This is a genomic window from Streptomyces huiliensis, from assembly GCF_020037025.1.
Taxonomy (GTDB): Bacteria; Actinomycetota; Actinomycetes; order Streptomycetales; family Streptomycetaceae; genus Streptomyces; species Streptomyces huiliensis.
In genome coordinates, this window is record NZ_JAIQLH010000104.1 from 1 (window position 1) to 44,660 (window position 44,660).

The window sequence follows — 44,660 nt, forward strand, 5'->3', positions numbered from 1 at the left end:
GGGCAGCCGGCCCGCCCGGCGGCCCCGGCCACGGCGAACCGGCCTGCGACACCCGCCGCACCTGCCGCACCCGCGCCCGCCCCCGCGGCTCCAGCACGGCCCGCACCGGCCTCGCCACCCTCGCCGTCCACACCGTCAACACCCGCCACGCCACCCCCGGCAAGGAGCAACCCTCCGGCGCCGACCCCGCCAGCCCCGCCGACCCCGCCGGCCCGGAATCCCCTCCGGCCGCACCGCCTCTACCGGAACGCGGCGACGACGCGGGGCAAGCCCCCCGTACCCCACACCTCCGTGGTCACGCTCACGCTGCTGCTCACCACGCCCGCCGTACTGACCGCGGCCCTGCTCCGCCCCCGCTCCGGCAGCCGCCGCAACCGCTGACGCGAGCACCGACACGGCGCGCCCGCCGGAGCACCCGCGCCCACCCCCGAACGCACACCCGAACCCACACCCGCGAGAAGAAAGCGGAAAGGCGCATTCAGGGCGGCGCCCAAAACAACAAATGCCCCGGCGTATTGACAGCCGGGGCATTTCCTCGCGTATATTGATCGATTCTATGCCTCACCGAAAGCGAGGCGTAGAGAAGCTTTGTAAGGCCATGATATCGGGGCGGGAGTCACAGTGTCAAATGCGTCGGCCCAGGAATTGCGGAACGAGCAGGAATTCATCGACAACCTTCACACACGCCTCGCGGAACTCCGCGACGAGGCGGAAGCCGGCATGAACGCCGCCCTCGCCTCGGGCGCCTCCGGCGGCGGCACCTTCCAGGCCCGGCTGGAGCGCGACGTGCTGGTGGCCGAGCGGTCGGGGCTGCTGGCCGCGTTCAACGCCGGGGAGAACGGGCTCTGCTTCGGCCGGCTGGCGTTCCGCGACGGCCGCGACCACCACATCGGCCGGATCGGCATCCGCCGCGACGACGCCGACCGGACGCCCCTCGTCATCGACTGGCGGGCCGAGGTCGCCCGGCCGTTCTACCTCGCGACCGGCCACACCCCCATGGGCCTGCGTCGCAGGCGCCACATCAGCACCGAGGGCCGCCGCGTCACCGCTCTCCACGACGAGATCCTCGACCTCGCCGACCCCGAGCGCACCGGCCTGGAGGGCAGCGACGCCGACGCCGTCCTCCTCGCCGCGCTGGACGCCGCCCGCACCGGGCGGATGCACGACATCGTCCAGACCATCCAGGCGGAGCAGGACCGCATCATCCGCGCCCCGCACCGCGGCGTCATGGTCGTCGAGGGCGGCCCCGGCACCGGGAAGACGGTCGTCGCGCTGCACCGCGCCGCGTACCTGCTCTACGCCCACCGCGAGCAACTCGCCCGCCGCGCCGTGCTGATCGTCGGCCCGAACCCGGCGTTCCTCGGGTACATCGGCGAGGTGCTGCCGTCCCTCGGCGAGACCGGAGTCCTGCTCGCCACGCCCGGCGAGCTGTTCCCCGGCGTGACCGCCACCGGCACCGACACCCCGCGGGCCGCCGCGGTCAAGGGCGCCGCGGCGATGGCGGACGCGCTGGCCGCGTACGTGCGGGACCGCCAGACGCTGCCCGACCCGGAGCTGGTGATCCCGCACGACGACGGCGACCTCGTCCTGGACGAGGCCATCGCGCGGGCCGCCCGCGACCGGGCGCGCGCCACGAAGCTGCCGCACAACCTCGCGCGCCCCACCTTCGCGTTCGCCGTGATCGACGCCCTCACCACCCAGCTCGTCGAGCGCATCGGGGCCGACCCCTACGGGGGCCCGAACCTCCTCGGCCCGGACGACGCCGCCCAGCTCGGCAAGGCCGTGGCCGCCAGCCGCGAGGTGCACGCCGCCATCGACGCGCTGTGGCCGGCGCTCACCCCGCACCGGTTGGTCGCGGACTTCCTCGCCGACCCCTGCCACGTGCCCCCGGCGGACGCCGACGCGATCCGGCGGGAGGCCGGGCCGTGGACGCCGGCCGACGTACCGCTGTTGGACGAGGCCGCCGAACTGCTCGGCGAGGACGACTCGGCCGCCCGCGCCGCGGCCGAGGCCGCCCGGCAGGAACGAATCGCCTACGCGCAGGGCGTGCTCGACATGTCCTACGGCTCCCGCACCCAGGAGTTCGAGGACCTGGAGGACGAGGACTCCGAGGTGCTGGCCGCCCACGACGTTGTGGACGCCGAACGGCTCGCGGAGCGCCAGGAGGAGGCCGACCACCGCAGCGCCGCCGAACGCGCCGCGGCCGACCGCACCTGGGCGTTCGGCCACATCATCGTGGACGAGGCGCAGGAGCTGTCCCCGATGGCCTGGCGGCTGCTGATGCGCCGCTGCCCGACCCGGTCGATGACCCTGGTCGGCGACCCGGCCCAGACCGCCGAGCCGGGCGGCTGCGGATCGTGGCGGGCGGCCCTCGCGCCGTACGTCGGCGACCGCTGGGAGCACGTCCGGCTGGGCGTCAACTACCGTACGCCCGCCGAGATCATGGAGGTGGCGGCGGAGGTCGTCCGGGCGTCCGGCGCTCCGGAGTTCCGGCCGCCGCGCTCCGTCCGCTCCACGGGCGTCCGGCCCTGGGCGCGGCGGACGGACGACGTGCCGGGTGCGATCGCCGCCGCCGTCGCCGAGGCCGTCTCGGCGGCCGTCGCGGAGCAGGAGGACGGCCGGACCGCCGTCATCGCGCCGCGCTCCCTGCACCCCGCGCTGCTGGCCGCGCTCCCCGACGCCTCCGCCGGGTCCACCCCCGACCTGACCCGGCCGGTCGTGCTGCTCGACCCTCGGCAGGCCAAGGGCCTGGAGTTCGACACGGTGGTCCTCGCCGAGCCGGGCGGACTCGGGACCAGCGACCTGTACGTGGCCCTGACACGGGCCACCCAGCGTCTCGGGGTCGTCCACTCAGGGGCGCTCCCGGCCGGTTTGGCGCCCCTGACAGGGGCGTCCGAGCCCGCACGGTAATCCCGTGCGAGCCCCTCACGCCCGCTCCGGGGCACCCCCTACGGGCCTGCCCCGCCGGCGTGCCGTCCTCTCCCCTCCACGAGGACGGCACGCCCCTCCAAGAGGGCGGAACACCGGCGAAGGGGCGCTCACTTCCCGGCAGACTCGGAAAGGAACGCCAGAATCCGCTTGTTGACCTCCTCCGGCGCCTCCACCATCGGGAAGTGGCCGACCCCCTGGAGCAGAGCCCCGTCGGAACCCTCGGGGAGGGCGGCGACGATGTCGGCCAGGATCTCCTCGTCGACGACCGGGTCCTCGCTGCCGTGCAGGTAGAGAGTCGGCTGCGACGGCAGCTCCGCGAGCACGCGGCCCATCTCCCAGTTCTCCGTCCCGAAGGCGTCCGACGGGAAGTTCTGCCGGTAAAGCCCCAGCCCCATACGGAGGTTGGCGGGGTCGCGCAGCGCGTCCTTGCCGGCCAGCCGGTCCTCGGCGGAGTCGAAGCCCGGGACGTCGCCGCTCCAGTGCTGCCACAGCCAGTCGAGGTAGGCGAAGTCGTTCACGGGCACGAGCTGGTCGGCCACGCCCATCTGGAAGAAGTAGAAGTGGCTGTTCTTGTGGATCTGTTCGGGGACGGCGGCCCTCCGCTCGTAGAACCGCACCGGCGGCACGTCCGCGACGACCACCCGCGACCAGCGCTCCGGCGCGTGCGCGGCGGCGCCCCAGGTGGTGAACCCGCCCCAGTCGTGCCCGATGATCACGGCGTCGCCGTCGCCGCCGAGCGCCTCGTGCAGCGCGTTGGCGTCCGCGATCAGGTCCTTCATCAGCATGCTGCCGTCCGCCGGCACCTGGCTGGGCGCGAAGCCTCGCATGTACGGCGCGACGGCCCGGTACCCGGCCGCCGCGAGCACCGGCATCAGGTGCCGGAACATCCCGGGCGTCTCCGGGAACCCGTGCAGGAGCAGGGCCAGCGGCCCCTCGCCCTGCTCGACGTAGGCGAGCTCGACGCCGTTCACGGTGATGCGCTTGGTTTCCACGTTCTTCCCCCACGGAGTTCACGACCAACGAACGCACGCCTGTAACGAACGTTCTATTCAGACGCGAGTCACAGTAGCACCCTCTGGAACGATCGCTCTACTCAACTCTTTCCCCCGCCCGGACATCCCCCGGGCATCCCCCGGACATCCGCCGGACACTCGCCCGAACGGCCCCGAGGGTGTGGATCCCGCCACCTCCTGGGTAGCGAGTGAGGCAGCCGACGCGAAGGAGCCACCGTGCGGATCAACGAGGCCGTCGCCCTGGTGACGGGCGCCAACCGCGGCATCGGGCGCGCCCTGGTGACCGAGTTCCTGTCCCGCGGCGCCGCCCGCGTGCACGCCGCCGCGCGGGACCCGCGGACGCTGGAACCGCTGGTCGCCGAGGCCCCGGACCGGATCGTCCCGCTCGCCCTCGACATCACCGACCCGGCCGCCGTCACCGCCGCCGCCGAGGCCGCGCCCGACGTGACGCTCCTGGTCAACAACGCGGGCCGGCACGCCATGGGCCACCTGCTCGACATGGACCTGGCCGACGTCGAGGAGGTCATGCGGACGAACTGGCTGGGCACCCTCCGCGTCCTGCGCGCCTTCGCCCCCGTCGTGGAGCGCAACGGCGGCGGGGCCGTCGCCAACCTCATCAGCATCGGCGCCTTCGGCGGCACCGCCGCGATGGGCCCCTACCCCGCGTCCAAGGCCGCGCTCGCCCTGCTGACGCAGGCCGTCCGGGTGGACCTCGCCCCGCGCGGGATCACCGTGCACGGCGTCTTCCCCGGCCCCGTCGAGACCGACATGCTGCGCTACGCCGCCGGCCACCTGCACGACATCGACGCCATCCCGGTGGCGTCGGCCGCCGACGCGGCCCGGGCCATCGCCGACGGCATCGAGGCCGGCGACGAGGAGATCTTCCCCGATCCGTACGCCCGGGAGATCCAGGAGGGGCTGCGGACGGACCCCAAGGGGGTGGAGCGGTTGCTCCTCTCCATGGAGTGACCCGTGGCCGTGGCATGCCCCGCCCCCACGGCTCGGCCCACCTCCACGGCCCGGCCCGCCCCCACGGCCCGACCCACCTCCATGACGTGACCCGCGTCCACGCAGTCACCCCCAGACCCCATGCCCCACATGCGAAGCACCCGCCCCCGCGAGACCATCGGTCCCATGGAGCACGAGCACACCCTCCGGCTCGCCCAGCAGGAGGACGCCGACGCGCTGCTCTCCCGCAGCCCGCTCGCCGCCCTGGTCGGGATGCTGCTCGACCAGCAGATCCCGATGGAGTGGGCCTTCACCGGCCCGTACACCCTCGCCCGCCGGCTCGGCCGCGACGACCTCGACGCGCATGAGATCGCCGCGTACGACCCGGAGGCGTTCGCCGAACTGTGCGCCGCCAAACCCGCCGTCCACCGCTACCCGTCCGCCATGGCCGGGCGGATCCAGCGGCTCTGCGCCCACCTCGCCGAGCGGTACGACGGCGACGCCGCCGCCGTCTGGCGGGACGTCGCCACCGGCCCGGAGCTGCTGCGCCGCCTCACGGACCTGCCGGGCTTCGGCCGCCAGAAGGCGCAGATCTTTCTCGCCCTCCTGGGCAAGCGGCTCGGGGTGCGCCCCGACGGCTGGCGGGAGGCGGCGGGCGCGTACGGCGAGGAGGGGAGCCACCGGTCGGTGGCGGACATCACCGGCCCCGACTCCCTCCGCGAGGTCCGCGCCTTCAAGCAGGCGGCCAAACAGAAGGCGAAACAGGAGAGGGAGCGGGAGAAGGAACGGGCGAAGACGGCGGCATCGAAGCGCTGAACGGACCGCGGCTCCCGGTATGCGGCTGATTGTCGCCTTCCCACTCCCGTGCCATGGCTGCGCTCGGCACCACCGGCCCGGTAGGCTTTCCGTGTGATCTTCAAGCGCATCGGAAACGGTCGGCCGTACCCCGACCACGGCCGGGAAAGCACCCGCCAGTGGGCGGACGTCGCCCCGCGCCCGGTACGCCTTGACCAGCTGGTGACCACCAAGCAGCAGCTCGACCTGGAAACGCTGCTGGCGGAGGACTCGACCTTCTACGGCGACCTCTTCGCCCACGTCGTGAAGTGGCAGGGCGACCTCTACCTCGAGGACGGCCTGCACCGCGCCGTGCGCGCCGCGCTCCAGCAGCGCCAAGTGCTGCACGCCCGCGTGCTCGAACTGGACTGAGCCCCCGGCGCCGGCCGGACGGCGTCCCGGCAGGGGTCTGCCGCCCCTCCGGTCTCTTCGTTCACGGCCGTTTCCGGCCGTTATTGGCCCTTTTGGGTTGGGGTCGGCGCAACCGTTGATCATCTAGTAGGCACCGGCTCCCGCCCGCACTACGCTGCGCCCATGAGCATGCTCACCCCTCCTGGCATGGGCGGCAAGTACCGCGTCACGGGCCGTCGGTTCCCGCATATGCGCCGGCCGAGGAATCCGCGGAGGGTCGTGCTCGCCGCGGTCGCCGCGGTGGCCGTCCTGGGGCTGGGCGGCTGGGGGACGGTCCAGCTCGTGGACGTCTTCTCGGGCGGCGGGGGCGGCTCCCCGCAGGCGGCGCGGAAGAGCGCCGACTGCGCCCGGGACGGGCAGGGCGACAAGACGGACGCCCGGGCCGCCGGGCACCCGGTGCCCCGCGAGGCACTGCCCCGGCCCGCCGACATCACCGTCAACGTCTACAACGCGACGCCGCGCAGCGGCCTGGCCAAGACGACCGCGGACGAGCTGAAGGCGCGCGGCTTCCGCATCGGCAAGGTGGGCAACGCCCCCGCGCCCTACGACAAGAACGTCGAGGGCACGGCGCTGCTGCTGGGCTCGCCCGAGGAGACCGAGGGCGCGCTGCGCGTCCTGGAGGAGCAGGTCGGCGAGGCGGCGGTGAAGAGCGACGTCCGCAAGGACAAGGACATCGACCTGATCATCGGCACCGGCTTCAAGGAGCTCAGGCCCGCGCCGGACGCGAGCCGGGCCCCGGCCGCGCCCCGGCCGACCCCGCCGTCCCCCGCGCCCTCGAAGAGCGCGGGGAAGTGCTGAGAGCGGGGACGGGGCCCGGTCGGGGCGCTTGGGCCGGGTGGAACGCCTGCGCCCGAACCGGACGCCCGGGCCCGAACGGAACCCCGAGCCCCGGCCGGGACGCCTGACGAGCCGACGGCTCAGCCGGCCGTCCCGTACATGCGGTCGCCCGCGTCGCCGAGGCCCGGCACGATGTAGCCGTTCTCGTTGAGCCGCTCGTCCACCGAGGCGGTGACGACGGTCACCGGCGTGCCGGCGAGCTCGCGCTCCATGACCTCGACGCCCTCGGGCGCGGCGAGCAGGCAGATGGCGGTGACGTCGTCGGCGCCACGCTCTATCAGCTCGCGGATCGCCGCGACCAGCGTGCCGCCGGTGGCCAGCATCGGGTCGAGCACGTACACCTGGCGGCCCGAGAGGTCGTCCGGCATCCGCGTCGCGTACGTCTCCGCCTTGAGGGTCTCCTCGTTGCGGATCATGCCCAGGAAGCCGACCTCGGCCGTGGGCAGCAGCCGGACCATGCCGTCGAGCATGCCCAGGCCGGCCCGGAGGATCGGCACCACCAGCGGGCGCGGGTGGGACAGCTTGACGCCGGTGGTCGCGGTGACCGGCGACTCGATGTCGACCTGTTCGGTCCGCACGTCCCGCGTCGCCTCGTAGGCGAGCAGGGTGACCAGCTCGTCGGCGAGCCGCCGGAACGTGGGGGAGTCGGTGCGCTTGTCGCGCAGCGTGGTGAGTTTGTGCGCCACCAGCGGGTGGTCGACGACGTGGATCCGCATGACATCGACATTAACCGAGCTTTCGGACACCGGCTCCCGGCCCCGGAATGCCGCACGGTGGCATCACCCCGCCACCTAGGGGGAAAGTGGGCACGTACGCCCGGCCCGCACCGCCGGGCGAGACCCTCGGCACGAGGTGGTGCTGCGCATGGCCGACCGTGACGAACGCGATGCCGGAGCTCGTACGGGCCCCAAAGGCCCGGCGGAACGGGCTGCTCCGGGGAGACGGGCCAGGGAGCGGCCCCGGGAGCGCCCGGCGGAACGGAACGGCGAGCGGACCGGTGAACGGACCGGCGAACGAGGCGCGGACCCGGCCGCGGAACGGGCCCGCGAACGCCCGGTGGGCCCGGGCACCCCTTTGGACGACGACGCGGAGCGGCGGCGCCGGCGCGCCCAGTTCCTCCGTGAGCTGAACGAGGCCCGGGAGCTCCGCGACCGGGTGCAGCCGCGCCGGGCGCGGGCGGCGCGCATGCGCCAGCAGATGCGCATGCGCACCTTCCGATGGTGACGACCGTCACTTCGACACCCCACTCCCCGCCCCGCTCCGCACCCCGCTCCCGAATCCGGGATTTCCCCGGGTCCAAGCGAGGGGAGCCCTTCCGGGAAATCCCGGAAGGCGCTCCGGGACGGCCTCGAACGCACCCCGGATGGCGGTCCGGGCCACCCCGACGGCGCCGTATCCCCCGGAACGTCCCCCGGAATCTCTCGGACTACTGCACGACGCAGCGCGGAAGACCTCTCGCAACGGCCGGGTTTCTGCCACGATTCCGAGTGGGCGGGGTGCTGTCCCCGTCCGGCCCGGCACCGCCTATGACCAGTGGGAGAGTCACGGTGTACTTCGCCGCATTGCTCGCGCGCTCCGACGACGGGTGGGAAGCGAGCGACACAGACCTCGACAACGTGGAAACCCTGTCCGACCTCGTCGACCTGGCCCGTGACGCCGCGCTCGACGACGACACGGTCCTGGTGTTCATCGAGCAGGAAGGCGCCTGGTTCGGCATCGTCCGGGTGGACGGCGAGGACGACCCGCGGATCTTCCTCTCGGACGGCCCGCTCGCCAAGCGGAGTTCCTACGGCTCGATGCTCATCGACGAGCTCCTCGGCCGGGACGAGGACGGGGCCGACGACCTCGACACCCTCGACCTGGACGGCACCGAGGACGGCGAGCCGGAGCCCGCCGAGGACGAGGCCGACACCGCGGCGGCGGTGCCGAGCGGCCCGCTGGGCGACCCCCGGCTGCTGGAGGACGTCGGCATCGACGGGCGCCGGCTCCTCACCCTGGACGGGGACGCCCTCAGCGAGATCGCCGACGCCCTCGGCTGCACCGACGTCCTGGAGGCCGTCCGCTGACGGCCGCGGGGGCCACGGGGGCCAACGGGGCCACGGGAGCCGCGGGGCGTGCGGCCCGGCGGGGCTCGCCCACACTGGTCCCATGAACCACGCCGCCCCCGGCCGCCCGCCCGGTCCCGACCCCGTCCCCGACCCCGTCCGCGATCCCTGGCTCCCCGCGATGCGGGCCGCCCTGGAGGAGGCCGCGCGGGCCCCGGGCACGGGTGACGTCCCGGTCGGGGCCGTCGTCCTGGCCCCGGACGGCACGGTGATCGGCCGCGGCCGGAACGAGCGCGAGGCCACCGGCGACCCCACCGGCCACGCGGAGGTGCTCGCCGTCCGCGAGGCCGCGCGCGCCGTCGGCGAGTGGCGGCTGTCCGGCTGCACCCTGGTCGTCACCCTGGAGCCGTGCACCATGTGCGCCGGCGCCATCGTCCTCTCCCGGCTCGACCGCGTCGTCTACGGCGCCGCCGACGAGAAGGCGGGCGCCGTCGGCTCCCTCTGGGACGTGGTCCGCGACCGCCGCCTCAACCACCGCCCGGAGGTCATCGCCGGCGTCCTCGCCGACGAGTGCGCCACCCTCCTCACCGCCTTCTTCCGCACCCGCTGAGCCCCCTCCGCCCCCGCTTCCGGAGAACCGATTTCGGACCACGGCCACTCGTCCGCTAAGCTCTCTCTCGGTAGCGTGTCCGAGCGGCCTAAGGAGCACGCCTCGAAAGCGTGTGAGGGGGCAACTCCTCCGTGGGTTCAAATCCCACCGCTACCGCTCTTCAGACGAGGGGCCCGACCTGATCCAGGTCGGGCCCCTCGTCGTGCTCCGTCTCAGATTCCGTCTCGTTTGGCTTCTCCGGGGTCCATGGGCGGCTTCTCCGGCGCCTCGTCCGCCGCCGGCTTCCAGATGAGTCCACCAACCCGCCGGGCGACGTCCTGCCGGATGGGGTCGATCACGTGCTGGTAGCGGGCGGCCATGGCGGTGGACGACCAGCCCATGACCGACATCACAGTGCGCTCGGCGACTCCGAGGATGAGGAGCACCGTGGACGCCGTGTGCCGGGCGTCGTGGAGGCGGCCGTCGCGTACGCCCGCCGCTTTCAGGAGCCGCTTCCAGTCGTCGTAGTCGGTGCGCGGGTTGATCGGTTCGCCGGTCTCACTGGCGAAGACCCAGTCGCCCTCCTGCCAGGAGCTCCCGGCGACCTCCCGTTCGGCGGCTTGTTGACCTTGGTGTGCCTTCAGGAGTTCGACCAGCGGTTCGGGCAGGCCAATCACCCGCTTCCCGGCTTTGGACTTGGTGTCGTCGGTGTCCTTGTTCGTGCGGACGCGGTCCGGGCAGTGCCCCGCGTACTTCCGCCCGCAGTTCCCGTAGCAGCCGTGGACGTACTTCGGTCGGAGCCTGTTCCGGCGGACGCGGATCGCCCGTCCGGCGAAGTCGACATCCGACCAGCGGATGCCGAGCGCCTCACCCTGCCGGAGCCCGAGTGCGAGGGCGAGGGCCCAGCGGGCGCCGTTCCGCCCCCGGCCGGCCTCCGCCAGGAGGCGCTGCACCTCCTCGACCGTGTACGGCTCCACCTCCTTGTCCGTGAGACGGGGTGCCTTCGCCAGCGAAGCCACGTTCCGCACGACGTGGTTCCGGCGCATGGCCTCGTTGAGGGCCACCCGGATCGTCCTGTGGGCCTGGTGGGCGGTGGCCGGCGCGCTGCCGTTGAGCTGCATCCGGCGGTACAGCCCCTCCAGGTGCTCCGGCTCCAGCCGGTCCAGCCGGTGGGCCCCGACTCCCGGGATGAGGTGCACGTTCACCGCGACGCGGTAGCCGGAGTACGTGGACTCCTTTACGACGGGCGGGGCCGTGATGTTCTGGAGCCAGTGTGTGAGCCACGCCTTCACGGTCCACGCCTTGCCCGCCTTGCGGACGGCCCCCGCGTCGCGCTGCTTCTCCAGTTCCCGGACGGCCTTGATGACCTCGGCCTGGGTCTTGCGTTCGATGTGGCGCCGGTCCGGGCTCCCGTCGTCCTTCACCCCGACTGTGACCCGGCCGTGCCACTTGCCGTCCTTGCCCTTGTAGATGCTCGAAGCCCCGTTGGGCCGACGAGTTCCCATGAGAAGCCTCCTCAGGCCATGTCGGACGTCGAGAGTGCGGTGAGGTACTCGCGGAGCGCCTCCACGGGGACGCGGCGCAGCCGGCCGATCACGACGGACTTCACGGCACCCTGCGAGAGGAGCCGGAACATCAGCGTCCGACCGATGCTGAGCCGCCGGGCGGCTTCCTCCACGGTGAGAGCCGCCAGCGTCTCGTCGGTGCCCTCGGACTGGTTGACGATCACAACGGCCTCCTCGGCGGGTGCGTGACTTCCGTGACGATGTGACAGCTGTGACACGCGGCTCATGTCTCGTCTCCACCCGCGCCAGGGACGGCGTAGCCGCCGGCGTCTCGCATCAGTTGGACGTCGTTGGCCATCCGGGAGCAGGTCTGTCGGACGAGGGCCGGGTCGAGGCCGGTGCCCTCGGCGATCTGCTTGGGCTTGGCGCCGGGGTTGTCGCGGACGTAGCGGAGGACGGTGGCGCGGGTGTCGCCGATGGTGTGGGCGGCGGCGGGGCCTTCGAGGAGCTGCCAGGCGCCGGCTTCGGCGTAGAAGCGGAGGGCGTACTCGGCCTCGTCGACGTCGCGGCCGGTGACGTGGAGGACGCCGTCGGCCTGGCCGCGGGAGCGCTTGAGGACGAGGGTGGCGTCGGCGGCGCCCGCCAGGCCGTTGGTGCCGGAGACCTCGGCGAGGAAGTCGTCCGAGCCGGCCTTGCGGACGTGGTGGACCAGGACCATGGCGATGCCGTAGTGGTCCGCGATCCGCTTGGCATGGCCGACCGCGGCGTAGTCGGCGTCGTAGGCCGAGGTGCCCGGGGCGGACGGGCCGCGCATCTTCGCGAAGACGTCCACGATCACCATCCGGGCGTCGGGGTTGCGCTCCACCCACTGGGCGATGGCCTCGTTGCCGCCCTGCGGGAGAGGCGGGCAGGAGGTGGCCAGCGTCAGAGCGGCCGGCGCCGGCTCGCCGCCGAGGATCTTCCGCATGCGCGTCTGGAGCCGACGCGGGGTGTCCTCCAGGGCGAGGTACAGCACCGGGCCGCCCTCCACCGGGACGGTGTCCATTGCCTGGCCGCCGGCGGCGACGGAGAGGGCCAGGCCCAGGGACAGCCAGGACTTGCCGACCTTTGGCGGACCGGCGAGGAGGTTCACGCCCTCGGAGATGATCCCGGGCACCGCCCAGCGCGGTTCGGGGAACTCCGCCGCCATCAGCTCGTCCGCGGTCCATGCGGTGCGGATGCGCTGCTGGGCGGGCTGGAGGGGCTGCGGCTCCGCAGAGGTGGAGTAGAGGTGCAGCGGGGGCTCGGTCATGCCGCCCTCCGTGCCACGGTTCGCGGGCGGCGGGCGCCGGCCTTCAGGCCCGAGGCGATCGTGCGTCGGGCCTCGCGGTCGCCCTGGCCGACGCGGAGCGCGGCGACCGCCAGCCACTCGGTCACGTCGGCAGCGCTCAGTTCACCCCCGGCCACGAGCTGCCCGAGGGCGACGGACGCGAGGTAGAGGGCGTTGTTGTGGCCGTGCGCCGGGGAGTTGGCGACCTTGGCGAGCTCGCCGTTCACGGCCGCCTTGAGGTAGCCGCTGCGGCGGTCGGAGCCGAGCGTCACGGTCACGGGCTTCTGCGGGGGAAGGTTCGCCGGTCGAAGGAGGTCGAGCAGCCAGCGCGGCAGCGGGGCCGGGTCGACGTCGCTGACGCAGGTGTACAACTTGCCGTTGGCGATGCTGCCGGCGCCTACGACGCAACCGCCCGTCGCCCGGGTGTCGATCTTCCACCCGAGTGTGCCCGCGGTGTTGCGCAGCTCGACGTCCTGCGGCGCGGCGAAGTAGAGGTGGGTTCCGCCGCCGGCCGTCCGGATGATGTGGGTGTCAGTGGGGAACGGCTGTCCGTGCTCCGCCGCGAGGCGGGCCAGGGCGTCCACGCCGGTGGTCACCTTCGACGGCGTTCCGGCGGGCGGCAGGTCCCGGCCGTGCTTGGGCACGTCCAGGTCGATCACGACCAGCTTCGACGGGCCGGTGGCGATGCCGACGTTGAAGGAGGACGCGGTCCAGCAGCGGGAGATGCGCGTGACGTCGGTCGTCGCCCGCCGCTCCCACGCGCGCACCGCCGGGCACTTGCCGCCGTGCCGGATCGGGAAGACCTTCCAGCCGCGCTCGGCCGCCGCAAGAGCGGCGTCCAGCAGCGGGCGAAGGCTGTTCTGAGGCATGCTGGTGACACCTCCTGTGTCTTGGTTGGGATGGGAGGCCGGGGCAGCGGGCGTCCTTGACCCGTCGACCGCTGCCCCGGGATACGCGGTCCTACGAACGGCTCCAGGCCAGGTAGGCGTGGCGGACGTACTCGCGGTGGTCGTCCGCGGTGACCAGCTCCAAGCCCCTCGGGCTCAGCCCCTCGTGCATGGCGTCGTAGCGCACCAGCTGGAGCGCCGCGGCGCCGGCGGCCTCGATCGCCGACGCCGCCACCTCCGGGGCGTAGTTCGCCGCCTCCTTGATCGCGATGCGGTCGAACACGGCGGCCTTGCGGAGCCAGAACTCGCGATCCGGCTCCGAGGCCCGCTGCCTTGCCACCCAGCCGATCTCGGCGATGATGCTGGGGGCGTTCACGTAGGCGGTGGCGGGGTCGGAGGTGGGCGCTTCCGTGGTCATCGGTTCTCCTCGTCGTCCTCGTTCGTCCGGGTCATGAGGGCGAAGTGCAGAGCGCTCTCGGCCTGCTCGCCGAAGGCGTACGCGGCGTCGGCCAAGGCGACGGAGAACTCGTCCGCCGAGCAGCGCAGCTTCGTCGCGGTGTCCTCGACCTCGTCCAGGCGCTGAAGGAGCGCGCTGCGGAGTTCCGCCAGCCGGGAGGCGCCATCCCACTGCCCCAAGTGGCCGGCCGGATCGGGCAAGTGGATGGGCGGCAACGTGTACCAACCGTCATCACGCCGCAGTTCGGCGTATCGGGGGCGCTCCCCGACGAGTACGGACAGCGCCGCGGCAGCCGCTCCGTGGGCGTAGGCGAGGGCGGTGTTCTCGTACAGCCGCTTCGTGGAGTTCTCCAGCCGCCGGTAGGCGTGAGCGACCTGCCAGATGGCGACGTCGTGCGGGCGGAAGAAGGGCTCCCCGGGGACGCTCAGCACCCCGTCCACCGGGAGGAGGCGGTGCGGTTCGACGCTCCAGGCGACGGTCGTCGCCGTGTTGTTGGCCATGCGCAGCTCCCGAGCCGCCGCGCCGAGCGCGAAGACGCTCTCGGTCAGGCTCTGGAACCAGGCAACAGCAGGCTTGGTCACGAATGGTCCTCCCTGCTCGTTCGGGCCGGGCTGTCCGGTCCTCCGCACGGCCTCACCTCCGGCGAACGGGAGTTGAGGCCGCACAGGGGGCCGTCAGCGGAGGGCGTACCGCGCGGCGTCGCCCTCGCCGGCCGCGTCCAGCAGGGCGCGGAGGTCGCCGCCGACCGCGGCGAGGCGGTGCTCGATCGCCTGCCAGGACTCGGGGTCGATGGCCATCAGGGCGGCGATGGCGACCGGCCCCTTACCCCGTTCGAGGGCGCTGAGGACGTCGCGGAGTTCCGCCGCGGCCATCAGGGAGATGCGGGGGACGGTCGTCCGGCACTCGCACATGGTCGTCTCCTTGTCGGTGGTGGTCACTTGCCGAAGTCGCGGACCGCGCCGCTCAGGGCGGTCATGATCTGGTCGATGGAGCCGGCGGCGCCGGTCCGGGAGAGGTAGAAGCCGAAGAGGACGGCCACCACGGCGGCGCCGATGCCCAGGGCCTTGAAGCGGAGGAGCAGGGCCAGGAGCACGCCGAACAGCGCGAGGGCGGAGATCGACACGAACACGGTGAGCTCCTTCGGAGTCAGCGGGTGCCGTCGCGGTGGACCCGCGAGGCGAGGTTGTAGAGGTGGCGTCCGACGCGGACGCGCTTGCCGTGGCCGCGGCAACGGCGGCAGTCGCGACCGCGGGAGATCCGGCCGCGGCGGTTCTTGCGGACCTGGAAGCCGAAGCCGCGGCACTTCCGGCAGGTGCCGAGGGGGCTGACGGCGCAGAGCGCGGCGTAGCACAGGGTGATGAGGAGCAAGGCGGGTATAGCGGAGAGGGCGGAGCTCATCAGGGGCCTCCCGGGCCGGTTCACGGACGTGCTCGGGGAGGGCCGCTAACCGCTAGCGGCCTGGTCACAGCAGGTTTCTGGCGCTAGCGGGGCCGCTAACGTTAGCGGGGTGCGCTGCTAGCGCCGGCGGCCCCGGCGGTCATCCCGCTTCTTGCCTTCCGTCACGGTCAGCGACGGTTTCGACGATGTCGGTCCGGACGATGCCGCGCCGGTTGACGACCTTGCCGTTGAGACGCCGGCCGATCTGCACGGTCTCGATCCCGAAGGGCTTGAGCGCGGCGGTCAGTTGCTCGGCGGCCCAGCCGGCGTAGGCGTCGGGTCGCAGCTCCTCCAGGCGGCCGACGACCGTCTCGTTCCAGACCTTCGGCTCGTTCGCGGGGACGACGGCGAGGATGTCGCGGAGGAGGTCGAACGAAGCGACGGCTTCGGCGACGGGGTCCGCGCCGAGGGCGTGGCCGGTGAGGGTGCCCGCCGCTTCGCGCAGCGCGTACGCGCGGGCCGCTACCGCGTCGGCCGCCGGGGCGTCGACGTACGCCGCGCTGACGATCCGGGCGTCGGCGCCTTCGCCGACGAAGTAGTGGATGCCCTTGTCACCCCACGCGAACATCGTCGCCCGGACGCCCCGCTTGTACGCGGAGGTGCCCAGCACCATGTCGTTCTCCAACTGCCCCATGACCTTGAGGCACCACCGGTTGGACGCGTTCGCCGAGATGCCGGTGGGCAGGGACCGGGCATCCGGCCGCTGGGTGGAGAGGAGGAGGGTGATACCGAGGGCAGGCCCCCGCTTCACCAGATCCGTGCAGATCTCCTCGAACTCCCGGCCGTGCTTGGGGTGCTCGAACCACACCTGACACTCGTCCGCGCCGATCACGATCGGGCGCAGGCCCAGAGACTTGTTGTCGGCCAGTTCGCTGGTGACCTTGGACTCGGGGCAGAGGTCCCGCGGCAGGTTGCGGATCACCTTCGCCCGACGGCGAAGTTCCTCCCGGACGCTGCGGAGCACGGCCAGGGCGTAGTCGATGTCCTCGTCCTCGTCGCCGGCGCGGTAGCTGTGGGCGACGCGCTCCAGCGGGCCGAAGTCGCCGGTTCCCTTGAGGTCGAAGACGTGCAGTTCGGCGCGCGGGTCCAAGGCGGCGACGAGCAGGAGCAGCCGGAGGAGGAACGTCTTGCCCATGCGCGGGATGGCGCCGATGATCCCCGAGATGTACATGAGGGTGACGTCGACCCAACGGCCGCGCTGGTCCGTGCCGTAGGGAGCCAGCTTGAACAGGTCGACGGCGCCATCCTTCAGCAGCGGCCAAGCCGGCTTCTTGGCCTTCGACATGTCCTGGTCCCCGACCCACAGCACGAGTCGGCCGGTGTGCTCCTCCGGAACGGCTTCGGGCCAGACGCAGCCGAGCGGCCGGCGGAGACCCGACGCGAGCCGGTCGCGGCGGTCGATCACGTCCGTGACGGTCACGCCGTACGGCAGGTCGCCCTCGGCCCGCCAGCCGGGGCCGTCCCGCGTGATGGGGGCCGTGAAGACGAAGCCGTCCTGTCCCTTGCTCTGCGCCTGGCCGATGGCCGAGATACCCAGAGCGCCGAGGGCCCGCAGCACGATGTCGCTGGTCAGCTTCTGCGTCTTCGGCGTCTCCACGGCGCGGGTGATCACCGGGGCGTCCGCCGGGGTGCCGAGGTGGCCGAGCGCCAGCGCCAAGACGCCGAGGGAGACGGCCTGGAGCCAGCCGGGGGCCAGCACATACAAGGCCAGCGCGGCCCCGAGACCGATGAGCGAGGCCAGGACGGCGGTGAGCGTCCGCAGCCGCACCCGGCCGTCCCGCTGCCGGCAGAGCTTGAGGTACTCGCCGACGTCTTCCCGCCGTACCGCAGCGAGCCGGACCGGCTCCCCTTCGGCGTCGGACACCCACCGCATCGCTCCGCCGACGAAGCGGGCGGCGCCGCGCGGCGCCTGCAGGGTGAGGCGGGCGGCGTACACCGGGGAGCGCCAGAGGTGGTAGGCCGTCACGTGGCCGTAGTGGCCAGCGGCCCAGGTTGCTGCGGTCTTCAGTTCCGCCCGGTCGCGCATCCACGACGGGACGATCGGGCGGCGCTTGGCGCCGGTGATCCTTGCCATGAAGCCGGGGGCCGCCGGGGCCGGCCCGTCGACCATGACCGTGGTGCCGGGGTTCTGCGTCGCCGCCTGGGCGTGGGTGGCGCGGACGTCGTCGAGGTGGTGCACCGTGCCTTCGTCCCCGGTGCGCTGATCTCTGTCGTCGTCCTTCTCGTGTCGCACTGACAGTCCTTCCTTGAGGGATGGAGCGGGGCCCGACGAGCGGCCGGCCCGGGATTGCGACGTGCGGGTGGATCAGGAGTCGGCCGCGTCGGGCAGGGCTTCCCCGCGGCCGTCCACGAGGGCGAGCTGTCCGGCGCCCGGCCGTCGTCCGCGCTCGTTGTCGAGCCTCACGAAGACGCCGTGCACGTAGCTGGGCGCGCGGGTGGCCCGCTTGGCCGTCTCGCGGACGCTGAGGCCGGCGGCCCATCCGTCCTCGATGACCGCTTGAGCGTCGGCTGTGCTCAACTTCGCGGCCGACTCGGCGGCCTCGGTCTCTTCGGCGCGTTCAGGTGAACGGTCCGGGCTGTTCACCTCTTGAGCTGCGGGGCTTTCCGCGGTGCGGATCAGGTGCGGATACCCCTGCCGGCGCACGGCTTCCGTCGCCTGCCGCATCTGGTCGCGCACCTGGGCGGCCAGGGCGGACGCCACGGGGTCCGGCGCGGACGCGGCCCACGGCGACGGGAGTTCGACGGTGGCCAGCCCCGCCGCGTGCCGCCGGGCGGCGAGCTGGTCGAGCAGCCGGCTCCGCTGCTCGGCGTCGACGCCCACGGATGCCCGCGCCACCGCCACCGCGAGCCGCCGGTTGAGCCGCCGGCCGCGCCGCGTGGCGCGCTTCTCCGGCGAGGTGTCGGCCAGGCGGGCGGCGAGTGCGACCGCCCTCGCGGTGGCCCGGTCGCGGGTAATCTGCGCCGCGTCGCGGTTTCGCTCGGCGACGCCGAGGTGCGAGAGGAGCCGTTCCCGCAGTTCCTTGCTCAACACCGCGACAAGGCCGTGGGACTTCGCTTCCGGACGGCGGTGGCGGAGTTCGATGCCCATCGCCAGGTGCCACAGCATCGCGGCCATGACCGGCCCGACGAAGGCCCGTACGGTCCCGCCGACCACGCCGGATTCGGCGTACGCCGGGATGACCTGCACGCCGGTGATCAACCAGACGAGCACTCCGGGGGCGCCAGGCGCTCCGGCAGGCCCGTTCAGGTTCTGCCGGGCCATGAGCGCGGTGGCGAAGAGGGCGAGCTCCGCGGCCGCGAACATCGCGGCCCGCTCGGCCGCGCTCCCCATGTCGAGATAGTCGGCGGCGAACCGCCAGCTGGTGTCGGCGCTGTAGGCCGTGCAGCCGGCGGCGGCCAGCGCGGCCACGCCCACGGCGGCCGAACCCCGCTTTCGGCCGGCCCGCCGACCGCGCAGCCCCCGCCACATCAGCCAGACCGCCGGGAGGGCGACGGCGGGAGCCCAGGTGGGCATAGACATGACCATCACGCCGCCCTCGTGGGGCGGTTCGGCCACGTGTCGACCTTCACCCTCCACAGGGCGGTGCTGTTGAGGTAGGCGGCGTACAACGCGTCCTCCGCCGCGACCTCGTCCGTCTCACTCAGCTCCAGGAGCTCCGCGAGCACGGACTCGGCCACCGCCAGGCGGGCCGCCCGCTCCTCGGCGGTCTCCCCCGCGACACCGTGGAAAAGCTCCCTGAAGTCCTCCGGGGACACCCGGCTCCCATCGGACGTCCGGTCCCGTAAAACCTTGCTGACCTGCTCATCTTCTACGTACGAACGCATCGTCTCTCCTGCGCCGTCGGTGGGCGTCGGTGGGATGGAGAGCCGGGCGGTGAGCCTCCGTTGACCCGTCGATCACCGCGCCGGCCGGGGGGGTGGGGTGGTCAGATGCGGAACCGCCGGGGCCGCACCAGGCGGCGCGCGAACCCGTAGAGGTACGACACGGCCATGTAGCCGCCGAGGCTCGTCAGGCCGACGACGAGCCAGTCCGCGCCCAGACCGCGGACGGTGTTCCCGCCGAGGTACGCGACGAGCAGGGCGAGAACGAAGACGGTCCCGGCGACCACGGCCTGCCCGGTCGTCATCGGCTCGGACCGGCGGGCTACCACCTCGACGTCCTCGGGCTCGACGAGCCGGACGCCGCCGGTGACCTGCAGGGCCACGAGGTTGCCGGTCGGCTGCGCGGCGATGCCCGACACCGTGCCGAGCGTCATGCTGCCGCGGTCGCGGACCACGTCACCGATCGAGAGCTTGATCGCGCGCTTCATCTGGGTCCCCCCATGGGATCAGAGGCCGGAAACCGGAGGGCGGTACGTGCCGCACCGGTGCGGTTCCACCGCGGCCCGCCGGCTGCAACGCAGGGAGCCGCGCCTCTCCGGGACCGCCGCCGGCGGCGACGAAGCCGAAGAGGATCACTCGTCGCCCTGATGCGCCCGCCGCGGGCAGCCGTCATCAAGGCCGAGCAACTCATCAGGAGGTCTTGAGGAGAACTCCTCTTTATGAGTTGCGTTGACTATGGCGGATGCTCCCAGACTCGTCAAGACCTCTTGATGACTCGTATGCTGAGGGCCATCGCACGACGGGATGGGTGAGCACCACATGGCCAAGGCGTACGAGCGCATCGCGGACGACCTCCGCCAGTCCATCCGCGCAGGTGAACTCGCCCCCGGCGACCGGCTGCCCTCCGAGGCGAAACTCGCCGAGCGCTACCGCCGGAGCGTCCCGACCGTCCGCGACGCCCTCCGCCTCCTCCAGGCCGAGGGGCTGATCGACAAGGAGCACGGCCGGGGCAACTTCGTCCGGCGCCCGCGCACGTTGGTGCAGCGCTCGAACCTGCGGCACCAGTGGGAGAAGGACCGGGTACGCGAGCCGGAGGAGAAGCGCGCGGAGACGGGCGCCACCGAGCACGACACCGGCCTGGAGCTCCCCGACCTCGTCTTCCACGCGGCGTACCGCGAGATCCCGGCCGACAAGGAGCTCGCGGAGGCGTTCGGCGTCGCCGAGGGGACAACCCTCCTGGAGCGCACGTACCGCACCCGCTACCGGGCCGAGAGCGCTCCCTTCACCCTCGTGACCTCCTACCTCGTCCGCGACATGGTGGCGGCGAACCCGGCCCTCCTTGACGCGGCGAACGAGCCGTGGCCAGGCGGCACGCAGAACCAGCTGTTCACGGTGGGGATCGAGTTCGGGCGCATAGAGGAACGCGTCACGGCACGCCCCCCGACCGCGGAGGAGGCGGAGGAGCTCGAACTCCCGCCCGGGACCGCCGTCCTGGTCCTCCGCAAGACGTCGATCGACATCGACGACCGCCCCGTGGAGATCTCCGACGTCGTCCTGCCCGGCGACCGCACGGAAATGCTCTTCACCACTCCCCTGGAAAGGTGGTGACCGCCGTGCGCCGGCTCGTCATCATTACGGCCGTCCACGAGCCCGCCGCTCCGTACCTGGCGGACGCCTACAAGTCGCTGTGCGCGCAGGAACTCCCCGACGGGTGGGAGTGGCACTGGGTGATCCAGGAGGACGGCACGAGCGACGCGGTGGCCCCGCACATACCGGACGACCCGCGCGTAACCTTCAAGCAGGGCCGGCCGGGCGGCCCGGGCGTCGCCCGGATGATGGCCCTGGCGCACGCGGACGGCGAGTACGTGAAGGTGCTCGACGCCGACGACCAGTTGACGCCGGGCGCCCTCGCCCGCGACCTGGCCGTGCTCGAAGGCGACCCCACCCTCGGGTGGACGACGTCCCGCGTCCTGGACCTGCTGCCCGACGGCTCGACGTTCGGCTTCGACCAGGACCCGGACGAAGGGCCGATCGAGCGCGGCGAGGTGCTGGAGCACTGGCAGGCACACAACTACCGGGCCCAGGTCCACCCGGCGACCCTGTTCATCCGCCATGATCTGCTGCTCGCTCTCGGCGGCTGGATGGCCCTGCCGGCTTCCGAGGACACCGGGCTCCTGCTCGCCCTCAACAGCGTGGCCCGCGGCTACTTCACGCGCGAGGTCGGCCTGCTCTACCGCAAGTGGCCCGGACAGGCGACGAGCCAGGCGACCCACACCGACGCCGGCGAACGCGACGCCCGCATGGCCGTCATCGAGGCTCGCGCCCGAGCCCTGTCGTACTCCAACTGGCGCTACCCGGTCACCGGCTGACCGGCACCTCGTACACGATCTCGCCGAACGACACGGGGACGACGATGTCGGCGGTCTCCACCGGCCGCCCGTCGTCGCCGTAGTACGTTCGCCGGACGCGGGTGACGAGCGCTCCGCGTTGCACGCCGAGGAGGTTCGCCTCCTCGGCGGTGGCCTGCCCGGCCTCGACCGCTTCCTCGGCGTGGCTGACGGTGATGCCGATCTCGGCCATGCGAGCGACGACACCCTTGCCCGCCAGCGGACCGCCCTCGGGCAACACGACGATCGTGCCGCCGGTGAGGACGTAGGGCTCCCAGCTGGTCACGAGCTGGGCGGGCCGGCCGTCGACCATGAACTCGTAGGCGGTGCGCACGCACAGCTCGCCGACGTCGATCGCCAGGCGGCCGGCGATGTGGGCAGGCGCCGGCACCTTCGCCTCGCTCTGGCTCTCCCAGGTGGCTCGTGGGCCGAGCCCGAAGCCGTCACCGGGTTGCCCGTCCCGCCACCCCGAGCGCAGTAGGCGGGCCCGCTCCCGCGGCTTCGCCACGTAGGTGCCCGAGCCTGCGCGCCCCTCCAGGACGCCCTGCGAGATCAGGAGTTCCTGCGCCCGGCGGACGACGTTCTCGCCGACACCGCATTCCTGGGCAATCTGGGCGCGGGAGGGGAGGCGCGTCCCAGGAGTCCACTCCTGATCCGCGATGCGCTGCCGAAGCACGTCGGCGATGCGGAGGTAAGGCGGCTGCTCACGCATGTTGGAAATCTAGTCCACTAGCTCTAACCTAGTTAACCAGCATCACGCCGTGTAACTTCGCTGTGACGGAGGACCGCCTTGTGCCCTCACCCGAAGCTCGTGCCGAAGCGCTCGTACGCCGCTTCACCGCCGCCGGCCTCGCGCCTCGCAAGAGGGACCGCGGCAACCACACGCGCATCGAGATGAAGGTCCCGGACTCGGCGACGCGCTCTCGCCAGTCCTGGCAGGAACTCCTGACGCTGCTCGAAACGGCCGACTGGTTCGGCCTCGCCAGCAGCCGACGCGGCCTCGTCGCCTGGGCCGCCGTCCTCAAAGACCCCCGTCCGGCGGCCAAGACCGCCCGGGGCTCCCACCGCGATCAGCTGTAAGGAGCTGACAGCGTGCTCGAACACTTCCACGCCGCCTGCAGGCAAGCCCGACAACGCCTGTTACGGCCGGCCCTCCCCGCCGCGACCCGGCCCCCCGGCCCGGCCGAGGAACGGGGAAACGCTCCGGCGGGCCTCGAAACGCCGCCCGGCGCGACGATCCCCGCTGTGCCCTGCACCAGGCAGGCCGTCCTCGCCCGCCCCTTCCTCCCCACCACGCTCGGCTGCGCCCAGCCCAGACTGAAGCGGTACCCCGGCACGCTGCTGGCGGGGCGGTGCGACAACGCACCGGAGGTCTGCCGATGACGACACCCGACCACCCACAGGCCACCCTCTACCGTTCCACTGACTGCCGGCTCGGCCGCCACAGCAGGTGTGCGGAAGCGTCGGTGCCGAAGCGACGCCATGCGGCCGGGATTCGGTACGAGACCTGCGCTTGCCCATGCCACCGCGCGCTCGGCCACGGGCCCGGCGAGGAGGGCGCCGCGTGAACACCGTGTACACGCTCCTCGAAGTCACCGCGGCGACGGTGAGGCGCGGAGACCTCATAGAGATCGGCAGCAAACAGTTCAAGGTGCGAAACCTCGTCGACGTGCCTGGTGGCGGCAGGCGCGTCTATTTCGGCTCCGGCGAGGCGTTCGTCTTCCGCCGGGGGACCCGCTTGTTCGCCATGCGCGCCTTGAGGAAGTGGTGACATTGTCCCTTCGCTACCAGCAAATCGCCGACGAGCTGCGCCGCGGCATCACCACGGGGACGTACAAGCTCGGTGAACGCCTTCCCTCGGAGGATGCCCTCGCCGCCCTCCTCGACGTCGGCAGGCCCACCCTCCGGGACGCGTTGGACGTGCTCCAGGCCGAGGGCCTCCTCAAAAAGCGCCACGGCAGCGGTACTTACGTGACGCGTCCGCAGCCGCCCGTCCGATACGCCCCCGGCGCCCGCACGGGACAGCCGGATGCTGCCGTACACAGCAAGATCCGTACGACGCTGAGTGTCACCAGCATCAAGGCCGGCGTGAAGCTGGCATCCCTCTTGCACGTCCCGGGCGGCACCCCGGTGGCCAAGTACCGCTACCTCAACCGGGAAGGGGAGGTGGCGCACAGCGTGGCCCACGTCCACGTACCCCAGTCCGTGGCGGACAGGGATCTCCGGCAGATCCGGGAGGTCCGCTCACCCTGGGGGGAAGACGTCCTGCGACTCCTCCTCAGGGCCGGCGTGCACGTGGAAACCACCGCGCAACGCCTGGCGGCCCGCCTCGCCACGGCCGAGGAAGCGAAGCTCCTGGAGATCACCATCAGGACGCCGGTCCTGTCCATCGAGCGCGTCTCCACCGACGCCGGGGGCCGGGTGGTGGAGGCCGCACACCTGGTGCTTCGCGGTGAACGGTCCGAAGCCGTGTTCACCACGCCCGCACTCTTCCCGGATGAGGAGGCCGCCGATGACGGAACCGTCGATGGCGATGCCGATTAGGCCCGACTCACCGAGGGACCACGGCGCCGGGACCGACCTCCGGCTGTTGCCCTGGGCGAGCTTCGGGAACAAGCCGCTCTACCTGTCCGGGAGCTCGCACAACAGCGTCCTCTCCCGAATGGCCGACGTGGTCGAGGAAGAGCAACTGGCTCTGGCGGACGATCTTCTGGGCAGCGTGGAGCACGCGGCGAACGACCCCGATGACGACACGGAGCGGATGTACTACCTCGTGAGCCCACTGGCGATGGCGTTGCGCGACGTCCTCCGGGTGGCGGTCAGCCGGGGAGTACGCCTCGCTGCCCGAGCGCAGGAGGGAGGAGCGACTGCCGTTCCCGCGGACGAGGAGCGCTGGGAGATGAGGGCTCCCGCCGCAAGCTCCAACCGCTTCCGGGGAGCATGCGACGACTGCGGCGCGACGCAGCCGGAAGGCGTCCCGAGCGCCAGGCGCGCCCACTCCTGGTTTGTACGGCACGCGGAGTCGACGGGTGACAGCACCTTCACGGTGACGGTTTCCGAGACCTTCACCCTCACGCCCGTGGACCGCCACCCCATGAGCAGGTAGGCGCACGTCATGCCGCATGAGCGGGCCGGCTCCCTGCGGAGTCGGCCCGCTCCGTCGGTACGGCCATGCGCTCGGTGACGCGACTCGCGAGCCGGCCTGACGCCCCTCGACGATCAAGCTCTGTATCTGGGCGGCTCGACACCGTACGGTCGCGTGCATGGGCTCTTCCACAAGAACGCGCCGTCCACCGTCCGAGACTCGCCTGACACCGCCGCCCTGGCGTCCGCTGCTGACAGCAGCTCGCTGGCATGTCCGGTACGGACCGGGCACCGCGTTAAAGCGAGCTCTCTTGCGGGAATGGCTCGATGTCGGACTCCGGCAGAACCCCGCCACGGCCAAGGTGGTCACCACTCGCTACGGATTCCGCATCCGGATCCGCACGACGGAAGACCTCATCATGAGGTCGCTCTACACGTCCGGGTGCTGGGAGCCGGTCGTCTCCGCCTTCATCGCATCACGGCTGAAGCCCGGCGACGGCTTCCTCGACATCGGCGCGAACCTCGGCTACTACACCGCCATGGCCTCACGGCTCGTCGGCCCGGACGGCGTCGTGGTGGCCATCGAGCCGGCGCCGGCGCTCCACGCCGAACTGCAGGCGAACGCCGCCCTGAACCAGTGCGAGAACGTCCGGCCCGTACGCGCTGCCGTCACCACTTCCCCGGGCGAGGTAGTCCTCTACGTCCCCCACAAGGGCAACCTCGGCGCCACGACGATGGTCAAGCCCGAGCAACACGAGAGCCGACTGACTGTCCCCGGGCTCCCCTTGGCGGACATCGTCACCACCACGGAGCTCGAACGGGCCCGGATCATCAAGGTGGACGTGGAGGGAGCCGAGGGCATGGTCCTCGACAGCCTCGCCGAACTCCTGGACCTGCAACGCCCGGACTGCGAAATAGTCGTCGAGATCAGCCCGGACCGCCTGGCAGCCGGCGGGCGCACGGTCGACGAAGTCCTGGCCCCGTTCCTCAGCCACAGCCTGCACCCTTACCGCCTCGTGAACTCGTACATGCCCGAGGACTACCCGACGATGCTGCGCCGACCGCCCGCCCCTGTCCGGATCCGAGGCCCGATCACGGCTCAAACGGACGTCGTGCTGTCACCCGTCAACGCTGACGTTCTCCCCCTATGAAGGCATGAGCAGCTGAAACAGCCGGGGGGTGTCACACCGGTCACGCTGTCACAGTCACCCCGGCTCAACTGCGGCGACCCACAGGGCGCCAACCCCCGCCGTGTTCCAGCCGTTTACAGCCCCAGCCACAACACCTCGCTCTCCCCCTGCAATGATCCTCAAGTCGTTCGGACGACTTACCAGGGGGCCAGCGAGGTGGAGTTCAACGAGCAGCTCGTGACGATCGCTGCTGTGCTCCTGGGCGCGGCCACCACCCACCTGGCCAACCACAGGATGGAGAGGCAGCGACACCGCCAGACCCTCCAAACCCGCTGGGACGCCAAGAAGCTGGACGCCTACGCGAACTACATCGACCAGATGCGCGCCTGCATCTTCATCGCCGTCCACCTCTACCACCACCGCGAGGGCATACGCCCCAGCGACCAGCCCGAGCCGGAGATCAGAGCAGAGATGTCCGAGGCCGGCCGCCTCCGCGGCCGAGCCTTCGAGCGCGTCATGCTCCTGGGCGGCGACGAAGTCGTCGAAGCGGCCCACGACCTCAACGCCATCGCCCTCAAAATCGACTGGCAGGCCACAGGCGAGACCACCGGCACCCTGGAAGACTGGCGCGCCCTCCACCGCGCCACCTTCAAGGCCATCAACGCCTTCCACGAAGCAGCCCGCAAAGACCTCGGCGTTAAGGGCCGCGTCACCGGCGACAGCCACCCGGAGCGAGACCTGCTGCTACCGCCCGCCCGCAGACGAGAGTGACCTATGAAGTGCCTCACTAACCAACCGCCAGCACCACTGAAACCAAAATTCCCACAATGATCGCTTTGCCGGAATCTCAACTAGTAAGTAAAAACTGGCCCCTCCGCCGCTAAACCCGCAGGTGGCGCCCTGTGGTCCCCGCGCACGCGGGGGTGGTCCCGACCCTTTTGGAAGCGTCTTGGACGTCCCGCAGTGGTCCCCGCGCACGCGGGGGTGGTCCCGTCCACGGTGGCGCGGCGACCGAGACCAAGGTGTGGTCCCCGCGCACGCGGGGGTGGTCCCTCGCCCTTCCCGCAGGCCCGGGCGAGGCGGGCGTGGTCCCCGCGCACGCGGGGGTGGTCCCAGGGCGCGGCCTGTGGCCTCGTCGTAGGAGGCGTGGTCCCCGCGCACGCGGGGGTGGTCCCGAGACCCGGCGGGCGTACGCCGGCGACTGGCAGTGGTCCCCGCGCACGCGGGGGTGGTCCCCTGATGGTGGATCAGGACCAGTCCGGGATCTGGTGGTCCCCGCGCACGCGGGGGTGGTCCCCCGCCGGGAGGGGACACCACGTGAGCGAGCAGGTGGTCCCCACGCATGCGGGGGTGGTCCCTCGGCGACGGCCGTGGTGCGGGGGGTCCGCAGGGTGATCCCCGCGCACGCGGGGGTGGTCCCGCGACGCTCCACGGGTCCACTACATACCTGGGGTGGTCCCCGCGCACGCGGGGGTGGTCCCTCGGCGACGGCCTTGGTGCGGGGGGGTCCGCAGGGTGATCCCCGCGCACGCGGGGGTGGTCCCTCGGCGACGGCCTTGGTGCGGGGGGTCCGCAGGGTGATCCCCGCGCACGCGGGGGTGGTCCCGCGTCGCTCCTCGGGTCCACTACATACCTGGGGTGGTCCCCGCGCACGCGGGGGTGGTCCCGCGCAGTACCGGGTGCCGGAGCCGCCGCCGAGGTGGTCCCCGCGCACGCGGGGGTGGTCCCGCCCCCATCTGCCGCAGCCGGGGTACGCCCTGGTGGTCCCCGCGCGCGCGGGGGTGGTCCCCGCGAGGTCGGCGGTCAGGCCCTGTGCGGAGGGTGGTCCCCGCGCACGCAGGGGTGGTCCCAGGCCGCCGCGGCCGAGCGGAAGGCCCGGTACGTGGTCCCCGCGCACGCGGGGGTGGTCCCGCGTCCGCGAGACCGGCCGTGCCGATCTTGAAGTGGTCCCAGCGCACGCGGGGGTGGTCCCGAGCCGCTGCGATTCCTCGTCCGCAGCCGAGAGTGGTCCCCGCGCACGCAGGGGTGGTCCCGCCAAGACGCTCGCCAGGGTGACCGCCGTCAGGTGGTCCCCGCCTAGCGGGGGTGGTCCTTGCAAGGACTGCGGCGGAAGCGGGTGGATCGGGTGGCCCCCGCGCACACGGAGCTAGCAGGTTGATCATCGAGACGCCAGCAAGGCTACGGGCCCAGGCGCGGGAGGATGATGCGGTCCGTCTGGACGTCTTCTTCTTTCAGCACAGTCGACGCCTCGCCGCGCCCGTCTCGTTTTCCGTCTCGTTCACCCCCGTCCGCCACCGTTCACAGCTACGTCCGCAGGTACGCGCTCGCATACCCCCGCCCAGGAGATGGACGTGGATGTACCACCCCGGGCGGAGGTGGCAGCGATCGTCCAGACGACAGTGGAGACCTCGAAAGCGTGTGAGGGGGCAACTCCTCCGTGGGTTCAAATCCCACCGCTACCGCTCTTCAGACGAGGGGCCCGACCTGATCCAGGTCGGGCCCCTCGTCGTGCTCCGGCTCGGTTTCCGGCCGTGTCGGGCCGGTGTGCCGGCGGGTGCGGGTGACGGGTCGTCCGGCTTCCGCGCCGGCGGCTACCAGGTGATGATGATGTAGCCCCTGCCGCCGGGCCTGCCGTTCTCGCCCTTGTTCCCCGCGTCCCCGGCCGTGGCGTGGTGGACCTCGGTCGGGGCGCCGGATCCTCCCCAGCCGCCGTGGCCGCCTTCGCCGCCCCTGCCGCCCACGCTTCTGCCCGACGGGATCTTCAGGCCGTCGGGTCCTTCCGTCATGGCCGACGCCCCGCCGGCTCCGTACGCGCCCTGGTGGCCGCCGCCGTAGGTGAGCGCGTGTTCGCCCGCTCTGCCCCTTTCACCGTCCCCACCGGCCTTGCCGGGGCGTCCGAGCGCGGAGGCGACCTTCGTGCCGTCAGTGCACCGGCCGGGGTACGGCCTGGGGGTGGCCTTGCCGCCGCTGATGCCGCCGCCTTCCCCCGCGTGCCCTTCGGTCCCCGAAGCCCCGACGTGGCTCTGCGCGACCTCCGCCATGAGGGTGCGCGTGCCGTTCCAGAACTGGGTGTCGTGGCGGTCGTTGTCGACGGCCCCCGGGTGCCCGAACTTGCCGCTCTTGCCGTCCAGACCGAAGTTGCCGGTGCCCTGCCGACCGAGGGCCGTCTCGATGAGGTGCATCACCCCCGCCCCGCGGTGCCTCCCGCCGAATGGGGTGACGCACCCCGCCGGCGCGCCCTCTTCACCGGGACGAAGACGGAACGCTTCCCGCGTTGACGGCCGGCCCTGGGACCGGACGTCGCGCCACCCCTGCCCGGCAGGCCCACGCGGCCGCGGTCATGCCCGCCGGTCGGCGGCCGTGCCGCGGTGGAAGACGGTGCGGGCCCAGAGGTAGCCGGTGAGAGTGAGGGCGAGGCACCAGGCGAGGGCGGTGATGCCGTTGGTGCCGATCTCCGTGCCCGTCAGGAGGCCGCGCAGGGTCTCGTTGACGGAGGTGAAGGGCTGGTATTCGGCAAACCAGCGGAGGCCCGCGGGCATGGACTCCGGGGGGACGACGGCGCTGCCGAGGAACGGGAGGAACTGGAGGGGCAGGGGGATGTTGCTCGCCGACTCCGGGTTCCTGGCCACCAGGCCGATGCCGGCCGCGATCCAGGTGAGGGCGAAGGTGAGCAGCGTCATGAGCCCCGCCGCGGCGAGCCACTCGACCGGGCCCGCGTGCGGCCGGAAGCCGACGAGCAGGGCGACGGCGACGACGCAGACGATGCTCAGCATGGTCTGGATGACGCTGCTGACGACATGGCCGGTGAGGAAGGCGGACCGGGAGACCGCCATCGTCCGGAAGCGGTTGACGATGCCCTCGGTCATGTCGACACAGACCCCGACGGCGGTCACCAGGGCGCCGGACGTCGCGGCCATCAGGATGATGCCGGGCGCGAGGTAGTCGACGTACTCCCCGCCGGAGCCGGAGGCCGGGGCGTCGACGCCGGCGCCGAGGGCGCCCCCGAAGACGTAGGTGAAGAGGAGCAGCATCAGCACCGGCGTCATGACGACCGAGGCGGTCAGGGACGGGTAGCGCCGGGCGTGCTTGAGGTTGCGGCGCAGCATCGTCAGGGAGTCGGCGACGGTGTGGGGGAGGGTGTGGGTGAAGGGGGTCACCGTGCGGGCTCCTTCCCGGAGCCGGTGCCGGTGCCGGAGCCCGTGCCCGTGCCCGTGAGGCTGAGGAAGACGTCGTCGAGGTCGGGCGTGTGCACGGTCAGCGACTCGGCGTGGACCGCCGCGTGGTCCAGGACGTCGAGGACGGCGCGGAGCGTGGGCACGCTGTCGTCGCCGGGGATGCGCAGGGTGAGGCCCTCGGGGTCGGCGGTGCCGGTGCGGAACGCCGCGGTGGCCGCCGCGAGTCCGTCGGGGCCGGCGAACCGGAGGCTGATGTGGGCGCCGGGCACCCGGCGCTTCAGTTCCTCGGGGGTGCCCTCGGCGACCAGCCCGCCGCGGTCCAGGACGGCTATGCGGTCGGCGAGCCGGTCGGCCTCCTCCAGGTACTGCGTCGTCAGGAACACCGTCACGCCGTCGTCGTCGACCAGTTCCCGGATGATCTCCCACATGACGCGGCGGCTGCGCGGGTCGAGACCGGTGGTCGGCTCGTCGAGGAAGACGACGCGCGGTGCGCCGACGAGCGTCATGGCCAGGTCCAGCTTGCGCCGCATGCCGCCGGAGAACGTGGCGGCGGTCCGGTCCGCGGCGTCGGTCAGGTCGAAGCGGTCCAGGAGGTCCTCGGTGCGCAGCCGGCCCTCGCGGCGGCCCAGGTGGTGCAGGTCCGCCATGAGCGTCAGGTTCTCGCGGGCGGTGAGCAGGCCGTCCACGGCGGAGAACTGGCCCGTGACGCCGATGCCGGCGCGGACCGCGTCGGGCTCGCGGAGCAGGTCGTGGCCCGCGACCCGGGCCTCGCCGGCGTCGGGGGCGACGAGGGTGGAGAGGATGTGGACGGTGGTGGTCTTGCCGGCGCCGTTCGGGCCGAGGAGCGCGAAGACCGTGCCCTCGGGGACGCGCAGGTCGATGCCGTCCAGCACCGGCCGGCCGCCGTAGGACTTGCGCAGGCCGGTGACGCTGATCGCCACCGTGTCGCGCGGGGCCGGTGGTGTGGGTGGTGTGGTCATGCCGTTCTGCCCTTTCTCCAGGGGGTCACGCATGGCTTTCCAAGGGGGTCACGGGCGGCGGATCTCGATGTCGCCGATCCCCGTGCGGGCGCGGACCTCGACGGTCGTCTCGGCGTCGCCGGGACCGTCGGAGAGGCCGAGCGCGTTGCGGACGCTGCCCAGGCGGGTGGTGAGCTCCAGCCAGGCGGCGGTGGACGTGCCGATGCCGACCTCCAGGTCGCCGGCCGAGGACTGGAGCGTGACCCGGCCGCGGATCACCTGGCCCAGGTGGATGCCGCCGTTGGCGGACCGGGCGTCGACGTCCCCGTGGGCGACGCCGACGGAGATGGCGCCGTTCGACGAGCTAACCCGCAGATCGCCGCCGACCTCGCCGAGCGCCGTCTCGCCGTTGAGGTTCTTGACCGTCGCGGCGCCGCCGATCGCTCCGGCGTCGATCGGGCCTGCGCCGACGAGTTCGGCGTCGCCCCGCGCGCGGTCGAGCCGGATGCCGCCGTGGCCCGTCCTCAGCCGCGCCGTCGCCGTCTCTCCGGCCTGGACGTGGCCGACCGAGGTCTTCAGCCGGCAGTCCCCGAGGCTGCCCTCGCAGAAGAGGTCGCCGACGAGCGTGGTGGCCCGCACCTCGGACCCGGCCGGCAGCCCGATCCGTACCTCCACCGAGCCGGTCCGGCCGAACAGGGACCGCTGCCGGGGGCCCTTGACCAGCAGGGCGCCGTCCGAGCAGGCGATCCGGGTCTGCTCGGCCGCCCGGACGTCCGCCTCCTCGGCGGGGTCGGTCGGCAGGACGTCGACGACGGTGTCGGCGCGGTCGCCGGCGATGACGCGGAGCACCCCGATGTCGAACTCGACGGTGGCGCTGACCGGTTCGGGCGTTGCGAAAAGTGGCATGGCTGTGCCGTCCTCATGGCTGGGTGGGACGCGGACCGCCGACGGGCGGGGGTACGAAGAGGGGGCGGGGTACGAAGAGGGGGCGGGGTCGCGCGTGACGCCACTGTGGCGCCATGCGCGCACCGGGTTAGCGGACCCAGCCCGTGAAGGTCTGCCCCCGGTGCCGCGAGGGGCCGGCCGGGCGGCCGGCGCGCTCGCCGGTCTCCAGGGCGGCGCCGACGGCACGGACCAGCCAGGCGTTCACCGACAGCCCCTCCCGGCCGGCCGCCTCCTCGGCCCGCGCCTTGAGGTGAGCGGGCAACCGCAGGTTGACGCGGGCGGTGCCGCCCTCGTCACCGTCGCCCTGGGCGGGAGCCGGCGGCAGGGTGGCGCCGGGCCCGTCACCGGGCGCCGCGGCGTCGGCGTACGGACCCTGGCCCGGTGGCGGCGTCACCACGAACTCCGGGTCCAGGCCGCGCAGTCGGACGTCGACCGAGCCGGGCGCCAGATCCCTGGTGACCTCCTCCATGGCGGTGGACAGCGCGTTCAGCAGGGTGAGCCGGGCGGCCGACTCCAGCGGCGCGGTCAGCCGTTCGGCCAGGGCGCGCGCTTCGTCCCCGCCCGCGTTCGCGGCGACCGCGAGCTCCTGGCGGAGGGTGTCGACGTAGGGGGTGAGATCCATAGCGCCACTATGGCACCGCAGTGGCGCCACAGCAAGCACGGGGTGGGGCGGCGGCGCGCTCAGCACGGGTGGGGCGGCGGCGCCCTCGGCTCGTCGCCGAGCCGCCGAGCCGCCGCGCCACCGCCCGTCCACCCTTCACCCGTTCGTCAGGCCGGGACGCTCCCGTCACGGGGGCCGCAGGCCACCTCGTCCGCACCGGGAGCGGCCGGAGCCCCTCTCGTACCCGGCGCCACCGGCGCCCCGACTCCCGCATCGGAGCCGCCGGGCGCGCCCGGCGGTGCGTCGAGCCAGTGGAAGACCGGCTCCAGCCGCACGATGCGGATCACTTTGGACACGCGGGGGCCGCCCCGCACCACCCGCAGCCGGCCGCCGCCGCGGGCCACCCGGTTCCGGACGCGGAGCAGGAGGCGGAGGCCGCTCGCGTCCAGGAAGGTCACGCCGCGCAGGTCGATGACGAGGTCCGCGCGCCGGCGGCCGGCCAGGGCCTCCAGCCGCGGGCCGAGCTCCTGCTCGGCCAGGATGTCGATCTCTCCGGACAGTTCAATGGTGACCGCTCCCCCCGCCACACGCTCCCGCATGGTGAAGGCGAGCTCGTACCCGCCCATGCGAACCTCACCGTTCTCCCTCACTCATGTACCGCACACCGGAACCCGTTCCCACGCACCGGGACGGCCGCTCCGGCAAGCCGGTGAGCGCCTCGGGCCGTGTGCCTTTCTGGTGCCCCGGCGCCGGGCTCTTCTCACCTCAACTGACCCAGAGTTCATCCGTGTTGGAAAATTCCGCGGTACCACCGGGAGGGTTGCGCGGATTTGGGCGGCGGAATCGCCGGAATTGAACGGGCATGACCGGCCCGGACGAGGGAGCGGCGGAGAGAGAGGGGAAGAGAAGGCGGGGGGAGAGAAGGCGGGGGGAAGCGGCATCGGGGGGACAAGCCGCTTCCCCCCATGAGGACACGGACCCCGAGTACGGGCCGCAGTCAGGGGGAAGCGCGCGGCCCGGACCCCGCAGAGGGGTTCCATGTCCCGAGCCCGTCGGATTCCTGCCAGATCCGGCGGGCACTCCCCCATCCTCCGTCCCGGAATACGGCGGACGGGCGGCCGAAGGACCCGCTTCGCCGGGGCTTAAGTCCTTAAAGGTGGGGTGAACAGTGCCCGCGCCGGAGCCCCGGCCGCCCGACCGCCGGGCAAATGTCTCGTCCATCTGTGCGGATAGACTCTCGCAAGCGCTACGGGGGCTTCACGAGAAGAAGGCGGACGGGGAGGCGGCACGGCATGGCGCAAGCCAAGAAGATCACGTTCTGGGTACTCGCCGTTTTCATCGGTTACACGATCATCCACTCGCCGGCCAGAGCGGCCGAACTCGTACAGATAGGCTTCGAGGGGATCTCGGACGCCGCCAAGAGCATCGGCGAGTTCATGACCGAACTGATCAACTGAGCCCCCGCGGACAGCCCCGGCATCCGCGCCCCAGGCGCGCCCGCACTTTAGGCACCCGCAGCATCCCGTCGCACCGGAAGGCGGCCATCCGATGATCCGTCACCTCGTCCTGTTCAAGCTCAACGACGGCGTCGAGCGCGACGACCCCCGCGTCGTCGCCGGCGTCCAGGCGTTCGAGAAGCTGGGTGGGGAGATCCCCGAGCTCCGCTTCTGGGAGTGCGCGTGGAACGTCTCCGAGCGCCCGATCGCCTACGACTACGCGATCAACTCCGCCGTCGAGGACGCCGACGCCCTCCAGCGCTATCTCGACCACCCGGCCCACCAGGCGGGCGTCGCGCTGTGGCGGGAGTTCGCCACGTGGGTGATCGCCGACTATCCGTTCTGACCCCGTTCTCCCCCGGGAGCCCGGGCGCGGGCCCCTCGCCACCACGGCGGGGGGCCTTTTTCGCGCGGTCAACACGACGTTATGCGGTGCTTGCACACAGTGGACATGTCTTGTGATGCTATGACCGCTTTTGACGGATGAGTTGACCTGGAGCTGACCGCGAAGGGGTGGTGTGACCGTGCCGGCCCGTACAGCGTCAGAGGAGACCTCGGCGTCAGAAGAGAACCCTCCGCCACCGCGGGAAGCCCCGCGCGAAGTGCCGAGGGATGTGCCGCGGGAGGTGCCGAGGGAGACACCGAGGGAAGCCCCCCGGGACGTTCCCCGGGAAGCCCCCCGGCAGGAGACGCCCCACGAGGCCCCCCGAGAGGCCTCCACGCGGGAGAGCCGGGGCGCGGACGCCCGGGCGCTGACGCAGGTGCTCTTCAAGAAGTTCGCCACCCTGGAGCCCGGCACGCCGGAGCACGCCCGCGTGCGCGCCGCCCTGATCGAAGCCAACCTCCCCCTCGTGCGGTACGCCGCGGCGCGTTTTCGCAGCCGCAACGAGCCCATGGAGGACGTCGTCCAGGTCGGCACCATCGGCCTCATCAACGCCATCGACCGCTTCGACCCCGACCGCGGCGTGCAGTTCCCGACCTTCGCGATGCCGACCGTCGTCGGCGAGATCAAGCGCTACTTCCGCGACAACGTGCGCACGGTCCACGTACCGCGCCGGCTGCACGAGCTGTGGGTGCAGGTCAACGGCGCCACCGAGGACCTGACCGTGCTGCACGGCCGGTCGCCGACCACCGCCGAGATCGCCGAGCGGCTCAAGATCGGCGAGGACGAGGTGCTGGCCTGCATCGAGGCCGGGCGCTCGTACCACGCCACCTCGCTGGAGGCCGCCCAGGAGGGCGACGGGCTGCCCGGCCTGCTGGACCGGATCGGGTACGAGGACCCCGCGCTGGCCGGCGTCGAGCACCGCGATCTGGTCCGCCACCTGCTCGTCCAGCTGCCGGAGCGGGAGCAGCGCATCCTGCTGCTGCGCTACTACAGCAATCTGACGCAGTCGCAGATCAGCGCGGAGCTGGGGGTGTCGCAGATGCACGTGTCGCGGCTGCTCTCGCGCAGCTTCGCCCGGCTGAGGTCCGCAAACCGTATCGAAGCCTAACTCTTGTGGGTGACACGCCCGCCGGACTCCCCGGCAGATATGTCGACTTGACGCTACAGCGCGTTGCCGACATGTGACATTCTGCTGGAACTGCGTTTGCCACAGCGCAGCCTCCGGTATTCAGGTGGAGGCTGCCCCCTCGGCCGATCCGCGGCCGGGGGTGTGCTGTGATCCGTCCGCGACCTCAAGGGGGTGGCATGTCCGTAGACCTGGGCAGCGCGAAGGTGCTCACCAACGACGCACCGCACGCCGTGCTCGACGACTGCGAAGCCATCGACACCCGCACCCTCTCCCGCTCCCTGTTCCTGCGGCTGGCGGCCCTGGACCGGGACAGCGCCGAGCGTACGTACGTCCGTGACACCCTCATCGAGCTCAACCTCCCCCTCGTGCGCTACGCGGCGGCGCGGTTCCGGAGCCGCAACGAGCCGATGGAGGACATCGTCCAGGTCGGCACCATCGGACTGATCAAGGCCATCGACCGGTTCGACTGCGAACGCGGGGTGGAGTTCCCGACGTTCGCGATGCCCACGGTCGTCGGCGAGATCAAACGCTTCTTCCGGGACACCAGCTGGTCCGTGCGGGTGCCGCGGCGCCTGCAGGAGCTGCGGCTCGCCCTGACCAAGGCCAGCGACGAGCTCGCGCAGAAGCTGGACCGCTCCCCGACCGTGCCCGAACTGGCGCTGTGCCTGGGGGTCTCCGAGGAGGACGTGGTCGACGGGCTGGCGGTGGGCAACGCCTACACGGCCAGCTCGCTGGACTCGCCCTCGCCGGAGGACGACGGCGGCGAGGGCTCGCTCGCCGACCGGCTGGGCTACGAGGACACGGCGCTGGAGGGCGTCGAGTACCGGGAGTCGCTGAAGCCGCTGCTGGCCAAGCTGCCCCCGCGCGAGCGCCAGATCATCATGCTCCGCTTCTTCGCCAACATGACGCAGTCGCAGATCGGTGAGGAGGTCGGCATCTCGCAGATGCACGTCTCCCGGCTGCTCACCCGGACGCTCTCCCAGCTGCGCGAGGGCCTCATCTCCGACTGACCTCGCCCAGCCACGGAAAGACAGGCCACCGGTCGACCGACCCCCGGTACGGCAGCGGCGGGCCGCGACACGTACGTCGTACGTCGCGGCGGGGGCCGCCGGGCCGTCCGGCAGAGACGCGGCGCGATCGGCGGCGCCGCGCGGAAACGGGTACCCGGCGGTCACCCCGTTCACCCCGGTGACGCGCGGACGCGTACGGGCGCCGCGGCCGGCCTCAGCCGCTGTCAGCCCCAGCCGCCACCGGCCTCAGTCACGGTCGGGCCCAGTCTCCGTCGGCCTCAGTCACGGTCGGGTCCAGTCTCCGTCGGCCTCAGTCACGGTCGGGTCCAGTCTCCGTCGGCCTCAGGCACCGCCGGCCTCAGTTCATCGCCGGCCGCAGCCGCCACGCCTCAGCCGCCACGCCTCACCCTCCACGCCTCAGCCGAGCGCGAGCCTCAGCCGAGCGCGAGCCAGGCCACCGCCGCCACGACCGCGAGCGCGGCGACGACGCCGAGGATCACACCCACCCGGGGCCCGGACGACGACGAGCGCCCATGGCTCGCCGGAGCGGCCGCGCGGGGGCCGGGAGCCCCCTCGTCGACGAAGGCACGGAACATCTGAGTGCTGCCCGCGGGGTCGTAGGGACCCTCGGGGCGCTGCTGATGGGGGTTGGCCATGGACCAGGACCCTAACGAAAGCGGACCCGCCCCCGCGCGCGGGGCAGCGCACCCGGGGCCCCCGGCCCCAAGGACGTCCGGCCACCCGGCCGGCCGCCGCACCGCGTGACGCTTCCTTCACTCATCGTTTGATCGTTGAACTTGACCCCTCCTTTACCGCTTTTCGTTTGCCTTCAGCAACCAACAACCTCTATGGTTGCCCTAAGCAACTTAAAACGGGAGGATCCGTTGGCCGCGCACGAGCAGTACCAGGAGCTCGCCCAGCAGCTCAGCGCCATCGGCGTCATCAAGCGCGGCCTCGCCCGGGTCCTCCCTCCCGACTGCCCGCCCACCTCGGTCATCGTGCTCACCCTGCTCAAGCGGTACGGCGAGATGCGGATGAGCAAGCTCGCGGAGCTCCTGGTCGTCGACATGTCGGTCACCAGCCGCCACGTGGCGTACGCCGCGGAACGGGGCTGGCTCGACCGGCAGCCGGACCGGCTGGACAAGCGCTCCCGGCTGCTGCGCCTCACCCCCAGCGGCGAGGCGCTGCTGGACGACGTCAGCGCCCGCTACACCGAGGCCCTGGCGCACTGCCTGGGTGACTGGAGCGACGCGGAGATCACGCAGATCGTCGGTCTGCTCGCCCGGCTGAGGGAGAGCTTCGGCGAGTGCCACCGGCCCGTCGCCCCCGGCGGCGCCTCCCCGGCGCACGACCTCGCGGCCTGCCCGTCGGCCCGCACACCCCACTGACCGCCCGACAGCATCACGAAAAGGAAGTCCATGGCCAAGACCACACCGCCAGGTGTGCGGGACAGCCACAACGATCACGCACCGTCCGACGCGCCCGGCATCGACATGACGCACAGCCAGATCATGCGCGCGCTGTCCGGGCTGCTGCTCGGCATGTTCGTGGCGATCCTGTCGTCGACGATCGTCTCCAACGCGCTGCCGAAGATCATGCACGATCTGCACGGCAGCCAGTCCGCCTACACCTGGACCGTCACGGCCGCGCTGCTCGCGATGACCGCGTCGACGCCGCTGTGGGGCAAGCTCTCCGACCTCTTCAGCAAGAAGCTGCTGGTCCAGGTCGCGCTCGTGGTCTACGTCTTCGGTTCCGTGGTGGCCGGTCTGTCGCAGAACACCAGCATGCTGATCGCCTGCCGGGTGATCCAGGGCATCGGCGTCGGCGGCCTGTCGGCCCTCGCCCAGATCGTCATGGCCGCGATGATCTCGCCGCGTGAGCGCGGCCGGTACAGCGGTTACCTCGGCGCGACCTTCGCCGTCGCCACCGTCGGCGGCCCGCTGCTCGGCGGCGTCATCACCGACACCAGCTGGCTCGGCTGGCGTTGGTGCTTCTACGTCGGTGTGCCGTTCGCGGTCATCGCCCTGATCGTGCTCCAGCGCACCCTGCACCTCCCGGTCGTCAAGCGGCAGGTGAAGGTGGACTGGCTCGGCGCGTTCTTCATATCCGCCGCCGCCACGCTGCTGCTGGTCTGGGTGACCCTGGCCGGCAAGAACTACGACTGGCTGTCCTGGCAGACCGCCGTCATGGTCGGCGGGTCGATCCTGCTCGGCGTGATCTTCGTCCTGGTGGAGAACAAGGCGGCGGAGCCGATCATCCCGATGCGGCTGTTCCGCAACAAGACGATCGCCCTCTCCTCTGCCGCGAGCCTCTTCGTCGGTGTGGCGATGTTCAGCGCCACCGTCTTCCTCTCGCAGTACTTCCAGCTGGCCCGGGGCGAGACGCCGACCATGTCCGGCGTCATGACCATCCCGCTGATCGCCGGCCTGTTCGTCTCCTCGACCGTGTCCGGTCAGATCATCACCAAGAACGGCCGCTGGAAGGCGTGGCTGGTCTCCGGTGGCGTGTTCCTCACTGCCGGCCTCGGCCTGCTGGGCAGCATCCGGTACGACACCCCGTACTGGCAGCTCGCCTGCTACATGGCCCTCATGGGCCTCGGCATGGGCATGATGATGCAGAACCTGGTGCTCGCCGCGCAGAACCAGGTCGCTCCGAAGGACCTCGGCGCCGCCAGCTCCGTCGTCACCTTCTTCCGCTCCCTCGGTGGTGCGGTCGGCGTCTCGGCGCTGGGCGCGGTCATGGCCAACCGGGTCAAGGACTACGTCGTGGACGGTCTGACCGCCCTCGGCCCGAAGGGCGCGGCCATCGCCAAGCAGGGCGCCGGCGGCGGCAGCATCCCCGACATCAAGAAGCTGCCCGAGCCGCTGCGTTCGATCATGGAGAGCGCCTACGGGCACGGCGTCGGCGACGTCTTCACCTACGCCGCCCCGACCGCGCTGATCGCCTTCCTGCTGACCCTGTTCATCAAGGAAGTGGCCCTCAAGGGCCGGCCCGGCGCGCCGGCGGACTCCTCCGCCCCGGCGAAGGACACCGAGCCCGCGAACGCGGCCTGAGGCCGGCGTTCCACACAGCTCCGGCCGGGCGTCCACGAGCGGAGACGCCCGGCCGGTGGCCCGGGGCCGAACGGCATCGATGACCCCGGGCGAACGGCCGCGGAGGCGGTGCGCACACAAGGCAGGGGACGGCCTGCGCACCGCCTCCGGGGCCGGATGACTTCCGTACTTCCGCACTTCGTACTTCCGTACTTCCGTACTTCCGTACTTCCGTACGACGGCGAACGCCCCTGCTCACGAGGATCCCTGTGAGCAGGGGCGTTCGCCGTTTCCGGGCCCTACGACACCTCGTCCCGCGCCCGGTCGCGCATCACCTCGATGCCCGCGATCACCGTGTCCAGCCCGACGGTGAAGTCGCGCGCCCACAGCTCCTCCATCGGCTCGTCGCGGAACCGCTGGGTCATCGCCACGCTCTCGCTGTACTGCTCGGCGAAGTCCGGTCTCTCGGCGAGCGTGTCCGCGACCTCCTTGAGGTACTGCCGCTGGTCGAGGCCCGCGGCCCGGCAGCGCTCCGCGTAGAGCGTCTGGACGGTCGCGAAGCCGTAGACGAACTGGAACAGCGCGCCCAGCGAACCGGAGAACCGGCTCGGTTCGACGCCGCTGCGCCGGATCACCTTCAGCGTGGCGTCGCCGAACCGCATCGACCGGGGGCCGATGTTGAGGTACTGGCCGGCCAGCCGGGCCACCCACGGGTGGCGGGTGAGCATGCCCCGGTACTCGTGGGCGAGCTGCCGCAGCTGGTCACGCCAGTCGGCGTCCTCGGCGTCCGGGTCGGGGAGCGCCATCTCGCCGCTCGCCTCGTCCAGGACCAGTTCGAGGAGGTCGTCCTTGTTGTCGACGTACCAGTAGACCGACATGGCGGTCACCCCGAGCTCGGCGGCCAGGCGGCGCATGGAGAACTTGGCCAGCCCCTCGGCGTCCAGCAGGCGGACGGCGGCGGCGACGATCTTGTCGCGGTCCAGCGAGCCCTGCTGCTCCCGGGCCCGGTCCGCGGCCGCCCTGCGCCGCGGGGAGGGTTTCTCCTCGGCCAGCCAGATGCTGGTCCTCGGGTTCTCCGCGCGATTGCCGCCGGCCATGCGTTCCCTCTCCACCACGTCGCTGTCCCCGTTCCCGATGCTAGGCCCTGCCGGACGCGGCGCCGGGCCCGGCGTCCGCCGCGTCCACGACGTCCGTGCCGGTGTCCGTCCCGTCGGGCTTCCCGGCGGCCGCCGCGGCGTCGGCCCGTTCGGCCCGGCGCATCAGGAGCGCCGCCACGATGCCGCCCGCCAGCACCGCCGCCGCGCCGACCAGCTGGCCCGCCTGCACACCGGACGCGAACGCGTCCTGGATCTCGGTGCGCTGCGCCGCCGTCCGGGCCTCGCCCAGCGCCTCCGGCAGCGAGCCCGCCCCGGCGGCGACGGCCGGGAGCAGCGCGGCGAAGCGGGAGTTGAGCACCGCGCCGAGCACGGCGACGCCGAGCCCGTTGCCGAACTCCTGGAGCGTGCCGTTGACCCCGGCGCCGGTGCCGGCCTTCTCCGGCGGGATGGCCGACATGATCGCGGTGGCCATGGCCGGCGAGGCGAAGGCGATGCCGGCGCCCATCAGGACCAGGCCGGCGAACATCCCGCCGTACCCGTGGTCGCCGGTCCACGCGATCACGGCAAGACCGGCGGCCAGCAGCGTCATGCCCACGACGATGGTGAGCGGGCCGCCGAGCTTCGTCATCAGCCGGGAGGCGACGCCCGTGAGGTTGAGGAGGACGATCATCAGGGCCAGCGGCGTCATCCGCAGACCGGTCTCCAGCGGCCCGTAGTGCAGCACGAGTTGCAGGTGCGAGGTGAGCAGGAAGAACGATCCGCCCATGCCGAGCGCCACCAGGATGCCGCCCATGACGGCCGCGACGAAGCGGCGGTTGCGGAAGAAGTGCATGTCGAGCATGGGGTACGGGATGCGCAGCTCCCAGAGCACGAACGCGGCCATGATCAGGACGCCGAGGCCGCCGGAGAGCAGTACGCGGCCGGACGTCCAGCCGTGCTCGGGGCCGGAGATGATCGCGAAGACGATGCCGGTCATGCCGAGGGTGGAGAGCAGGGCGCCCAGCAGGTCGGGGCGGTCGCCGGCCGGGTTCTTGGACTCGGGCACCAGCTTGAGCACGGCGATCAGGGCGATGACCGCCACCGGGATGTTGATCAGGAAGATCGAGCCCCACCAGAAGTGGTCGAGGAGCGTGCCACCGATCAGCGGCCCGCAGGCGAAGCCGAGCGAGCCCACGGCGCCCCAGATGCCGATCGCCTTCGTGCGCTCCTCGGCGTCGAAGACCTGGACGACGACGGCGAGCGTGGTGGTCATCAGCAGCGCGCCGCCGACGCCCATGCCGGCCCGCGCGGCGATCAACTGGCCCGTCGTGTCGGACAGTCCGGCGCCGAGCGACCCGAGACCGAACAGCGAAACCCCGATGGCCAGCATCTTCTTCCGCCCGTAGCGGTCGGCGACGTTGCCCGCGGTGAGCAGCAGACCGGACTGCACCAGCGAGTACGCGTTGAGCATCCACTGGATGTCCGCGGTGGCGGCGCCCATCTCCGTGGTGAGCGACGGGATCGCCACGTTGAGGATGGTGTTGTCGAGCAGCACGGTGAGCTGCGCGAGGCATATGGCGCCCAGGATCACCCAGCGGGTGGGGTGACGGACGGGTTGTGGAGCTTCGGAAGTGGGTGACGAGAGCGGGGTGGACGCCGCCATGGCGGGCTCCTTGCAGGGCAGGCCGATGTGATCGGTCTACACCGTACAAGAGACGGCTCTACGATGTACAGGGATTTTCTCGTACGCCGTAGAAGGCTGTGGAACCGGAGAAGGTCCGCCGCGGACTTCGGGCAGGGCACCGGCTTCGGGAGGCGGGCTTCGGGACGCGGGCTTCCGGAGGCGGGCTCTTCCGGACGCTCGGCTTCAGGAGGCGGGCCTCCGGACGCTCGGCCTCCGGACGCTCGGCCTCCGGACGCTCGGCCTCCGGACGCTCGGCTTCAGGAGGCCGGCTTCAGGACGTACCCCATGCCGCGGCGCGTGTGGATCATCGGCGGCCGGCCGGCGTCGATCTTCTTGCGGAGGTAGGAGATGTAGAGCTCGACGACGTTGCCCCGGTCGCCCGGCCCGAACGAGTGCGCCCACACCCGGTCCAGCAGCAGCGTCTTGCTGAGCACCCGGCCGGGCTCCCGCATGAGCTGGCGCAGCAGCGCGAACTCCGTCGCCGTCAGCGGGATCGCCGTACCGCCGCGGACCGCCTCGCGGTTCGCCTCGTCGAGGACGAGGTCTCCGACGACCAGGCGCGGCACGGCGGTCGGGGCCGCGTGGGCGGGGCGGGGGCGCGCTTCCGTCGATGCGATGGTCATGCTCATGAGCGTGCGCGGGGCCCCTGAGAACCGCCTTTCCCCTGTCTGGGAAACGTCTGAGAAAACCGTCCGCTCACGGACTTCCGGCGGGCGGAAGACCGCCGCTGCCCGGGTCCGGGACGCCGAGGAGCCGCGCCGCGTTGTCGTGGCACACGGCGCGCAGCCAGTCCTCGTCCTGCCCCAGGCGGGTGAGGGCGGTCAGCGCGTGCCCGTACCCGTAGGGGATGTTGGGGAAGTCGCTGCCGAACAGGATCCGGTCTCCCAGCGCCGCCAGCCGCGGGCGCTCCCCGGCCGGGAACGGCGCCACGTCCTCGATGAAGTCGGTGAACACCATCGTCGTGTCGAGGTGCACCTCCGGGTACCGCTCGGCCAGGTCGAGGAAGGCGCCGTACTCGGGAACGCCCATGTGGGCAACGACCAGCCGCAGCCCCGGATGGCGGACCAGCACCCGGCCGATGGGCTCCGGCCCGGTGAACCGGCCCGGCAGCGGACCGGAACCGCAGTGCGTCACCACCGGCACGCCCGCCTCCGCCAGCAGCCCCCACACTCCGTCCAGCAGGGGGTCGCGGGGGTCGTACGCGCCCACCTGGAGGTGCGCCTTGAAGATCCGCGCGCCGGCGTCGAGCGCCGCCCGGACGGACCGGACGGCTCCCGGCTCGGGGAAGAAGGTGGCGGTGTGCAGGCAGTCCGGGGTGCGGGCCGCGAAGTCCGCCGCCCAGGCGTTGAGCCAGTCCGCCATGCCCGGTTTGTGCGGGTAGATCATCGAGGTGAAGGCGCGGACCCCGAAGGAGCGCAGGGTCCGTACCCGGGCGTCCTCCGCGTCCCGGTAGGTGATCGGCCAGGCGCGGCCGAGTTGCTCCCCGGCCGCGTCGAAGTAGGACCAGACCTTGGTGAGGACGCGCTCGGGCATGAAGTGGGTGTGCACGTCGATCAGGCCCGGCAGCCCGAGGCCGCGCCAGAACCCGGTGATTTCGTCGTCTCGCACGGGTGACATCTGCCCCTGTGGCACCAGCGGCATGCGCCGTCACGTGGCATTCGGCGCCAGACGGAAACCGCCACGCGGGAACACCACACGGGAGCGCCGTCTGAAAACGCCGAAGGCCCGGTACCTGAGTACCGGGCCTTCGGTTCGAGTAGCGGGGACAGGATTTGAACCTGCGACCTCTGGGTTATGAGCCCAGCGAGCTACCGAGCTGCTCCACCCCGCGACGGTCGAGAAACCAGTTCCAACATGTTGGCACCGGCCTCTCGGCTGCGCGCTCGGCAGGATTCGAACCTGCAACCTCTTGATCCGTAGTCAAGTGCTCTATCCGTTAAGCTACGAGCGCTCGGCTTCCCGGCGGTCTTTCTTGCCGGTCGGCGTTGCGGGAACAACATTACATGAACTGCGCCGTGAGGCGAAATCCATTGCCGCAACCCCGCCTGACCTGCGGAAACGCGAAATCAGGGCGGTTGGCGAGCCGTCACCGGGACCCAGGGCCAGGACACGGAAAAGCCCCGGCCGTCGAGATCGACGACCGGGGCTCCCGGCTGCGGAGGCGGAGGGATTTGAACCCTCGATCAGGGGGTTACCCCGAAACCGCATTAGCAGTGCGGCGCCATAGACCGGACTAGGCGACGCCTCCAGCACACCCGCGCGTACGCGGATGTTGCGTGCAGATGATGACACAGCCCGGGGGCTCGCCACCAATCGCACTCTACGGTACCGGGCCCGACGGCCCCCGGGCAAAGCGGTTCCGGGCGCGCAACGCACGGCGCATCCGGGCGTTAGAGGGGTGAGGCTGCGGCCGGCCCGCCGCCCCGCACCACCCCGCGACCCATGGAGTTCCCGCATGCCGCTCCGCCGTCCCCGCCGGCCCGCCCTGGTCGCGGCCGCGCTCGCCCCTCTGCTGCTCCCGCTGCTCCCGCTGCTCGGCGCC

49 protein-coding genes, 4 tRNA genes, 1 pseudogene and 1 CRISPR repeat array are annotated in these 44,660 nt (G+C 72.0%); of the genes and pseudogenes, 24 read left to right on the plus strand and 30 right to left on the minus strand.

All coding sequences use genetic code 11. The features are described from left to right. Positions 1–645: 645 nt before the first annotated feature. The gene (locus JNW98_RS19350; protein ID WP_223769552.1) at positions 646–2,910 is read left to right on the plus strand and encodes a HelD family protein; all 2,265 of its coding nucleotides are present in this window, start codon (positions 646–648) and stop codon (positions 2,908–2,910) included. A gap of 128 nt (positions 2,911–3,038) precedes the next feature. Here JNW98_RS19350 and JNW98_RS19355 read toward each other — a convergent pair whose 3' ends face one another. Continuing rightward, positions 3,039–3,923 carry an alpha/beta fold hydrolase gene (locus tag JNW98_RS19355; RefSeq protein ID WP_223769513.1) on the minus strand — a complete coding sequence of 295 codons (885 nt, stop codon included), beginning with the start codon at positions 3,921–3,923 and terminating at the stop codon, positions 3,039–3,041. Positions 3,924–4,160: 237 nt separating this feature from the next. Here JNW98_RS19355 and JNW98_RS19360 point away from each other — a divergent pair, with 237 nt between their 5' ends. From JNW98_RS19360 to JNW98_RS19375, 4 genes are all read left to right on the plus strand, one after another. Then, positions 4,161–4,913, plus strand: a complete 753-nt coding sequence (locus tag JNW98_RS19360) for an SDR family NAD(P)-dependent oxidoreductase (protein WP_223769514.1) — start codon at positions 4,161–4,163, stop codon at positions 4,911–4,913. A gap of 129 nt (positions 4,914–5,042) precedes the next feature. Then, the gene (locus tag JNW98_RS19365) at positions 5,043–5,708 is read left to right on the plus strand and encodes an HhH-GPD-type base excision DNA repair protein (protein WP_223769515.1); all 666 of its coding nucleotides are present in this window, start codon (positions 5,043–5,045) and stop codon (positions 5,706–5,708) included. A 93-nt stretch (positions 5,709–5,801) separates the two neighbouring features. Continuing rightward, positions 5,802–6,098, plus strand: coding sequence for a type II toxin-antitoxin system VapB family antitoxin (locus JNW98_RS19370; protein WP_004943146.1), 297 nt, complete (start codon positions 5,802–5,804; stop codon positions 6,096–6,098). 162 nt (positions 6,099–6,260) lie between these two features. Next, positions 6,261–6,935 carry a LytR C-terminal domain-containing protein gene (locus tag JNW98_RS19375; RefSeq protein WP_223769516.1) on the plus strand — a complete coding sequence of 225 codons (675 nt, stop codon included), beginning with the start codon at positions 6,261–6,263 and terminating at the stop codon, positions 6,933–6,935. Between the two features lie 119 nt (positions 6,936–7,054). On the opposite strand, the gene upp is transcribed toward JNW98_RS19375, so the two are convergent. Beyond that, positions 7,055–7,690, minus strand: a complete 636-nt coding sequence (upp, locus tag JNW98_RS19380; protein WP_223769517.1) for a uracil phosphoribosyltransferase — start codon at positions 7,688–7,690, stop codon at positions 7,055–7,057. Positions 7,691–7,838: 148 nt separating this feature from the next. Here upp and JNW98_RS19385 point away from each other — a divergent pair, with 148 nt between their 5' ends. The 4 genes from JNW98_RS19385 (at position 7,839) to JNW98_RS19400 (ending at position 9,785) form a co-directional block, all read left to right on the plus strand. Next, on the plus strand, positions 7,839–8,198 hold the full coding sequence (locus JNW98_RS19385) for a hypothetical protein (protein ID WP_223769557.1): 360 nt from the start codon (positions 7,839–7,841) through the stop codon (positions 8,196–8,198). A gap of 323 nt (positions 8,199–8,521) precedes the next feature. Beyond that, positions 8,522–9,040, plus strand: coding sequence for a tRNA adenosine deaminase-associated protein (locus tag JNW98_RS19390; protein WP_223769553.1), 519 nt, complete (start codon positions 8,522–8,524; stop codon positions 9,038–9,040). An 82-nt stretch (positions 9,041–9,122) separates the two neighbouring features. After that, positions 9,123–9,629 (plus strand): tRNA adenosine(34) deaminase TadA, encoded by a 507-nt coding sequence (gene tadA / locus JNW98_RS19395; RefSeq protein WP_223769518.1) that lies wholly within the window; start codon positions 9,123–9,125, stop codon positions 9,627–9,629. Between the two features lie 69 nt (positions 9,630–9,698). Then, positions 9,699–9,785 (plus strand) — tRNA-Ser (locus tag JNW98_RS19400). A gap of 56 nt (positions 9,786–9,841) precedes the next feature. On the opposite strand, the gene JNW98_RS19405 is transcribed toward JNW98_RS19400, so the two are convergent. The 13 genes from JNW98_RS19405 to JNW98_RS19465 form a co-directional block, all read right to left on the minus strand. After that, a complete protein-coding gene (locus tag JNW98_RS19405) occupies positions 9,842–11,113 on the minus strand; it encodes a tyrosine-type recombinase/integrase (RefSeq protein WP_223769519.1) in 1,272 nt (423 codons plus the stop codon). 11 nt (positions 11,114–11,124) lie between these two features. Continuing rightward, positions 11,125–11,337 (minus strand): excisionase family DNA-binding protein, encoded by a 213-nt coding sequence (locus JNW98_RS19410; RefSeq protein WP_223769520.1) that lies wholly within the window; start codon positions 11,335–11,337, stop codon positions 11,125–11,127. 59 nt (positions 11,338–11,396) lie between these two features. Further along, positions 11,397–12,404: an AAA family ATPase gene (locus JNW98_RS19415; protein WP_223769521.1), complete on the minus strand. Its 1,008-nt coding sequence runs from the start codon at positions 12,402–12,404 to the stop codon at positions 11,397–11,399. Further along, complete coding sequence (locus JNW98_RS19420) at positions 12,401–13,291, minus strand: bifunctional DNA primase/polymerase (protein WP_223769522.1); 891 nt, start codon at positions 13,289–13,291, stop codon at positions 12,401–12,403. The genes JNW98_RS19415 and JNW98_RS19420 overlap by 4 nt, the downstream gene beginning before the upstream one ends. Positions 13,292–13,382: 91 nt before the next feature. Then, positions 13,383–13,727 carry a hypothetical protein gene (locus JNW98_RS19425; RefSeq protein WP_223769523.1) on the minus strand — a complete coding sequence of 115 codons (345 nt, stop codon included), beginning with the start codon at positions 13,725–13,727 and terminating at the stop codon, positions 13,383–13,385. Further along, a complete protein-coding gene (locus JNW98_RS19430) occupies positions 13,724–14,347 on the minus strand; it encodes a hypothetical protein (protein ID WP_223769524.1) in 624 nt (207 codons plus the stop codon). Before JNW98_RS19430 ends, JNW98_RS19425 begins: the two co-directional genes overlap by 4 nt. Before the next feature lie 93 nt (positions 14,348–14,440). Further along, positions 14,441–14,704 carry a hypothetical protein gene (locus JNW98_RS19435; protein ID WP_223769525.1) on the minus strand — a complete coding sequence of 88 codons (264 nt, stop codon included), beginning with the start codon at positions 14,702–14,704 and terminating at the stop codon, positions 14,441–14,443. After that, positions 14,701–14,895 (minus strand): hypothetical protein, encoded by a 195-nt coding sequence (locus JNW98_RS19440; RefSeq protein WP_185944337.1) that lies wholly within the window; start codon positions 14,893–14,895, stop codon positions 14,701–14,703. Before JNW98_RS19440 ends, JNW98_RS19435 begins: the two co-directional genes overlap by 4 nt. 17 nt (positions 14,896–14,912) lie before the next feature. Further along, complete coding sequence (locus tag JNW98_RS19445; RefSeq protein ID WP_223769526.1) at positions 14,913–15,164, minus strand: hypothetical protein; 252 nt, start codon at positions 15,162–15,164, stop codon at positions 14,913–14,915. A 139-nt stretch (positions 15,165–15,303) separates the two neighbouring features. After that, positions 15,304–17,436 (minus strand): cell division protein FtsK, encoded by a 2,133-nt coding sequence (locus JNW98_RS19450; protein ID WP_223769527.1) that lies wholly within the window; start codon positions 17,434–17,436, stop codon positions 15,304–15,306. Positions 17,437–17,508: 72 nt separating this feature from the next. Then, on the minus strand, positions 17,509–18,717 hold the full coding sequence (locus JNW98_RS19455; protein WP_372459279.1) for a hypothetical protein: 1,209 nt from the start codon (positions 18,715–18,717) through the stop codon (positions 17,509–17,511). Positions 18,718–18,728: 11 nt separating this feature from the next. Then, positions 18,729–19,028 carry a hypothetical protein gene (locus JNW98_RS19460; RefSeq protein ID WP_223769528.1) on the minus strand — a complete coding sequence of 100 codons (300 nt, stop codon included), beginning with the start codon at positions 19,026–19,028 and terminating at the stop codon, positions 18,729–18,731. A gap of 101 nt (positions 19,029–19,129) precedes the next feature. Continuing rightward, the gene (locus JNW98_RS19465; RefSeq protein ID WP_223769529.1) at positions 19,130–19,513 is read right to left on the minus strand and encodes a hypothetical protein; all 384 of its coding nucleotides are present in this window, start codon (positions 19,511–19,513) and stop codon (positions 19,130–19,132) included. 331 nt (positions 19,514–19,844) lie between these two features. Between JNW98_RS19465 and JNW98_RS19470 the strand changes: the two genes are divergently transcribed. Further along, positions 19,845–20,633, plus strand: coding sequence for a GntR family transcriptional regulator (locus JNW98_RS19470; protein WP_223769555.1), 789 nt, complete (start codon positions 19,845–19,847; stop codon positions 20,631–20,633). After that, positions 20,627–21,394 carry a glycosyltransferase family 2 protein gene (locus JNW98_RS19475; protein ID WP_223769530.1) on the plus strand — a complete coding sequence of 256 codons (768 nt, stop codon included), beginning with the start codon at positions 20,627–20,629 and terminating at the stop codon, positions 21,392–21,394. The genes JNW98_RS19470 and JNW98_RS19475 overlap by 7 nt, the downstream gene beginning before the upstream one ends. Here JNW98_RS19475 and JNW98_RS19480 read toward each other — a convergent pair. Then, the gene (locus tag JNW98_RS19480) at positions 21,384–22,124 is read right to left on the minus strand and encodes a GntR family transcriptional regulator (RefSeq protein WP_223769531.1); all 741 of its coding nucleotides are present in this window, start codon (positions 22,122–22,124) and stop codon (positions 21,384–21,386) included. The two genes, JNW98_RS19475 and JNW98_RS19480, sit on opposite strands and share 11 nt — an antisense overlap. Positions 22,125–22,204: 80 nt before the next feature. On the opposite strand from JNW98_RS19480, the gene JNW98_RS19485 reads away from it, so the two are divergent. The 7 genes from JNW98_RS19485 (at position 22,205) to JNW98_RS19515 (ending at position 26,397) form a co-directional block, all read left to right on the plus strand. Continuing rightward, the gene (locus JNW98_RS19485) at positions 22,205–22,492 is read left to right on the plus strand and encodes a hypothetical protein (RefSeq protein ID WP_223769532.1); all 288 of its coding nucleotides are present in this window, start codon (positions 22,205–22,207) and stop codon (positions 22,490–22,492) included. 165 nt (positions 22,493–22,657) lie between these two features. Continuing rightward, entirely contained in the window at positions 22,658–22,795 is a 138-nt protein-coding gene (locus JNW98_RS19490; RefSeq protein WP_223769533.1) for a hypothetical protein, read from the plus strand. Between the two features lie 181 nt (positions 22,796–22,976). Beyond that, positions 22,977–23,183, plus strand: a complete 207-nt coding sequence (locus JNW98_RS19495) for a hypothetical protein (RefSeq protein ID WP_223769534.1) — start codon at positions 22,977–22,979, stop codon at positions 23,181–23,183. Further along, complete coding sequence (locus JNW98_RS19500; protein WP_223769535.1) at positions 23,180–23,956, plus strand: GntR family transcriptional regulator; 777 nt, start codon at positions 23,180–23,182, stop codon at positions 23,954–23,956. The genes JNW98_RS19495 and JNW98_RS19500 overlap by 4 nt, the downstream gene beginning before the upstream one ends. Next, positions 23,925–24,518 carry a hypothetical protein gene (locus tag JNW98_RS19505; protein WP_223769536.1) on the plus strand — a complete coding sequence of 198 codons (594 nt, stop codon included), beginning with the start codon at positions 23,925–23,927 and terminating at the stop codon, positions 24,516–24,518. Before JNW98_RS19500 ends, JNW98_RS19505 begins: the two co-directional genes overlap by 32 nt. Before the next feature lie 289 nt (positions 24,519–24,807). After that, on the plus strand, positions 24,808–25,647 hold the full coding sequence (locus JNW98_RS19510) for an FkbM family methyltransferase (protein WP_223769537.1): 840 nt from the start codon (positions 24,808–24,810) through the stop codon (positions 25,645–25,647). 216 nt (positions 25,648–25,863) lie between these two features. Continuing rightward, a complete protein-coding gene (locus tag JNW98_RS19515) occupies positions 25,864–26,397 on the plus strand; it encodes a hypothetical protein (protein ID WP_223769538.1) in 534 nt (177 codons plus the stop codon). Positions 26,398–26,528: 131 nt separating this feature from the next. After that, positions 26,529–27,659: a CRISPR direct-repeat array (repeat unit 29 nt; unit sequence GTGGTCCCCGCGCACGCGGGGGTGGTCCC). Positions 27,660–28,217: 558 nt separating this feature from the next. Here JNW98_RS19515 and JNW98_RS19520 read toward each other — a convergent pair. The 6 genes from JNW98_RS19520 to JNW98_RS19545 all read right to left on the minus strand — a co-directional run bounded on the left by JNW98_RS19520 (position 28,218) and on the right by JNW98_RS19545 (position 32,932). Beyond that, positions 28,218–28,808 (minus strand): hypothetical protein, encoded by a 591-nt coding sequence (locus tag JNW98_RS19520; RefSeq protein ID WP_223769539.1) that lies wholly within the window; start codon positions 28,806–28,808, stop codon positions 28,218–28,220. Positions 28,809–28,964: 156 nt separating this feature from the next. Then, the gene (locus JNW98_RS19525; RefSeq protein WP_223769556.1) at positions 28,965–29,732 is read right to left on the minus strand and encodes an ABC transporter permease; all 768 of its coding nucleotides are present in this window, start codon (positions 29,730–29,732) and stop codon (positions 28,965–28,967) included. A 47-nt stretch (positions 29,733–29,779) separates the two neighbouring features. Continuing rightward, positions 29,780–30,781, minus strand: a complete 1,002-nt coding sequence (locus JNW98_RS19530; protein WP_223769540.1) for an ATP-binding cassette domain-containing protein — start codon at positions 30,779–30,781, stop codon at positions 29,780–29,782. Between the two features lie 48 nt (positions 30,782–30,829). Further along, a complete protein-coding gene (locus JNW98_RS19535; protein ID WP_223769541.1) occupies positions 30,830–31,666 on the minus strand; it encodes a DUF4097 family beta strand repeat-containing protein in 837 nt (278 codons plus the stop codon). Between the two features lie 127 nt (positions 31,667–31,793). Then, positions 31,794–32,327 carry a hypothetical protein gene (locus JNW98_RS19540; RefSeq protein WP_223769542.1) on the minus strand — a complete coding sequence of 178 codons (534 nt, stop codon included), beginning with the start codon at positions 32,325–32,327 and terminating at the stop codon, positions 31,794–31,796. Positions 32,328–32,473: 146 nt separating this feature from the next. Further along, positions 32,474–32,932: an STAS domain-containing protein gene (locus tag JNW98_RS19545; RefSeq protein WP_223769543.1), complete on the minus strand. Its 459-nt coding sequence runs from the start codon at positions 32,930–32,932 to the stop codon at positions 32,474–32,476. 666 nt (positions 32,933–33,598) lie between these two features. On the opposite strand from JNW98_RS19545, the gene JNW98_RS19550 reads away from it, so the two are divergent. From JNW98_RS19550 to JNW98_RS19565, 4 genes are all read left to right on the plus strand, one after another. Continuing rightward, entirely contained in the window at positions 33,599–33,763 is a 165-nt protein-coding gene (locus JNW98_RS19550; RefSeq protein WP_223769544.1) for a hypothetical protein, read from the plus strand. Positions 33,764–33,854: 91 nt separating this feature from the next. Then, positions 33,855–34,148: a Dabb family protein gene (locus JNW98_RS19555; RefSeq protein WP_223769545.1), complete on the plus strand. Its 294-nt coding sequence runs from the start codon at positions 33,855–33,857 to the stop codon at positions 34,146–34,148. 280 nt (positions 34,149–34,428) lie between these two features. Then, positions 34,429–35,295: an RNA polymerase sigma factor SigF gene (locus JNW98_RS19560; RefSeq protein WP_372459280.1), complete on the plus strand. Its 867-nt coding sequence runs from the start codon at positions 34,429–34,431 to the stop codon at positions 35,293–35,295. A 197-nt stretch (positions 35,296–35,492) separates the two neighbouring features. Beyond that, positions 35,493–36,326: an RNA polymerase sigma factor SigF gene (locus JNW98_RS19565; RefSeq protein WP_004943124.1), complete on the plus strand. Its 834-nt coding sequence runs from the start codon at positions 35,493–35,495 to the stop codon at positions 36,324–36,326. A gap of 434 nt (positions 36,327–36,760) precedes the next feature. Here the strand turns inward: JNW98_RS19565 and JNW98_RS19570 are convergent, their stop codons facing one another. Next, complete coding sequence (locus JNW98_RS19570; protein WP_223769547.1) at positions 36,761–36,982, minus strand: hypothetical protein; 222 nt, start codon at positions 36,980–36,982, stop codon at positions 36,761–36,763. A 228-nt stretch (positions 36,983–37,210) separates the two neighbouring features. On the opposite strand from JNW98_RS19570, the gene JNW98_RS19575 reads away from it, so the two are divergent. Next, positions 37,211–37,714, plus strand: a complete 504-nt coding sequence (locus JNW98_RS19575; RefSeq protein ID WP_004943121.1) for a MarR family winged helix-turn-helix transcriptional regulator — start codon at positions 37,211–37,213, stop codon at positions 37,712–37,714. Positions 37,715–37,819: 105 nt separating this feature from the next. After that, a complete protein-coding gene (locus JNW98_RS19580; protein ID WP_504755037.1) occupies positions 37,820–39,379 on the plus strand; it encodes an MDR family MFS transporter in 1,560 nt (519 codons plus the stop codon). A gap of 278 nt (positions 39,380–39,657) precedes the next feature. Here the strand turns inward: JNW98_RS19580 and JNW98_RS19585 are convergent, their stop codons facing one another. From JNW98_RS19585 to JNW98_RS19615, 7 genes and pseudogenes are all read right to left on the minus strand, one after another. Then, the gene (locus JNW98_RS19585) at positions 39,658–40,455 is read right to left on the minus strand and encodes a TetR/AcrR family transcriptional regulator (protein WP_223769549.1); all 798 of its coding nucleotides are present in this window, start codon (positions 40,453–40,455) and stop codon (positions 39,658–39,660) included. 40 nt (positions 40,456–40,495) lie between these two features. Next, positions 40,496–42,097 carry an MFS transporter gene (locus JNW98_RS19590; RefSeq protein WP_223769550.1) on the minus strand — a complete coding sequence of 534 codons (1,602 nt, stop codon included), beginning with the start codon at positions 42,095–42,097 and terminating at the stop codon, positions 40,496–40,498. Positions 42,098–42,375: 278 nt separating this feature from the next. Continuing rightward, positions 42,376–42,675 (minus strand): annotated as a pseudogene (locus JNW98_RS19595) (winged helix-turn-helix domain-containing protein); the annotation flags it as partial. Positions 42,676–42,814: 139 nt separating this feature from the next. Continuing rightward, positions 42,815–43,735 carry an amidohydrolase family protein gene (locus JNW98_RS19600; protein ID WP_223769551.1) on the minus strand — a complete coding sequence of 307 codons (921 nt, stop codon included), beginning with the start codon at positions 43,733–43,735 and terminating at the stop codon, positions 42,815–42,817. Positions 43,736–43,875: 140 nt separating this feature from the next. Beyond that, a tRNA-Met gene (locus JNW98_RS19605) sits at positions 43,876–43,949 on the minus strand. Between the two features lie 47 nt (positions 43,950–43,996). Continuing rightward, positions 43,997–44,069: transfer RNA gene (locus JNW98_RS19610), tRNA-Arg, on the minus strand. A 205-nt stretch (positions 44,070–44,274) separates the two neighbouring features. Beyond that, positions 44,275–44,366 (minus strand) — tRNA-Ser (locus tag JNW98_RS19615). Between the last annotated feature and the right edge of the window lie 294 nt (positions 44,367–44,660).

Coding starts and splice junctions, on each gene's coding strand:
- JNW98_RS19520 (WP_223769539.1), bottom strand. CDS start 28,808: ATGCACCTCATCGAGACGGCCCTCGGTCGGCAGGGCACCGGCAACTTC.
- JNW98_RS19550 (WP_223769544.1), top strand. CDS start 33,599: ATGGCGCAAGCCAAGAAGATCACGTTCTGGGTACTCGCCGTTTTCATC.
- JNW98_RS19570 (WP_223769547.1), bottom strand. CDS start 36,982: ATGGCCAACCCCCATCAGCAGCGCCCCGAGGGTCCCTACGACCCCGCG.
- JNW98_RS19385 (WP_223769557.1), top strand. CDS start 7,839: ATGGCCGACCGTGACGAACGCGATGCCGGAGCTCGTACGGGCCCCAAA.
- JNW98_RS19565 (WP_004943124.1), top strand. CDS start 35,493: ATGTCCGTAGACCTGGGCAGCGCGAAGGTGCTCACCAACGACGCACCG.
- upp (WP_223769517.1), bottom strand. CDS start 7,690: ATGCGGATCCACGTCGTCGACCACCCGCTGGTGGCGCACAAACTCACC.
- JNW98_RS19480 (WP_223769531.1), bottom strand. CDS start 22,124: ATGCGTGAGCAGCCGCCTTACCTCCGCATCGCCGACGTGCTTCGGCAG.
- JNW98_RS19425 (WP_223769523.1), bottom strand. CDS start 13,727: ATGACCACGGAAGCGCCCACCTCCGACCCCGCCACCGCCTACGTGAAC.
- JNW98_RS19455 (WP_372459279.1), bottom strand. CDS start 18,717: ATGCCCACCTGGGCTCCCGCCGTCGCCCTCCCGGCGGTCTGGCTGATG.
- JNW98_RS19415 (WP_223769521.1), bottom strand. CDS start 12,404: ATGACCGAGCCCCCGCTGCACCTCTACTCCACCTCTGCGGAGCCGCAG.
- JNW98_RS19590 (WP_223769550.1), bottom strand. CDS start 42,097: ATGGCGGCGTCCACCCCGCTCTCGTCACCCACTTCCGAAGCTCCACAA.
- tadA (WP_223769518.1), top strand. CDS start 9,123: ATGAACCACGCCGCCCCCGGCCGCCCGCCCGGTCCCGACCCCGTCCCC.
- JNW98_RS19585 (WP_223769549.1), bottom strand. CDS start 40,455: ATGGCCGGCGGCAATCGCGCGGAGAACCCGAGGACCAGCATCTGGCTG.
- JNW98_RS19600 (WP_223769551.1), bottom strand. CDS start 43,735: ATGTCACCCGTGCGAGACGACGAAATCACCGGGTTCTGGCGCGGCCTC.
- JNW98_RS19420 (WP_223769522.1), bottom strand. CDS start 13,291: ATGCCTCAGAACAGCCTTCGCCCGCTGCTGGACGCCGCTCTTGCGGCG.
- JNW98_RS19405 (WP_223769519.1), bottom strand. CDS start 11,113: ATGGGAACTCGTCGGCCCAACGGGGCTTCGAGCATCTACAAGGGCAAG.
- JNW98_RS19535 (WP_223769541.1), bottom strand. CDS start 31,666: ATGCCACTTTTCGCAACGCCCGAACCGGTCAGCGCCACCGTCGAGTTC.
- JNW98_RS19545 (WP_223769543.1), bottom strand. CDS start 32,932: ATGGGCGGGTACGAGCTCGCCTTCACCATGCGGGAGCGTGTGGCGGGG.
- JNW98_RS19465 (WP_223769529.1), bottom strand. CDS start 19,513: ATGAAGCGCGCGATCAAGCTCTCGATCGGTGACGTGGTCCGCGACCGC.
- JNW98_RS19470 (WP_223769555.1), top strand. CDS start 19,845: ATGGCCAAGGCGTACGAGCGCATCGCGGACGACCTCCGCCAGTCCATC.
- JNW98_RS19525 (WP_223769556.1), bottom strand. CDS start 29,732: ATGCTGCGCCGCAACCTCAAGCACGCCCGGCGCTACCCGTCCCTGACC.
- JNW98_RS19445 (WP_223769526.1), bottom strand. CDS start 15,164: ATGAGCTCCGCCCTCTCCGCTATACCCGCCTTGCTCCTCATCACCCTG.
- JNW98_RS19540 (WP_223769542.1), bottom strand. CDS start 32,327: ATGGATCTCACCCCCTACGTCGACACCCTCCGCCAGGAGCTCGCGGTC.
- JNW98_RS19375 (WP_223769516.1), top strand. CDS start 6,261: ATGAGCATGCTCACCCCTCCTGGCATGGGCGGCAAGTACCGCGTCACG.
- JNW98_RS19460 (WP_223769528.1), bottom strand. CDS start 19,028: ATGCGTTCGTACGTAGAAGATGAGCAGGTCAGCAAGGTTTTACGGGAC.
- JNW98_RS19555 (WP_223769545.1), top strand. CDS start 33,855: ATGATCCGTCACCTCGTCCTGTTCAAGCTCAACGACGGCGTCGAGCGC.
- JNW98_RS19365 (WP_223769515.1), top strand. CDS start 5,043: ATGCGAAGCACCCGCCCCCGCGAGACCATCGGTCCCATGGAGCACGAG.
- JNW98_RS19530 (WP_223769540.1), bottom strand. CDS start 30,781: ATGACCACACCACCCACACCACCGGCCCCGCGCGACACGGTGGCGATC.
- JNW98_RS19580 (WP_504755037.1), top strand. CDS start 37,820: ATGACGCACAGCCAGATCATGCGCGCGCTGTCCGGGCTGCTGCTCGGC.
- JNW98_RS19505 (WP_223769536.1), top strand. CDS start 23,925: ATGACGGAACCGTCGATGGCGATGCCGATTAGGCCCGACTCACCGAGG.